56 protein-coding genes (1 of these 56 running past the window's edge) are annotated in these 55,546 nt (G+C 72.0%); 21 read left to right on the top strand and 35 right to left on the bottom strand.

Annotation, left to right across the window (positions count from 1 at the left end):
• The first annotated feature begins 93 nt into the window (after window positions 1–93).
• From F6W97_RS40165 to F6W97_RS18495, 5 genes are all read left to right on the top strand, one after another.
• Window positions 94–270, top strand: coding sequence for a hypothetical protein (locus F6W97_RS40165; protein WP_196279219.1), 177 nt, complete (start codon window positions 94–96; stop codon window positions 268–270).
• A gap of 6 nt (window positions 271–276) precedes the next feature.
• The gene (locus tag F6W97_RS18510) at window positions 277–2,451 is read left to right on the top strand and encodes a M4 family metallopeptidase (RefSeq protein ID WP_196279221.1); all 2,175 of its coding nucleotides are present in this window, start codon (window positions 277–279) and stop codon (window positions 2,449–2,451) included.
• A gap of 93 nt (window positions 2,452–2,544) precedes the next feature.
• Entirely contained in the window at window positions 2,545–2,925 is a 381-nt protein-coding gene (locus F6W97_RS18505) for a PPOX class F420-dependent oxidoreductase (protein WP_155371606.1), read from the top strand.
• 184 nt (window positions 2,926–3,109) lie between these two features.
• Window positions 3,110–4,162 (top strand): hypothetical protein, encoded by a 1,053-nt coding sequence (locus tag F6W97_RS18500; RefSeq protein ID WP_196279218.1) that lies wholly within the window; start codon window positions 3,110–3,112, stop codon window positions 4,160–4,162.
• A 47-nt stretch (window positions 4,163–4,209) separates the two neighbouring features.
• The gene (locus F6W97_RS18495) at window positions 4,210–5,439 is read left to right on the top strand and encodes a phospholipase D-like domain-containing protein (protein ID WP_155371605.1); all 1,230 of its coding nucleotides are present in this window, start codon (window positions 4,210–4,212) and stop codon (window positions 5,437–5,439) included.
• 198 nt (window positions 5,440–5,637) lie between these two features.
• Here F6W97_RS18495 and F6W97_RS18490 read toward each other — a convergent pair whose 3' ends face one another.
• The 10 genes from F6W97_RS18490 to F6W97_RS18445 all read right to left on the bottom strand — a co-directional run bounded on the left by F6W97_RS18490 (window position 5,638) and on the right by F6W97_RS18445 (window position 15,783).
• Window positions 5,638–6,312 carry a hypothetical protein gene (locus F6W97_RS18490; RefSeq protein ID WP_155371604.1) on the bottom strand — a complete coding sequence of 225 codons (675 nt, stop codon included), beginning with the start codon at window positions 6,310–6,312 and terminating at the stop codon, window positions 5,638–5,640.
• Window positions 6,303–6,701 (bottom strand): hypothetical protein, encoded by a 399-nt coding sequence (locus F6W97_RS18485; protein WP_155371603.1) that lies wholly within the window; start codon window positions 6,699–6,701, stop codon window positions 6,303–6,305. Before F6W97_RS18485 ends, F6W97_RS18490 begins: the two co-directional genes overlap by 10 nt.
• Window positions 6,702–6,729: 28 nt before the next feature.
• Window positions 6,730–7,140, bottom strand: coding sequence for a hypothetical protein (locus F6W97_RS18480; RefSeq protein ID WP_155371602.1), 411 nt, complete (start codon window positions 7,138–7,140; stop codon window positions 6,730–6,732).
• Between the two features lie 142 nt (window positions 7,141–7,282).
• The gene (locus tag F6W97_RS18475) at window positions 7,283–7,894 is read right to left on the bottom strand and encodes a TetR/AcrR family transcriptional regulator (protein WP_230686789.1); all 612 of its coding nucleotides are present in this window, start codon (window positions 7,892–7,894) and stop codon (window positions 7,283–7,285) included.
• A 20-nt stretch (window positions 7,895–7,914) separates the two neighbouring features.
• A complete protein-coding gene (locus F6W97_RS18470) occupies window positions 7,915–9,069 on the bottom strand; it encodes an acyl-CoA dehydrogenase family protein (protein WP_196279217.1) in 1,155 nt (384 codons plus the stop codon).
• Window positions 9,066–11,120: an acetyl/propionyl/methylcrotonyl-CoA carboxylase subunit alpha gene (locus F6W97_RS18465; RefSeq protein WP_155371599.1), complete on the bottom strand. Its 2,055-nt coding sequence runs from the start codon at window positions 11,118–11,120 to the stop codon at window positions 9,066–9,068. The genes F6W97_RS18470 and F6W97_RS18465 overlap by 4 nt, the downstream gene beginning before the upstream one ends.
• Window positions 11,121–11,124: 4 nt before the next feature.
• Window positions 11,125–12,720, bottom strand: coding sequence for an acyl-CoA carboxylase subunit beta (locus F6W97_RS18460; protein ID WP_230686788.1), 1,596 nt, complete (start codon window positions 12,718–12,720; stop codon window positions 11,125–11,127).
• Complete coding sequence (locus F6W97_RS18455) at window positions 12,717–14,411, bottom strand: acyclic terpene utilization AtuA family protein (RefSeq protein ID WP_155371598.1); 1,695 nt, start codon at window positions 14,409–14,411, stop codon at window positions 12,717–12,719. Before F6W97_RS18455 ends, F6W97_RS18460 begins: the two co-directional genes overlap by 4 nt.
• Before the next feature lie 46 nt (window positions 14,412–14,457).
• Complete coding sequence (locus F6W97_RS18450) at window positions 14,458–15,270, bottom strand: TIGR03084 family metal-binding protein (protein WP_155371597.1); 813 nt, start codon at window positions 15,268–15,270, stop codon at window positions 14,458–14,460.
• A 111-nt stretch (window positions 15,271–15,381) separates the two neighbouring features.
• Window positions 15,382–15,783: a YchJ family protein gene (locus F6W97_RS18445; protein WP_155371596.1), complete on the bottom strand. Its 402-nt coding sequence runs from the start codon at window positions 15,781–15,783 to the stop codon at window positions 15,382–15,384.
• Between F6W97_RS18445 and F6W97_RS18440 the strand changes: the two genes are divergently transcribed.
• On the top strand, window positions 15,771–16,220 hold the full coding sequence (locus tag F6W97_RS18440; protein ID WP_155371595.1) for an HAD family hydrolase: 450 nt from the start codon (window positions 15,771–15,773) through the stop codon (window positions 16,218–16,220). The genes F6W97_RS18445 and F6W97_RS18440 overlap by 13 nt on opposite strands.
• 1 nt (window position 16,221) lies before the next feature.
• Here F6W97_RS18440 and F6W97_RS18435 read toward each other — a convergent pair whose 3' ends face one another.
• Both F6W97_RS18435 and F6W97_RS18430 read right to left on the bottom strand, forming a co-directional pair.
• Window positions 16,222–16,716 carry an anthrone oxygenase family protein gene (locus F6W97_RS18435; RefSeq protein WP_230686786.1) on the bottom strand — a complete coding sequence of 165 codons (495 nt, stop codon included), beginning with the start codon at window positions 16,714–16,716 and terminating at the stop codon, window positions 16,222–16,224.
• 173 nt (window positions 16,717–16,889) lie between these two features.
• Complete coding sequence (locus F6W97_RS18430; RefSeq protein ID WP_155371594.1) at window positions 16,890–17,561, bottom strand: TetR/AcrR family transcriptional regulator; 672 nt, start codon at window positions 17,559–17,561, stop codon at window positions 16,890–16,892.
• A gap of 180 nt (window positions 17,562–17,741) precedes the next feature.
• Between F6W97_RS18430 and F6W97_RS18425 the strand changes: the two genes are divergently transcribed.
• Together F6W97_RS18425 and F6W97_RS18420 are read left to right on the top strand one after the other, a co-directional pair.
• Window positions 17,742–18,653 carry a carbohydrate kinase family protein gene (locus F6W97_RS18425; RefSeq protein ID WP_155371593.1) on the top strand — a complete coding sequence of 304 codons (912 nt, stop codon included), beginning with the start codon at window positions 17,742–17,744 and terminating at the stop codon, window positions 18,651–18,653.
• Window positions 18,654–18,760: 107 nt separating this feature from the next.
• Window positions 18,761–19,627: an oxidoreductase gene (locus tag F6W97_RS18420; protein ID WP_155371592.1), complete on the top strand. Its 867-nt coding sequence runs from the start codon at window positions 18,761–18,763 to the stop codon at window positions 19,625–19,627.
• 43 nt (window positions 19,628–19,670) lie between these two features.
• On the opposite strand, the gene F6W97_RS18415 is transcribed toward F6W97_RS18420, so the two are convergent.
• The 4 genes from F6W97_RS18415 to F6W97_RS18400 all read right to left on the bottom strand — a co-directional run bounded on the left by F6W97_RS18415 (window position 19,671) and on the right by F6W97_RS18400 (window position 24,186).
• A complete protein-coding gene (locus tag F6W97_RS18415; protein WP_155371591.1) occupies window positions 19,671–20,507 on the bottom strand; it encodes an oxidoreductase in 837 nt (278 codons plus the stop codon).
• Window positions 20,508–20,544: 37 nt separating this feature from the next.
• Window positions 20,545–21,159: a TetR/AcrR family transcriptional regulator gene (locus F6W97_RS18410; protein ID WP_196279216.1), complete on the bottom strand. Its 615-nt coding sequence runs from the start codon at window positions 21,157–21,159 to the stop codon at window positions 20,545–20,547.
• Window positions 21,160–21,212: 53 nt separating this feature from the next.
• Window positions 21,213–21,989, bottom strand: a complete 777-nt coding sequence (locus F6W97_RS18405) for a hypothetical protein (protein ID WP_155371589.1) — start codon at window positions 21,987–21,989, stop codon at window positions 21,213–21,215.
• 298 nt (window positions 21,990–22,287) lie between these two features.
• Window positions 22,288–24,186, bottom strand: coding sequence for an adenylyl cyclase (locus tag F6W97_RS18400; RefSeq protein WP_230686785.1), 1,899 nt, complete (start codon window positions 24,184–24,186; stop codon window positions 22,288–22,290).
• 320 nt (window positions 24,187–24,506) lie between these two features.
• On the opposite strand from F6W97_RS18400, the gene F6W97_RS18395 reads away from it, so the two are divergent.
• A complete protein-coding gene (locus F6W97_RS18395; RefSeq protein ID WP_155371588.1) occupies window positions 24,507–25,499 on the top strand; it encodes an aldo/keto reductase in 993 nt (330 codons plus the stop codon).
• 21 nt (window positions 25,500–25,520) lie between these two features.
• Here F6W97_RS18395 and F6W97_RS18390 read toward each other — a convergent pair whose 3' ends face one another.
• Entirely contained in the window at window positions 25,521–26,189 is a 669-nt protein-coding gene (locus tag F6W97_RS18390) for a hypothetical protein (protein WP_155371587.1), read from the bottom strand.
• A 180-nt stretch (window positions 26,190–26,369) separates the two neighbouring features.
• Between F6W97_RS18390 and F6W97_RS18385 the strand changes: the two genes are divergently transcribed.
• The gene (locus F6W97_RS18385; protein WP_155371586.1) at window positions 26,370–26,915 is read left to right on the top strand and encodes an EF-hand domain-containing protein; all 546 of its coding nucleotides are present in this window, start codon (window positions 26,370–26,372) and stop codon (window positions 26,913–26,915) included.
• Between the two features lie 73 nt (window positions 26,916–26,988).
• Here F6W97_RS18385 and F6W97_RS18380 read toward each other — a convergent pair whose 3' ends face one another.
• Both F6W97_RS18380 and F6W97_RS18375 read right to left on the bottom strand, forming a co-directional pair.
• The gene (locus F6W97_RS18380; RefSeq protein ID WP_155371585.1) at window positions 26,989–27,438 is read right to left on the bottom strand and encodes a ferredoxin reductase domain-containing protein; all 450 of its coding nucleotides are present in this window, start codon (window positions 27,436–27,438) and stop codon (window positions 26,989–26,991) included.
• A gap of 301 nt (window positions 27,439–27,739) precedes the next feature.
• On the bottom strand, window positions 27,740–28,291 hold the full coding sequence (locus F6W97_RS18375; RefSeq protein WP_155371584.1) for a GNAT family N-acetyltransferase: 552 nt from the start codon (window positions 28,289–28,291) through the stop codon (window positions 27,740–27,742).
• A 74-nt stretch (window positions 28,292–28,365) separates the two neighbouring features.
• On the opposite strand from F6W97_RS18375, the gene F6W97_RS18370 reads away from it, so the two are divergent.
• A complete protein-coding gene (locus F6W97_RS18370) occupies window positions 28,366–28,698 on the top strand; it encodes a DUF952 domain-containing protein (RefSeq protein WP_196279215.1) in 333 nt (110 codons plus the stop codon).
• 6 nt (window positions 28,699–28,704) lie between these two features.
• On the opposite strand, the gene F6W97_RS18365 is transcribed toward F6W97_RS18370, so the two are convergent.
• The 4 genes from F6W97_RS18365 to F6W97_RS18350 are packed head-to-tail and all read right to left on the bottom strand — an operon-like array spanning window position 28,705 to window position 32,256.
• Entirely contained in the window at window positions 28,705–29,688 is a 984-nt protein-coding gene (locus tag F6W97_RS18365; RefSeq protein ID WP_155371583.1) for a WGR domain-containing protein, read from the bottom strand.
• Between the two features lie 5 nt (window positions 29,689–29,693).
• Window positions 29,694–30,086, bottom strand: coding sequence for an MmcQ/YjbR family DNA-binding protein (locus tag F6W97_RS18360; RefSeq protein WP_155371582.1), 393 nt, complete (start codon window positions 30,084–30,086; stop codon window positions 29,694–29,696).
• A 37-nt stretch (window positions 30,087–30,123) separates the two neighbouring features.
• Window positions 30,124–30,864, bottom strand: a complete 741-nt coding sequence (locus tag F6W97_RS18355) for an SGNH/GDSL hydrolase family protein (protein WP_155371581.1) — start codon at window positions 30,862–30,864, stop codon at window positions 30,124–30,126.
• A gap of 60 nt (window positions 30,865–30,924) precedes the next feature.
• A complete protein-coding gene (locus F6W97_RS18350; RefSeq protein WP_155371580.1) occupies window positions 30,925–32,256 on the bottom strand; it encodes an MFS transporter in 1,332 nt (443 codons plus the stop codon).
• Window positions 32,257–32,322: 66 nt separating this feature from the next.
• On the opposite strand from F6W97_RS18350, the gene F6W97_RS18345 reads away from it, so the two are divergent.
• From F6W97_RS18345 to F6W97_RS18335, 3 genes are read left to right on the top strand one after another with little or no spacing between them, the layout of a single operon-like run.
• Window positions 32,323–32,967, top strand: coding sequence for a TetR/AcrR family transcriptional regulator (locus tag F6W97_RS18345; protein ID WP_155371579.1), 645 nt, complete (start codon window positions 32,323–32,325; stop codon window positions 32,965–32,967).
• Window positions 32,968–33,025: 58 nt separating this feature from the next.
• Complete coding sequence (locus F6W97_RS18340) at window positions 33,026–34,366, top strand: flavin-containing monooxygenase (RefSeq protein ID WP_155371578.1); 1,341 nt, start codon at window positions 33,026–33,028, stop codon at window positions 34,364–34,366.
• A gap of 34 nt (window positions 34,367–34,400) precedes the next feature.
• Complete coding sequence (locus F6W97_RS18335) at window positions 34,401–35,216, top strand: SDR family NAD(P)-dependent oxidoreductase (RefSeq protein ID WP_155371577.1); 816 nt, start codon at window positions 34,401–34,403, stop codon at window positions 35,214–35,216.
• 115 nt (window positions 35,217–35,331) lie between these two features.
• On the opposite strand, the gene F6W97_RS18330 is transcribed toward F6W97_RS18335, so the two are convergent.
• Window positions 35,332–37,602, bottom strand: a complete 2,271-nt coding sequence (locus F6W97_RS18330) for a glycosyl hydrolase family 18 protein (RefSeq protein WP_155371576.1) — start codon at window positions 37,600–37,602, stop codon at window positions 35,332–35,334.
• A gap of 406 nt (window positions 37,603–38,008) precedes the next feature.
• Between F6W97_RS18330 and F6W97_RS18325 the strand changes: the two genes are divergently transcribed.
• Complete coding sequence (locus F6W97_RS18325) at window positions 38,009–39,040, top strand: extracellular catalytic domain type 2 short-chain-length polyhydroxyalkanoate depolymerase (protein ID WP_155371575.1); 1,032 nt, start codon at window positions 38,009–38,011, stop codon at window positions 39,038–39,040.
• Window positions 39,041–39,103: 63 nt separating this feature from the next.
• Here the strand turns inward: F6W97_RS18325 and F6W97_RS18320 are convergent, their stop codons facing one another.
• The 5 genes from F6W97_RS18320 to F6W97_RS40160 form a co-directional block, all read right to left on the bottom strand.
• A complete protein-coding gene (locus F6W97_RS18320) occupies window positions 39,104–40,084 on the bottom strand; it encodes a pentapeptide repeat-containing protein (protein ID WP_196279214.1) in 981 nt (326 codons plus the stop codon).
• Window positions 40,085–40,253: 169 nt separating this feature from the next.
• The gene (locus F6W97_RS18315) at window positions 40,254–41,270 is read right to left on the bottom strand and encodes an ArsR/SmtB family transcription factor (protein WP_155371573.1); all 1,017 of its coding nucleotides are present in this window, start codon (window positions 41,268–41,270) and stop codon (window positions 40,254–40,256) included.
• Between the two features lie 288 nt (window positions 41,271–41,558).
• Window positions 41,559–42,176 carry an LURP-one-related/scramblase family protein gene (locus tag F6W97_RS18310; RefSeq protein ID WP_155371572.1) on the bottom strand — a complete coding sequence of 206 codons (618 nt, stop codon included), beginning with the start codon at window positions 42,174–42,176 and terminating at the stop codon, window positions 41,559–41,561.
• 125 nt (window positions 42,177–42,301) lie between these two features.
• Window positions 42,302–43,063 carry a hypothetical protein gene (locus F6W97_RS18305; protein ID WP_155371571.1) on the bottom strand — a complete coding sequence of 254 codons (762 nt, stop codon included), beginning with the start codon at window positions 43,061–43,063 and terminating at the stop codon, window positions 42,302–42,304.
• Window positions 43,063–43,563 (bottom strand): sigma-70 family RNA polymerase sigma factor, encoded by a 501-nt coding sequence (locus tag F6W97_RS40160; protein WP_196279213.1) that lies wholly within the window; start codon window positions 43,561–43,563, stop codon window positions 43,063–43,065. The genes F6W97_RS18305 and F6W97_RS40160 overlap by 1 nt, the downstream gene beginning before the upstream one ends.
• A 148-nt stretch (window positions 43,564–43,711) precedes the next feature.
• Between F6W97_RS40160 and F6W97_RS18295 the strand changes: the two genes are divergently transcribed.
• Both F6W97_RS18295 and F6W97_RS18290 read left to right on the top strand, forming a co-directional pair.
• Window positions 43,712–45,184 carry a translation initiation factor 2 gene (locus tag F6W97_RS18295; RefSeq protein ID WP_196279212.1) on the top strand — a complete coding sequence of 491 codons (1,473 nt, stop codon included), beginning with the start codon at window positions 43,712–43,714 and terminating at the stop codon, window positions 45,182–45,184.
• A 35-nt stretch (window positions 45,185–45,219) separates the two neighbouring features.
• Window positions 45,220–46,680 (top strand): hypothetical protein, encoded by a 1,461-nt coding sequence (locus F6W97_RS18290; RefSeq protein ID WP_155371568.1) that lies wholly within the window; start codon window positions 45,220–45,222, stop codon window positions 46,678–46,680.
• Window positions 46,681–46,730: 50 nt separating this feature from the next.
• Here F6W97_RS18290 and F6W97_RS18285 read toward each other — a convergent pair whose 3' ends face one another.
• A complete protein-coding gene (locus F6W97_RS18285; RefSeq protein WP_407924587.1) occupies window positions 46,731–48,233 on the bottom strand; it encodes a ricin-type beta-trefoil lectin domain protein in 1,503 nt (500 codons plus the stop codon).
• A 227-nt stretch (window positions 48,234–48,460) separates the two neighbouring features.
• Window positions 48,461–49,309 (bottom strand): hemerythrin domain-containing protein, encoded by an 849-nt coding sequence (locus tag F6W97_RS18280; protein WP_155371567.1) that lies wholly within the window; start codon window positions 49,307–49,309, stop codon window positions 48,461–48,463.
• 195 nt (window positions 49,310–49,504) lie between these two features.
• Here F6W97_RS18280 and F6W97_RS18275 point away from each other — a divergent pair, with 195 nt between their 5' ends.
• Entirely contained in the window at window positions 49,505–49,726 is a 222-nt protein-coding gene (locus F6W97_RS18275; RefSeq protein WP_155371566.1) for a hypothetical protein, read from the top strand.
• Here F6W97_RS18275 and F6W97_RS18270 read toward each other — a convergent pair.
• From F6W97_RS18270 to F6W97_RS18260, 3 genes are all read right to left on the bottom strand, one after another.
• Window positions 49,699–50,373: a thymidine kinase gene (locus F6W97_RS18270; protein ID WP_155371565.1), complete on the bottom strand. Its 675-nt coding sequence runs from the start codon at window positions 50,371–50,373 to the stop codon at window positions 49,699–49,701. The genes F6W97_RS18275 and F6W97_RS18270 overlap by 28 nt on opposite strands.
• Before the next feature lie 72 nt (window positions 50,374–50,445).
• Window positions 50,446–51,804 carry an MFS transporter gene (locus F6W97_RS18265; RefSeq protein ID WP_155371564.1) on the bottom strand — a complete coding sequence of 453 codons (1,359 nt, stop codon included), beginning with the start codon at window positions 51,802–51,804 and terminating at the stop codon, window positions 50,446–50,448.
• Window positions 51,805–51,868: 64 nt separating this feature from the next.
• Complete coding sequence (locus tag F6W97_RS18260) at window positions 51,869–52,651, bottom strand: glycerophosphodiester phosphodiesterase (RefSeq protein WP_155371563.1); 783 nt, start codon at window positions 52,649–52,651, stop codon at window positions 51,869–51,871.
• A 150-nt stretch (window positions 52,652–52,801) separates the two neighbouring features.
• On the opposite strand from F6W97_RS18260, the gene F6W97_RS18255 reads away from it, so the two are divergent.
• A complete protein-coding gene (locus tag F6W97_RS18255; protein ID WP_230686784.1) occupies window positions 52,802–53,020 on the top strand; it encodes a hypothetical protein in 219 nt (72 codons plus the stop codon).
• Between the two features lie 6 nt (window positions 53,021–53,026).
• Here F6W97_RS18255 and F6W97_RS18250 read toward each other — a convergent pair whose 3' ends face one another.
• On the bottom strand, window positions 53,027–53,749 hold the full coding sequence (locus F6W97_RS18250; RefSeq protein WP_155371623.1) for a lysophospholipid acyltransferase family protein: 723 nt from the start codon (window positions 53,747–53,749) through the stop codon (window positions 53,027–53,029).
• Window positions 53,750–53,935: 186 nt separating this feature from the next.
• Here F6W97_RS18250 and F6W97_RS18245 point away from each other — a divergent pair, with 186 nt between their 5' ends.
• The gene (locus F6W97_RS18245) at window positions 53,936–55,354 is read left to right on the top strand and encodes a cytochrome ubiquinol oxidase subunit I (RefSeq protein WP_155371562.1); all 1,419 of its coding nucleotides are present in this window, start codon (window positions 53,936–53,938) and stop codon (window positions 55,352–55,354) included.
• A gap of 9 nt (window positions 55,355–55,363) precedes the next feature.
• Window positions 55,364–55,546 carry the 5' portion of a cytochrome d ubiquinol oxidase subunit II gene (gene cydB, locus F6W97_RS18240; RefSeq protein WP_155371561.1) on the top strand. Its footprint extends 897 nt past the window's final position, so the window shows 183 of its 1,080 coding nt (coding positions 1–183); it begins with the start codon at window positions 55,364–55,366; its stop codon lies beyond the right edge, outside the window.

Below are 55,546 nucleotides of genomic sequence, written 5' to 3'. Positions count from 1 at the left end.
GCGCCCCCCCCCCCCCCCCCGCGGGGGCCCGGGGCGTCCCGCCCACCCCCCCCCCCCACCACCCCCTCCACCCCCGCAGAAGGAGAACATCCCGTGAAGTCCACAGGCATCCGGATCACGCTCGCGGCCACCGCCGCGGCCGTGGGCCTCGCCCTGGTGATCCCAGGAGTGTCCGGCGCAGGAGCCAGACCCGACGCCGCACCGGCGCGTGCCGCCGACCCGGCCGCGCTCGCCACCGCCGCCGCCGACCGGGCCGCCGACAGCGGCTAGGACGCGCTGGCCAAGGGCCCGCACGAATCCTTCGTACGCCGCGACGTCGTCGCCGGTTCCGGCGGCTTCCAGTACGTCTCCTACGAGCGCAGCCACCGCGGCCTGCCCGTGCTCGGCGGCGACGCCGTCGTGGTGACCGACCGCGCCGGCACGGTACGCGGCACCGCGTCCGCCCTCGGCCGGGGTGTGCGCCTGGCCTCGATCACGCCGAAGGTCTCCGCCGCGCAGGCGGCAGCCGTCGCCCGGCGACAGCTCGACAGGGTCGGCCAGGCCACGCCACCGCGGCTGGCCGTGTTCGCCACCCCGGCCCGGGACCGGCTGGCGTACGAGGTCGTGCTCGAAGGCGTGCGCGCCGACGCGCCCAGCCGCCTGCACGTCGTCGTCGACGCGCTCACCGCGGCGATCCTCGACGTGCGCGACGACGTGCGGATGGGCACCGGCAGCGGGTACTACAACGGCCAGGTCTCCCTCACCACCAGCGGTTCGGGCAGCTCCTGGTCCATGACCGACAACAGCCGTCCCGGCATCCGCTGCGGCGGCCAGGGCGGCACCGCGTACACCGGGACCGACGACGCCTGGGGCAACGGATCCGGCACCAACCTGGAGACCGCTTGCGTCGACGCCCTCTACGCGGTGCAGCGCGAGTGGGACATGCTCAGCTCGTGGCTGGGCCGCAACGGCATCAACGGCAGCGGCGGCGGCTTCCCGGCCCGGGTCGGGCTGGCCGAGGTCAACGCCTACTGGAACGGCAGCTACACCAACTTCGGCCGCAACCAGGCCGGGACCGGGCAAGCGACCCCGATCGACGTGGTGGCGCACGAGTACGGCCACGCCATCTTCCAGACCACCCCGGGCGGGGCCGGGTCCGGCAACGAGAACGGCGGCCTCAACGAGTCCACCGGCGACATCTTCGGCGCGCTGACCGAGGCGTACGCGAACAACCCCAACGACCCGCCGGACTACCTCGTCGGCGAGGAGGTCAACCTGACCGGGAACGGCCCGATCCGCAACATGTACCACCCGTCGGCGCTCGGCGACCCGAACTGCTACTCGTCGGCGATCCCGAGCACCGAGGTGCACGCCGCGGCCGGGCCGAACAACCACTGGTTCTACCTGACCGCCGTTGGTTCGGCCGGCGGTGGCGGCAACCCGGCCAGCCCGACCTGCAACGGCTCCACGGTCACCGGCATCGGGCTGCAGAAGGCGGGCCAGATCTACCTGGCGGCGCTGAACCTGAAGACCTCGGCCTGGCGCTACGTCAACGTGCGTACCGCGACGCTGCGCGCGGCGGTCAACCTGTTCGGCGCGGCGTCGGCCGAGTGCCGCACCGTCAAGGCGGCCTGGGACGCCGTCAGCGTGCCCGCGCAGTCCGGCGAGGCGCAGTGCAGCACGGCCCCTGGCAACGACTTCTCATTGTCGGTCACCCCGGGCAGCGGCACCGTGCAGCGCGGGTCGAGCGTCACCACCACCGTCGTCACGGCGACGACCTCGGGCAGCGCGCAGACGGTGAACCTGACCGCGAGCGGCCTGCCCACAGGCGTCACGGCGAGCTTCAGCCCGGCGTCGGTCACCTCCGGCGGCTCCAGCACGCTCACCCTGACCGCGAGCGCGAGCGCGGCGACCGGTGCGGCGGCGGTCACGGTGACCGGGACCGGTGCGGTCACGCACAGCGCGACGTACACCGTGACGGTCACCAGCGTGCCGACCGGCAACGACTTCAGCGTGTCGCTCTCGCCCGCCTCCGCGACCGTCGCGGCCGGTGCCTCGACCAGCGCGAATGTCGCCACCGCGACGACGTCGGGCAGCGCGCAGGCGGTGAGCCTGTCGGTGTCCGGTGCGCCGACCGGGGTCACCGCGTCGGTCAGCCCGGGATCGGTGACCTCGGGCGGCGGCGCGACGCTGTCGATCGCGGTCGCGGCGGGCACCGCGGCGGGCACGTACCCGCTGACGGTGACCGGTGCGGGCACCTCGGCGACGCACACGGCCGTGTTCACCCTGACGGTGACCGGTGGCGGGGGCAGCTGCGGCGGCCTGCCCGCATGGAGTTCGGCCACCCCGTACGCGCCTGACGACGTGGTCTCGCACAACGGACGCCGGTGGAAGGCGACCTGGTGGTCGACCGGCGCCGAGCCCGGCGCGCCCGGCTCCTGGGCGGTCTGGTCCGACCAGGGCGCCTGCTGACGGCAGCCGGATGGACAGGGGCCGAACGCGCGGCGGCGTTCGGCCCCTGTTCCGCGCCCGCCGCCGACATCGTCGGTGTCTAAGCTGATCGGCGTGACCACCGCCGAGCAGTTCGCCCGCGCCAAGTACGTCAGTCTGACGACCTACCGCAAGGACGGCACGCCCGTCGCCACGCCGGTGTGGCTGGCGGTCGACGGCGGCGAGCTGTTCCTCGTCTCCAACTCCGACGCGTGGAAGGTCAAGCGCGTGCGGCGGACGAGCCGGGTGTCGGTGGTCGCGTGCGACGTCCGGGGCCGGGTCGCGCCCGACGCCGTACGCGTGGAGGGCACCGCCCGGGTCCTCGACGACGCCGGTACGCAGCGGGCCCGTCGGCTGATCGCCCGCAAGTACCTGATGTCGCGGGTGGGCAACTGGATGGCACGCGTGCTGCGCCTGCCGAAGAAGCCGGTCGTCGGCATCGCCGTGACGTTCTGAGCGGACACCGGCGGCAGGCAGCCTGGCTTGTTGCCCGATGTGGACGGTGGACGGCTCATTGCTCTGAGAACAGAGTTTCCCCCATCGAAACGGTTGCGCTCTGCGCCCAGGGGTACGAAGCTGTCTGAACCCACGCGATCCGCGACGGGGAAGCCGCCTGGCTGGATCACGGAGGACGCCGGCGATGAAGGTGACCGACCTGCGGGCGAGCCGGGCGCTGCTCGGCGCGATCGCCGCCGGGCTGCTCATGACGGGGCTCATCGCGGTGAGCACCACCTGGCTGGCCCGGCCGGACCTGCTGCCCGACGCCGGATCCTCCTGGTACGTCTGGCAGCGCCCCGAGCGCTCCACGATGATCATGGCTGGGGTCTGGGCGCTCTACGCCCTGCACCAGCTCGGCTTCTGGGCCCTGATCTGGTACGGCCAGCAGCGCGTGCGCAAGTACAGCGACCGCCTGCACGTGGTCAACGCCGTCGCGCTGGCGTTCAACCTCGTCTTCGTGCTGCTGCACTTCGCGCAGACCCAGCTGTGGTACGACGCCCTCGCCCAGGACGTGTCCATCTGGTCGTCGCAGTTCTCCGTCATCATCCTGCTGGTCTGGGTGCTGCTGATGGAGAACGACCGGCGCGGGCTGTTCTTCGGCAAGAAGGTCCCCACGCCCGGCGGCGTCGGCGTGCGCGCCTGGGCCCGCAAGTACCACGGCTACTACTTCGCCTGGGCCGCGGTCTACACGTTCTGGTACCACCCGATGGAGACCACCACCGGGCACCTGATCGGCTTCCTGTACATGTTCCTGATCCTCGTGCAGGGCAGCCTGTTCCTCACCCGGGCGCACGTGAACCGCTGGTGGACGGTCACGCTGGAGGTCATGGTGCTGTTCCACGGCGCGATCGTCGCCCTGAACAGCCCCAAGCAGCTGTGGTTCCAGTTCGGCTGGGGCTTCGCCACGATCTTCGTCATCACCCAGATGCACGGGCTGGGCCTGCCCCGGTGGACCAGGTGGCTGATCGGCCTGACCTACGTCGGCTCGGTCGGCCTGGTGGTCTCCCTGCTCGGCACGTCGAAGCTGGCGACGCTGCCCCGGGTGCCCGCGGCGGAGTACGCCGGCGTGTTCATCCTGGCCGCGATCTTCGCGATCGGGCTGTGGATCGCCCGCCTGGCCGGATCGCGCCGCACACCGCGGGACGCTCCGGCGGGCGATGTGCCGGACCGCAGCGACGATCAGGTCACCGTCTGATCCGGACCGTTTGACTCCCGCAACTTTCTTTCACAACATCTACATTCATGAAGCTTTTCTCATCCCTCGGCGGTCCACGGCGCGCGCTCGCCGCCGTGGTCGCGCTCGCCACGGCGGCGACCCTGCTCACCGCGTCGCCGGCCGCAGCGGCGCTGCACAGCGCGTCCGCCACCATCGGCGGCTACCCGGTCTGGGCCCACTTCACCAACCCGACCGCGGGCCGCGACTACACCATCATCAACGAGCTGCAACGGCTCATCGACGCCGCACCGGCCGGGTCCACCGTCCGCGGCACGATCCACTCGCTGAGCATCGACTCCGTCGCCGACGCCCTGCTGCGGGCGCAGCAGCGCGGGGTGGCCGTCTGGGTCGTCGTCGACGGCAAGAACGCGCCCTCGACCGACCCCGCCGTCGCCACCGTGCGCCAGCTCACCAACGACAAGTTCTGCACCAACTCCAGCGGCGGCAACGGATGCATCAGCACCAGCGCCGACGGCGACATGCACACCAAGATGTTCACCTTCACCGCCACCAAGGACCCGAACGGCACCGCGCGCAGCAACGTGAGCTGGTTCGGCTCGGCCAACCTCACCTACGCCACCGGCACCGACGCCTTCAACAACACCATCACCGTGTACGGCGACGCGGCGCTGATGAACGGGCTCAACGCCAACTTCTCCGACATGTGGAACCGGCGGCACTACTCCGGCGACGACTACTACGACTCGGCCTCCGGGCGCGGCTACTACCAGGCGACCGCCGCCGACGCGTACGCCTCACCGGAGGGCGAGGGCCAGACCGACACCATCGCGACCCGGCTCAACGACCTCACCCCCAACGCCAACTGCCGGCTGCGCGTCGGCATGGCCTCGGTCACCAGCGGACGGCCCAAGGTCGTCGACGTGGTGAAGTCGTACAAGGCCGGCGGCTGCAACGTCTGGATGGCCGTCGGCACCGACTCGGCAGGCGGCATCGCCATGACCCAGTCCGTCTACAACGACCTGCTCACCGCCGGGGTCGCCATCCGGCGCAAGGACGACATCCACAACAAGTTCTTCCTGGCGTACGGCAGCTACGGCGGCACGTACCAGTACCGCGTCTACACGGGCTCGCAGAACTGGACCCAGGACGCCCTCAGCGAGAACGACGAGATCTTCGTCAAGATGGGCCCGGAGACCGGCACGGCCCACCCGCTCTACGACGCCTACTACACGCACTTCAACGAGGCCTACAACACCGGCGTCACCTGCACGAAGTCCAACTACCCCTGCCGTTGAGCCGGCCGGGCCGGCCGTGTCACCGCGCGGCCGGCCCGATGTTCCCGCTGCTTCCGTCCATGACGTCAGCTGTGTGCGCCGGCCACGATCGTGGCTGCCGGCGGTCAGCCGCCAGCACACCGTCCGGGAAGTGAGGTCAACGGCGCAAGTGACCCGGCAGAAGCCCGTCTGCTGACGACAGCCGACGGTTCTGGCACCTCACATGGGCTCGTGGATGAAGTCGACACCGAAAATCTGCCCAGCCTGGTCGTACTCGGTGACTGTGCCGTCCGTCGAGTAGACGGAGAAGACCGACGCCGGCTCAGCCGGAACGACACTGCGTGGCCAAGTGGAGAACGCCGTCTGCTGCGATGGCCTCAGGAGACTGAGTTCCCGCCGTACGCCGAGGGCCGCACGGGCCATGTGCTTCTCGAAGGCGGTGTTCTTACACTCCACCGCCATCTTGATCACATCGTGGGGCGGATAACCCGCTGCCGTCCCGGCGGGAAGAATCACGATGTCGAGCTCATGGCGGTCGCCACGCTGCGGTGGCATACGCGCGCCACGCTGCTGGTGGCTGAAGGACAGAAACTCGATGTCGGTCCAGACCTCCAGCAACGCCACGCCACCCCGACGCAGTTCGAAGTGCGCGAAAGAGCGGTCGACAGGACCACCGGAGGATCGCAGCCGAACTTTGTCCGAGCCGATGAGGACGACGTCGTAGCCTTCGTCGGTACGCAACCTTTCCAGGATCGTGCTGAGCACCCACGCCTCGTAGAGCTTGCCCGGCGACAGGCTGAGGGTCAGCCCGCGCGTAGAACCGGTAGAAACCGCCTGGTAGCGAGCCATGATGTCGTCGATCCGCTTCTTGGCTTCCGCAACTGTCAGCCCCACGGTTCCTCGCCTTCACCCAGCATGGCGATCAATTCATCCAGCTCCTGCACAGCGGTGTCCAGTTCCGGTGAACCCATCAGGTCGATCGTCGCCGCCCCATAGACGCTCTGGTCAGCAGGCATCACGTCGAGAACGATGCCGTTCACCGCTCCCCCCGACTCGGTGCGGACGTGCGCAAGACGGCGCATGGTGCGACGGGCGGTTTCGTCACTGCCAAGGCGCATCTCATCTCGCAGGCCATGCAGGTAGCGCAACAGCTGTCGTCGCGCCGTCGGCATCTCGATCCGGCGGGCCGCGCCTGTCAGAAGTTCGTCCAGGTCGCCGCGGCGCGACTCCATCACCACGCCACGGGTGTACTGAAGCAGCTCTGCGTATTCGTCCTCGGTCACAGGCCTCTCCTGCCAGTGGGGGTGGCGGTCACTGGTCGAACAGCGACCACTGGTCGCGCCACTGCGCGACGTGGGCCGGTTCGATCGCGGCGTGCCGGCTCTCCGGGTTGCGTGGCCGGGTGCCTCCGACGCGGACGAGGAACGACTCGTGCCGCTCTCGTACGCCCTTGCGCAATTCGTCGCCGGGTACGAGATACAGCTCGACCGTCTCGTCGGTGACATCGACGAGGATGTAGCGCTCCTGGTGCGAACTGGTGAAGTCGTCGACGTCCGCGATCTGCCAGGCGCCCATCCCGGCGAGCATCACCACGGCGGGCAGGTCGTTGACTTTCACGTAACGGTGCGGGCCCACGATCTCCGCAGAGTAGCCGCGCAGCAGCGCGTGCCCCACCGCGAGATGCCGACCGGCCTGGTGTTTCTGATGGTTCGTGGGAGCCATGTGTCCTCCTTGGACGCCAGGAGCCGCCGAGCTTAGCGTCCTGGACGTGCGGGAACCGCGAACGACGTGCGGCGGAACGGACAGCTCCAGCCGCCGATCATCGCGTCCGCACGTACGGCTGGACGGTTCCGGTGGGACCTGGTCAGGAGGTCGGCGGCAGGACGGCGTCGAGGGTGGCGGCCCACTGGCGCAGCACCCGGGCCCGGCGGGCCGTGTCGTCGTGCAGCAGCTCACCCAGGCCGAGCCCGCGCGCCAGGTCGAGGGTCGCCTGCACGGTCTCCCGCGCGCCCGGGGTCTGCTCGTCGACGCGCAGCAGCTCGACCGCCATGCCGTGCGCGGTGCGCCCGAGCGCCGCCTCCAGCGGGCGCACCTGGGCCCGCAGGGACTCGTCGACCGCCGCCGCGGTCCACACGTGCAGCGCGGCCCGGAACAGCGGCCCGCGGTAGAGGCCCACCAGCACGACGAGCACCTGCTCGGTGCGCCGGGGGCCGCTGCGCAGGCCCGCGACGGCCGTCTCGATCTCGGCGGCGCGCACCTCGGTCATGTACTCGATCAGCCCGGTGACCAGGTCTTCCCGGGTCGGGAAGTGGTGCTGGGCCGCGCCGCGGGAGACCCCGGCGCGTTCAGCGACGACGGCGACCGTCGTGCCCGACCACCCCAGTTCGGCCATGCACCGCACCGAGGCCTCCAGCAGCCGTTGACGGGTGGCTCGGCTGCGGTCCTGGCGCGGTTCACGTACGGGGGCGGTCGGCACGGCGATCACGCTACCCGGGCTCAGTAGGACCTGGGCAGGCCCAGGCTGTGCTGGGCGACGAAGTTGAGGATCATCTCCCGGCTGACCGGGGCGATCCGGCCCAGCCGGGACGCGACGAGCAGCGTGGCCAGCCCGTACTCGGTGGCCAGCCCGTTGCCGCCGTGGGTCTGGATGGCCTGGTCGACCGTCTTCACGGTGGCCTCCCCCGCCGCGTACTTGGCCATGTTCGCCGCCTCGCCCGCGGCCTGGTCGTCGCCGCTGTCGTAGAGGTGGGCAGCCTCGCGGGTCATCAGCCGGGCCAGCTCGACCTCTATGTGGCAGGCCGCCAGCGGGTGGCTGATCGCCTGGTGCGCGCCGATCGGCGGACCCCACACGGTGCGGGTCTTGGCGTACTCGACCGCCCGCGCCAGCGCGTACCGCGCCATGCCGAGGGCGAACGCCGACGCCATGATGCGCTCCGGGTTGAGCCCGGCGAACAGCTGGAGCAGGCCCGCGTCGGCACTGCCGACCAGCGCGTCGTCGGGCAGCCGCACCTCGTCGAGGAACAGGTTGTACTGCTTCTCCGGCGCGACCAGCTCGGTCGGGATGTGCTGCGCGGTGAACCCGGGCGCGTCCGTCGGCACCACGAACAGCACGGGCTTGAGCCGCCCCGTGCGCTCGTCGGCGGTCCGGCCGACCACCAGGACCGCTTCGGCCTCGTCGATGCCGGAGATGTAGGTCTTGCGGCCGGACAGCAGCCAGCCGTCGCCGTCACGGGTCGCGGTGGTGGTGAGCTTGTGCGAGTTCGATCCGGCGTCGGGTTCGGTGATCGCGAACGCGAAGATCTTCGTCCCGTCGGCCAGGCCCGGCAGCCAGCGCCGCTTCTGCTCGCCGGTGCCGAAGCGGGAGATCACGGTGGCGCAGATGGCCGGGGAGACGACCATCATCAGCAGCGGGCAGCCGGCCGCCCCCAGTTCCTCGCACACCGCGGCGAGGTCGCCGATGCCGCCGCCTCCGCCGCCGTACTCCTCGGGCACGTGCACGCCCAGGTAGCCCAGGCGCCCGGCCTCCTGCCACAGCTCGGTGGTCTTCTCCCCCGCCCGGGTGCAGCGCAGGTAGTAGTCGTGGCCGTACTTGCCGGCCAGGTCGGACACGGCGCGGCGCAGGGCCTGGCGCTCGTCGCTCTCAAGGATCACGGGTGGGCCTCCGGGTCGGCGGGGGTGACGACCGCGAGCACAGCCCCGACCTCGACCTGGTGGCCGACGGCCACAGGCAGGCTGGTGACGGTGCCGTCGGTCGGGGCGGTGATCTCGTGCTGCATCTTCATGGCCTCCAGCCACAGCAGCGGCTGGCCGGCGGTGACCTGGTCGCCCTCGGCGACGGCGACCCGGATGACGGCCCCGGGCAGCGGCGCGAGCAGCGACCCGCTGGCGACCTGGACCTCCGCCTCCGGGAACCGCTCGACCGGCCGCAGGCTGACCGGCCCGAGCACCGAGTCGACACAGACCACATCGGGGTACGCCGCGACGGTGAACGCGTGCCGCACGTTGCCGCGTCCCAGCTCCACCCGGGTCGTGGTGACCTCGCCGACGGTCAGTTCCGCGTCGTCCTCGATCCGCACCCCGTCCCGGGTGCGCCGGTAGCCGACGTCGATCCGCCCGGCCGGGGCCTGGTAGGCACGGGTCTGCGGCGCGGAGGCGACGTTGCGCCAGCCGCCGGGCAGTCCGGTCACGACGGTCGCGCGCTCGCGCTCGGCGGCCGAGGCGGCCAGCGCGGCAGCGTACGCCGACAGCCGCTGCGCGTCCTCATCCGCCAGTGGCCGGGCCAGCATGTCCAGCCCGTGCTGGTCGAAGAACGCGGTACTGATCCGCCCGGCGAGGAACGCCGGGTGCCGCAGCACGTTGACCAGCAGATCCCGGTTGGTGACCAGCCCATGGATGCGCGCCTGCGCCAGCGCCGCCGCGAGCGCCCGCGCGGCCTGCCCCCGCGTCGGCGCCCACACGATCACCTTCGCCAGCATCGGGTCGTAATGCGCCGTCACGACGTCCCCACCCGCAAACCCGCTGTCGAGCCGCACCACGACCGCGCCGCCGCCCTGCAGTTTCGGGGAAACTGCGCGAACGCCGCCTTCGATTCCTGCGCTTTCCCCGAAACTGCCGACCGGTGCGGGCGTGGGCACGCCGAAGGCGGAGGTGGCGGGGAGGGTGAAGGTGTGCAGGGGGCCGGTTTGGGGGCGCCAGGTGTGGGCGGGGTCCTCGGCGTAGAGGCGGACTTCGATGGCGTGGCCGTGGACGGGGAGTGGGGTCAGGGGTAGGGCGTGGCCTTCGGCGATGTCGAGTTGGAGGGCGACCAGGTCGAGGCCGGTGACGAGTTCGGTGACGGGGTGTTCGACCTGTAGGCGGGTGTTCATCTCCAGGAAGTGGAACGAGCCGTCGTCGGCGGCCAGGAACTCGACGGTGCCCGCGCCGCGGTAGGCGATCGCGGCCGCGGCGGCGGTCGCCGCGGCGTGCAGGCGGTCGCGCATCGCCGGGTCGACCATCGGCGACGGGGCCTCCTCGACGACCTTCTGGTGGCGGCGCTGGATGGAGCACTCGCGCTCGCCCAGTGCCCAGATCGTGCCGTACGTGTCGGCCATGACCTGGACCTCGATGTGCCGCCCGGTGGCCAGGTACGGCTCGCAGAACACGGTCGGGTCACCGAACGCGGCCGCGGCCTCGGCACGGGCGGCCTCGACCTGGTCGGGCAGCTCGGCCAGGGTCTGCACGACGCGCATGCCCCGGCCGCCGCCGCCCGCGGACGCCTTGATCAGCACCGGTAGGTCGGCCTCGGTGACCGTGGCCGGGTCGAGTTCGGGCAGCACGGGCACGCCCGCGGCGGCCATCAGCTTCTTCGACGCGATCTTCGAACCCATCGCGTCGATGGCGTCCGGTGACGGCCCGACCCAGGTCAGCCCGGCGTCGATGACCGCCTGGGCGAAGGTTGCGTTCTCGGACAGGAAGCCGTAGCCGGGGTGCACCGCGTCCGCGCCGGCCGCGAGCGCTGCCTCGATGATGAGGTCTGCGCGCAGGTAGGTGTCGGCGGCGGTGACGCCGGGCAGGCGTACCGCGATGTCTGCGTCCGTGGTGTGCAGGGCGCGGGTGTCGGCGTCGGAGTGCACGGCGACGGTGGTGATGCCGCGTTCGCGGCAGGTCCGGAAGACGCGGCGGGCGATCTCGCCCCGGTTGGCGACCAGCAGTCGGGAGATCATCTCGTCACATCCGGAAGACGCCGTAGGGACCCGGGCCGGGGTCGGGTGCCGATTGGACCGCGGACAGGCACATGCCGAGCACGGTGCGGGTGTCACGGGGGTCGATGACGCCGTCGTCGTAGCCGAGCCCGGACAGGACCATGGGCAGCGACTCGGCCTCGATCTGGTTCTCGACCATGGTGCGTACGACCACGTCGGCGTCCTCGTCATAGGGCCGGCCCGCGGCGGCCGCGGACTGCCGCGCGACGATCGACAGCACCCCGGCCAGCTGCGCGCCGCCCATGACCGCGGACTTGGCGCTCGGCCAAGCGAACAGGAACCGGGGATCGTACGCCCGCCCGCACATGCCGTAGTGCCCCGCGCCGTAGGACGCCCCGATGAGCACGGAGATGTGCGGGACGGTGCTGTTCGACACCGCGTTGATCATCATCGCGCCGTGTTTGATGATGCCGCCCTGCTCGTAGTCCTTGCCGACCATGTAGCCGGTCGTGTTGTGCAGGAACAGCAGCGGCGTGCGGCTCTGGTTGGCGAGCTGGATGAACTGGGTCGCCTTCTGCGACTCGGCGCTGAACAGCACGCCCCGCGCGTTGGCGAGGATGCCGACGGCGAAGCCGTGCACGCTGGCCCAGCCGGTGGCCAGGCTCGCGCCGTACTCGGGCTTGAACTCCTCGAAGCGGGAGCCGTCGACGACCCGGGCGATCACCTCCCGCGGGTCGAACGGGGTGCGCAGGTCCGGCGGGACGATGCCGAGCAGCTCCTCGGCGTCGAACACCGGCTCGTCGGGGTGGGGCGACGGGGCCGCGCCGAGCTTGCGCCAGCGCAGCGAAGCGACGATGCGCCGGCCCATGCCGATGGCCTGCACCTCGTCGTCGGCGAGGTAGTCGGCCAGGCCGGAGACGCGGGCATGCATGGCCGCGCCACCGAGGGACTCCTCGTCGGCGTCCTCACCGGTGGCCATCTTGACCAGCGGCGGCCCGGCCAGGAAGACCTGCGACCGCTCTTTGATCATGACGACGTGGTCGCTCATGCCCGGCACGTACGCCCCACCGGCGGTGGAGTTGCCGAAGACCAGCGTCACCGTCGGGATGCCCGCCGCGGACAGGCGCGTCAGGTCGCGGAACAGCCGCCCGCCGGGGATGAAGATGTCCTTCTGGCTCTGCAGGTCCGCGCCGCCGGACTCGACCAGGTTGATCAGCGGCAGCCGGTTCTGGCGGGCGATGTCCATCGCCCGCAGGGTCTTGCGCAGGGTGTACGGATTGGACGCGCCCCCACGCACCGTCGGATCATTCGCGATGATCATGCATTCGGTGTTCTCGACCACCCCGATCGCGGTGACCACACTCGCCCCGACCGGATAGTCGGTGCCGTACGCCGCCAGCGCCGACAGCTCCAGCAGCGGCGAGTCCCGGTCGACCAGCAGCTCGATGCGCTCGCGCGGCAGCAGCTTTCCCCGGTCGTGATGCCGCTTGACGTACTTCGGCCCACCCCCGCCCAGCGCCTTGGCGTGCTCGGTGTCGAGCGCGGCGAGTTTTTCCAGCAGCGCGCCGCGGTTGCCCGCGTACGCGGCCCCGCCGGTGTCCAGGGTGGATCTCAAGATCACAGCAGCTCCTCCGGGATGTCGACGAACCGCGAGCGCAGCCACTCGCCCAGTCCCTTGCCCTGCGGGTCGAACCGGGTGCCCGCCGAGACGCCGTCGCCGAGCAGCCCGTCGACGACGAAGTTGACCGCCCGCAGGTTCGGCAGCAGGTGCCGGGCGACGGGCAGCCCGGCCGCCTCGGGCAGCAGTTTCACCAGCGCGTCCGCGGTCAGCGTCGCCGCCAGCCACGCGTACGCCGCGTCACTGCGTGCCCAGACCCCGATGTTGGCGCTGCCGCCCTTGTCCCCGCTGCGCGCCCCGGCGACCAGCCCCAGTGGGGCGCGTCGCGTCGGCCCGTGCCCGGTCCACGCCGGCGCCGGCGTGGCATCCGCGAGGCCGCCGCGGTCGCTCGGACCGAGCGGCTCGATGGTGTGCTCGGTGCCGTCAGGCAGGACCACCAGGTGCGGCACCTGCTCGGCCGGGACGGCCGCCGAGGTGAACACGCCGAACGGGGTCGCATCGCCGGGTGGGGCGAGCAGGGTGAAGCCGGGATAGCTGGACAGCGCCAGCTCGACGGCCGCGCCGCTGAAGGCGCGACCGGCCACCGACGGGTCGGCGTCCTTGACCGTGGCGTGCAGCAGCGCGCTGGCCTCCTCCTGCCCGTCGGCGTCGGCATGGTCGGTGCGGGCCAGCCGCCAGACCAGCTCCGCCGGTGGGCGTCGCCGCAGGGACGCTTCGAGCTGTGCACGGGCCAGCGCGGCCTTCGCCTCGACGTCCAGCCCGGTGATCAGGAACGTCACGTCGTTGCGGAACCCGCCGAGGGAGTTGAGCCCGACCTTCAGCGTCGACGGGGGCGCTTGGCCGCGTACCCCGCTGATGCGCACCCGGTCGGGACCGTCCTCGGCCAGCACGATCGTGTCCAGGCGGGTCGTCACGTCGGGGCCGAGGTAGCGCGGGCTGTCCACTTCGTACAGCAGCTGCGCGGTGACCGTGCCGAGGTTGACGACGCCGCCGGTGCCGGGGTGTTTGGTGATGACGCTGCTGCCGTCGGCGTGCACCTCGGCGATCGGGAACCCGGGCAGGCCGATGGCGTGTTCGGTGAAGAAGGCGTAGTTGCCGCCGGTGGCCTGCGCGCCGCACTCGATCACGTGCCCGGCGGCGACGGCCCCGGCCAGCGCGTCGAAGTCGTCGCGCGCCCACCCGAAGTGGGCCGCGGCCGGGCCGACGACCAGCGACGCGTCGGTGACCCGGCCGGTGACCACGATGTCGGCCCCCTGCCGCAGCGCGTGCGCGATGCCCCAAGCGCCGAGGTACGCGTTCGCTGCCAGTGGCGTGCCGAACCCCAGCTCGTCCGCGCGGGCGAGCAGGTCGTCGCCGGTGACGTACGCGATGCGCGGGCTCAGCCCGAGCCGCCCGGCGAGCGCGCCGAGCGCCTGCGCGAGTCCGGCCGGGTTGAGCCCGCCCGCGTTCGTGACGACGGTGACGCCCCGGTCCAGTGCCGTGCCGAGACAGTGCTCCAGCTGCCGCAGGAACGTCTTGGCGTAGCCGGTGGCCGGGTCCTTCATCCGGTCCCGGGCCAGGATGAGCATGGTCAGTTCGGCGAGATAGTCGCCGGTCAGCACGTCGACCGGGCCGCCGTCGAGCATCTCGCGCATCGCCGACGCGCGGTCGCCGTAGAACCCGGACACGTTCGCGATCCGCAGCGGCGCGCTCATGCCCGCACCTCACGTGCGGCCGAAGCGCGCGGCCCGGTCTGCCCGCTCATGCGGCGCCCTCCGAGGCGAACCGGCCGGGAGCACGGCCGGGCCCGGGTGGCCCGGCGAACGCCTGGGCGATGTCCAGCCAGCGGTCGGCGTCGTCGCCCTCGGCTCTGACGGCGAGGTCGGCGCGGTGCCTGCGCTGGGTCACCAGCAGGCAGAAGTCGAGCGCGGGGCCGGTGACGTGCTGCGCGGCGTGCTCGTCTCCCCAGGTCCACTCGTCGCCGTCGGGGCCGGTGAGCCGGACGTGGAACGGTGCGATGGGCGCGTCGAGGCCGTGGGCGGCGTAGGCGAAGTCGCGGGCGCGTACGCCGATGTGCGCGACGTGGCGTAGCCGCCCGGTCGGCTGCCGGGTGACCCCGAAGGTGTCGGCGAGGTCCTGGCCGTGGGCCCAGGTCTCCATGATGCGGGCGGTGGCCATGGAGGCGGCGCTCATCGGCGGGCCGTACCAGGGCAGGCGGGTGCCGGGCGGGACGGCGGCGAGCGCGGCCCGCAGCGCGGCCCGGGTCTCGCGCCAGCGGGCCAGCAGCTGTTCGGGTGGGAGCACGGCGAGCTGTTCGGCTCCGGCGTCGACGAAACGCAGCGGGTCGGGCGAGTTCGCGATCTCCTCCAGCGCCTGCCCGAAGCCCTCGGGGTCGGTGGCGGCCAGCAGCGAGCGCTCGTCGGTCCACAGCAGATGGCCGATCTGGTGCGCGACGGTCCAGCCCGCGGCGGGGGTCGGCGTCGCCCACCGGTCCGGGGCCAGCTCGGCGACGAGCCGGTCGGCGTCGGCGCTCTCGGCGTCGAGATCGGCCAGCAGCGCCTCGATCTCCGGCATCAGTGGTGCTCCCTCCAGTCGGCTCCACCCTTCCCCCGGGCCATAAAAAAGTCAAGCGTGCTTGATTTTATTATGCGGAGGCGGGTGCTGCTGCGAGATCAGCGGGTGAGGTCAGACCGGGTTCACGTACCGCCAATGGCCGCCCTCGCGCAGGAACCGGCTGTGCTCCTCCAGCACGCCCGGCCGGCCGCCGTCGCGGTAGTGGGCCCGGAACAGCACGGTCCCCTCGGTGTCGAACATGCTCCCGCGGTCGGTGGCCAGCACCTCCAGCGCGGTGTAGCGGGGGCCGCCGGTCAGGTCCAGCTCCCGCGGCCTGGTGCTGGAGTGCCAGCTGCGCAGCAGATACGCCGCTTCGCCGAGCGCGAACGCGCTGAACCGCGAGCGCATCAGCTGCTCCGCCGTCGGGGCCTCGCCGCCGCGGTGCCAGCGCCCGCAGCACTCGTCGTAGGGCTGCCCGGTTCCGCAGGGGCAGGTGGCGGGCTGCGGGTCGGGCTTCCTGCGTGCACGTGCCATGGTCACCATGGTGGCCCATCCGCCCGCCCCGTCTCCCGCGGGACACCCACCGCCCGTATTCGATCTCCAGGGCCGGCTGCCGGAGGAGGACCGCCCTGCGCACGACGGGCCGGACGGTCGCGGTGTTCACCGGGGCGAGCACCCGCGGCGCGCGGATGCTGCTCGACGCCGCCGGGCTGACCGTCGACGTGCTGGTCGGCGGGGACGACGTGCGGCGGCCCGAACCGGCCGGAGACGGGGTGCTGCTGGCCGCGGAGCGACTCGGGGTCGCACCGGGCGCGGTCGCCTACATCGGAGACTCTCCGCTGGATCTGCGCGCGGCCACGGCAGCCGGCAGCATCGGCGCGGCGGCCGCCTGGGGCCACCTGTACGACGCGCGGGAGCCTGCCGACCACACCCTGGCCCGGCCGGCGGAGGCCCTGGCCCTGCTCGGCTGACTCAGCGGCCGTAATGCAGCAGCGCGACGGTGAGGCAGATCAGTGCGACCGTGGTCGCCACGGTGCGGACATGGTTCCACCGCGACCACCTGGCCTCGTCGAACCGGGCCCGCACGGCGGCGAGGTCAGCGATCTCGTCCGGATCGCCGGCCGCCTTGATGGCATTGTTCATCGGCACGTTGACGGCGCCCGTGATGACGACGACGACCAGGTACAGCACGAGCGCGGCGATGGTCCAGGCCAGCGCCGCGCCGCCGGGCCCGAGCAGCAGCACCGCGGACGCGGCGGTGAGCACGAGCGCGCCGAGAAAGCCGCCGAGCATGAACCACGGGTTGATGATCGCCCGGTCCAGTGCCTGGAACGCGCCCACGAACGTCCGGTCGTCGGTACGGCGCAGGCCGGGCATGACGGTGTGCGAGTACAGGCCGAACACACCCGCCATGATCCCCATCGTCACCGTCGCCCCTACCAGCAGGACCATCCGTACGGTGTCCACATCGCCTCCTCGGTCCACGTGCCGCCGCCGTGATCCTATGCCGGGGCGCGGAATCAGCCGTGTCGCTCAGGTCCAGATCGCGCTGGGCAGCCCGTCGCTGAAGACCTCGGGCTCAGCCGGTCGGCGCACTGCCTCGCCGGACAGGACCCGGCGGGCCGGCCAGGGGCTTGCGGCTAGCCGGCGCGGTCGGCGAGCAGGCCGCCGAGCAGGGCGCGGATGGTGCGCTCGAACAGGTCGGCGGTGGGCGCGCCGGGGGCCGTGCCGGTGAGCGTCGCGGTCAGCAGCGGGTGGCGGGCCGGGTCCAGGGCGCCGAAGTCGATGGCCGCGGGCGTGGTGGCGCTGCGCGCGAACAGCATGATCACACCGTTGAGCACGCCGACGGCTTCCATCTTCTGCAGCGGAGTCCGGTCGAGTGCGGCCATCGCCTGTAGACAGTGCTCGAACCACAGCAACGTGTTCGGGCCCGGCACGGAACCGGTGGGCACCGCGTCGAGCAGCCAGGGCTGCGCCACGTAGTGCGCGCGGGTGGCCTCGGCGACACGGACCAGTTCGGCGAGCCAGTCCCGGCCGCCGCCGGGGGTGTACGCGAAGCCGGCCATGGCGGTGTCGACCATGAGGTCGAGCAGTTCGTCGCGGGAGGCGACGTAGCGGTACAGCGTGCTGGCGGTGGTGTTCAGCTCGCCCGCGACGGCGCGCATGGACACGGCGGCCAGCCCGCCCGCGGACGCCAGCCGGATCGCGGCCCCGGCGATGTCGACCAGCCGGTGCTCCGGCGAGGGTCCGCGGGCGCCCCGCTGCGGCCTGGCCCAGATCGACGGGCCGCGCCCCTGCTGACCAACCGTCACCCCACCACTCTAACCGCGAACGGCGTTCGCACATGGGCGGGCACCGCCGCGTCGTGGGCGACTCCGGACGGCCGGGCGGCATCATGGCTCAGGGGCTGCGGATAGATCAAAGGTGCGGTTAGGGTGGGCGGGCCCGCCGCTCCGGGTGCATGCCCACACACATCGGGGAGGCGGTCTGCCATGTCCACGTACGACGTGCTGGTGCTCGGCGGGGTCGGGGTGGACACCATCGTGCAGGTGCCGGAGCTCGCGGTGCCGCCGGGTGACTTCCTGCCCGTGCCGCCGATCCGGGACTACGTGGCGCACTCCGGCAACGGCGTCGCGCTGGGCTTCCACGCCCTGGGACTGCGCACCAAACTGGCCGACTTCCTCGGCGACGACATGCTCGGCGCGCTGGTGCTGGCCCGGTACGCCGAGCTGGGCCTGGACTTCAGCCACCGCACCGCCCCCAACGGCACGCCACGGGCCGTGAACCTGGTCGACAAGGCGGGCCGCCGGTTCTCGTTCTTCGACGGCCGCCACCCGCACGACCTGGTCCTGCCGCAGGACTTCTATCTGCCGTTCCTGCAACGCTCCCGGCACGTCCACGTCGCCGGGCCACGGGCCGCGGGCGCGTTCGCCGACGCCCGCCGGCTGGGCGTCACCACCTCCACCGACCTGCACGCCTGGGACGGCGAACTCGACTGGGTATGGCCGCTGGCCCGCGCCGCCGACCTGGTGTTCCTCAGCGCCGAGGCGGCGCCGGAGCGGATCGACGACATCCTGCTCGCCGTGCTCCGCACCGGCCGGGCGCAGGTGGCCGTGGCGACCGAGGGCGCGGCCGGCTGCCGCGTCGCCACCCGGCAAGCGCCCGAGGTGCGCCGCTTTCCGGCGGTCGTCCCCGAGCGGCCGGTGCTCGACAGCAACGGGGCGGGCGACGGGTTCAGCACCGCCTTCATGAGCCGCTGGCTGACCGGCCGGCCGATCGAGGAGTGCGTGCTGGCCGGGTCGGTGTCCGGCGCGTTCGCGTGCGGGGCGGCCGGCACCCATGAGGAGCTGATCACCTCCGCGCAGCTCGCCGCAGCGGTGGAGCGGGCCCGCACGGCTGCCTGATCCAGCGCGGCTCGCGGCACGTCGAGCGAGCGCGACACCGGTCCCGATGCACCCGGGCCGGTCCGGTCGTTGATCAGAAGACCGCCGGCCGCGCGAAAGAGGAAGCCATGTCGACACCTGTTCCCGGGGGAGCGCTCACGCTCGCCGACGATCTGACGCTGAGCCGGCTGGGCTACGGCGCGATGCAGCTGGCCGGGCCGGGGGTGTGGGGCCCGCCCCGGGACCCCGCCGAAGCGGTGGCCGTGCTGCGCGAGGCGGTGGACCGGGGTGTCACCCACATCGACACCAGCGACTACTACGGGCCGTACACGGTCAACGAGCTGATCCATGAGGCGCTGCACCCCTATCCGGCACAGCTGCGGATCGCGACGAAGGTCGGCGCGCGGCGCGGGCCGGACAAGTCCTGGCCGCAGGCGCTGTCGCGGAGCGAGCTGACCGAGGCCGTGCACGACAATCTGCGGCGGCTCGGCGTGGACGCGCTCGACGTGGTCAATCTGCGGGTCGGCGGCGTCGAGCGGCCGACGCCGGGCTCGCTCGCCGAGCCGTTCACCGTGCTCGCGGAGCTGCGCGAACAGGGCCTGATCCGGCATCTGGGCGTGAGCGGGGTGTCGCCGGAGCAGCTCACCGAGGCGCAGTCGATCGCGCCGGTGGTATGCGTGCAGAACCTCTACAACGTGGCCCGGCGCGACGACGACGAGCTGGTCGACCGCTGCGCGCGGGAGGGGGTGGCGTTCACGCCGTTCTTCCCGCTGGGCGGGTTCACCCCGCTGCAGTCGGGGGTGCTCGACGACGTCGCGGCCCGGCTGGGCGCGACGCCGCACCAGGTGGCGCTGGCCTGGCTGCTGCAGCGCTCCCCCACCATCCTGCTGATCCCGGGCACGTCGTCGCGGGAACACCTGCGCGAGAACATCGCGGCGGCCGACCTCGTGCTGCCCGCCGACGCGGTCGCCGAACTCGACGCCGTCGGCCGCTGAGCCCGGTGGGGCCACGCCAGGCCTGGCGTGGCCCCACCGGACGTCAGGCCTGGGCCGGGTAGTCCGTCGAGACGGTGACCTCGGCCCACTTCTCCGTCTCGGCGGCGCGGGCCGCCGCGGACTCGCGGGCCCGGCTCAGCGCGTCGGAGCCGAGCAGCAGCCGCAGCGGCGGATCGTCGGAGCCGGCGAGGTCGATGATCACCCTCGCGGCCCTCACCGGGTCGCCGGGTTCGACGTACTGCTCGCGAAACTTCAGCATCGCGCCGACGGACGGCTCGTAGTCGGGCCCCACCGGGGCCGCTAGCTGCGACGCCCCGCCACTCCATTTGGTGCGGAACCCGCCCGGCTCCACGATGGTGACCTTCACCCCGAACGGCCTGACCTCGTTGGCGAGCACCTCGGAGTAGCCCTCCACACCGAACTTCGCGGTCTGGTACGCCCCGAGCCCCGGCGTGCCGCCGACCCGCCCGCCGATGGACGAGAACTGGATGACGTGCCCGTGCCGCTGCGCCCGCAGCACCGGCAGCGCGGCCTTGGTGACGTTGACGACGCCGAACAGGTTCGTCTCGATCTGAGCGCGGAAGTCCTCGTCCGGCGTCTCCTCCAGCGACCCGGACACGGCGTAGCCGGCGTTGTTCACGACGATGTCGAGACTGCCGAACGCGTCGACGGTCGCCTGCACGGCGGCACGCGACGCCGCGGGGTCGGTGACGTCCAGGGCCACCGCACGGATCTGGTCGCCGTACTTGCGTACCAGGTCGTCGAGGGTTTCGGGTCGGCGGGCGGTGGCGACGACGTGGTCGCCGTGCTCCAGCACGGCCCGGGTGAGTTCGTAGCCGAAACCGCTGGAGGTTCCGGTGATGAGCCAGTTCTTCGCCATGAGTCCCCCTGTTGATCCCGTCAAGGCGGTGTCGCGGTCAGCGTGGGGCCGAGTCCACCCAGCTCGGGACGAGGCCGACGAGCAGGTCGACCAGGCCGTCGCGCGGGCACGGGTCGGCGTCGGTGAGCCAGTCCACGATCGCGGCCGCCAGGCCGTGGCCGAGGAACACGGCGGTCGTCGCCAGCTCGCCGGGCGGCCGCGTCGGCGCGAAACGCAGGCGCTGGAAGTAGTACCCGATGTTGTCGGCGAGCTGGCGCCCGAACCGGGCCGTCGCGGCCCCGCCGTCGGCCGAGCCGAACACGGCCAGCAGCTCGGTGCGCTGGCCCTCGACCTGGTCGAGGATGTGCCCGAGCACGATCCGGGAGGCGTCCCGGCCGGTGGCCGCGCCGATCAGCCGGACCTGCACGTCCTGCTCGGAGATGGCCCGCAGGGCCTGCTCCAGGACGTACACGGCCAGGCTGCCCGTGGTGTCGAAATGGGCGTAGAAGGAGGACCGGTTGAGGCCCGCCTCCGCCACGATCGCGCTCACCGACACCGGGGTCCCCGGGTGGCGGCCCGCGACGGCGGTGAACGCCTCAGCGAGCCGTGCCCTGGTACGTACGGCCCGGGGGTCGCGACTGTGCGCCTCCCCGGCCTTCACTCCCGTTCCCACCAGGCCAGACTAGCCAGGTCAACGGCACTTCGCCAACAAATGTCGGCGAACTTCTAGGCCACCTCGATGTGCACCGTGAGCGGAATGTTGACCGGGCTGTCCCGGACGAACAGCAGGCCGTACCAGCCGGTCCGGGGCGCGGTCGCCGCGAGCACCCCGTACAGCGGTCCGGCCGGGTCGATGTCCATGGTGCGGTCGGCCGTCGCCGCGGTCCTGGCCCAGCTCGCCGGCTCGCCGGTGCTGCCCAGCAGGTGCACCGAGCTGACCCCGCCGTTGACGGTGAACAGGTAGGTCGTTCCGGCCGTCAGGTGGACGTCACGGATGTCGACCTGCCAATCGGCGAACGCGGTGCCGACCGGCTGGGCGTAGCCGCTGGTGGTGGACAGGCTCGCCCGGCCCTGCACGAACTGGACCTGGTACTTGACCGGGCTGGTGTTGCCGGGGTGCCCGAAGACCCGGGCCGGGTAGGACCCGATCGGCAGCCGCCCCGAGTTGTTGTCGAACGCGACCCAGTCGACCCGCGTCGCCGAGCCGTCGGCGCTCGTCGCCAGCACGCACTTCGCCTGATCGTGGAAGACCAGGTCGGGGTTGTAGCCCTGCGAGCCGCGCACCGAGACCACCGACCAGTACGCACTGGCGGTGGTGACCCAGTAGGTGTTCAGGTTCCACCTGAGCACCGGACCCGTGTCGTAGAGGCTCTCCCCGGTCGGCGCCACGCACAGCGGTCCCGGCCCGGCGGCCCGCACCGGCCCGGCGGCTGTGCTCGCCAGCAGGCCCACCAGCACGGCGACACCCGCGATCCACCGTGTACGACGTAGCCGACCCGTCATGGCTGGTCCCCGTTCCCCGCACCGAAGTGGACGCACTCCATGGTCGGCGCACGCCCGGCGTACGCCATCCATCGGTCCGGTTGCGGACAGCCTCCGCGACGACCGCCCGCGTCGCAGGCCTCCACCGTGGAGGTCGGCCCGGACAGCGGGCGGCTACGGCATCGGCGGCGTGCGGTTCGGCAGGCTCACCAGCGCAGGGTGAGGAGCCGATCGTAGAGCGGGTCCGGCAGGCGCGGGAGACACGACCGCGGCCGGCCCGGGACGAACCCCGGACCGGCCGCGGCGTACGGCTCCCGTGTTACGGGGCCGGGTACTGCGTGACGTACACCGGCGAGCCGATGCGGGTCGTGTCAGCCGGGTCGCCGAGCCCGTTGACCACGTGGTCGATGGTGCCGGCGCTGAGGTTGACGGTCATCACGTGGTGCAGCTGCACACCGGGACGGTTCGGCACCTCGAAGCCGTTCTCGGTGTGGATGGACGGGTTGTTCTGGTTGAACACGTACACGCCGCCGCCGTAGAGGGTGTGCGTGCGCACGTGGTCCCCGACCTTGTAACCGGCGTAGCCCTCGACCGCGCCGTTCATCCAGTCGGCCTGCGTCGGCGGGTCGTACGGCAGCTCGTTCTGGTACAGGATGGTGCGGCCGTTCTCGCCGTTCCAGACGGTGTTGTACTTCTGGAAGTGCTCGACGAACAGCCCGTTGGCGTTGACGTTGTCACCGTTGACGACCGCCCCGTACCGACCGGTGTTGGTGTTCCACCGCTCGGTGTCGGTGAAGCCCTCCACGCCGTGGTCGCCGCGCCACACCCAGGTGTGGTCGATGAGCACGTTGTCGCTGTTGACCTCCAGCGCGATGTCGGCCTTGCCGACGTGCGGGCCGCCGACGCGGAAGTACACGTCGGACAGCGTGGTCGGGTTGCTCGCCTGCGACCAGCGCAGGAAGTTGTGCTTGCGGCCGACCCGCAGCAGCACCGGGGACTCCTTGAGACCCGCGTCGATCGTGACGCCGGCGATGATGACGCCGGGCACGTCGGCGACGTCGAGCGGCACCGAGCCGTTGACCGCGGTCAGCGTCGCCTGGCCCAGACCCAGCACCACGGTGTCGGGGCGCCAGACCTCGATGCTCCGGGCGATGTCGTACACACCCGGGGTGAGCAGCAGGTTCTTACCGAGCGCGAGCGCCACGTTGATCTTCGTGACGGAGTCGCCCGGCTTGGCCACGTAGAAGTCGCTCAGCGGCACGGTGCGGCCCGCGGTCAGGCCGTCCGCCCACGAGACGCCGCTGCTGTCGAACTTCGCCGACGGCACCCGCACCTGGTACTTGCCCTGCGCGTCCAGGAACAGGTACGGCTTCTCCCGGCTGACCGGGGTGGTGTCCAGCGTGGTGTACGGCGGGTTCGGGAACGCCTCGTCGGTCGGCGCGCCGACCACACCGGTGAACACCTGGTTCCACACGCCGTTGGACCAGCCGTCGACCTGGCTGTTACGGGTCAGCCACTGCTGCTGCGAGCCGCTGACGACGAACGGCAGCTTCGAGTCGGCGATGAAACCGCCGCTGGCGTACTGCGGTCCGGCCGTGCAGTAGTCCATCAGGGACAGGTTCGCACCGGTGATGTTGAGCCGGCGCATCGAGACCGCCTGCGACACACCCCAGAAGTTCGCCGAGCCACGGCAGCCGTCCTGGCCGGCGGAGTTGACATTGATCGTCAGGTTGGACAGGGTGCGCCAGAAGTTGACCAGGGCGAGGCAGTTGCTGGTGCCGCCGTCGGCCAGGCAGCGGTTGTAGACCTCGACCTTTCCGTTGATCACCACGTCGGTCGGCGACGCGCCCAGGCCCGCGATCTCGGTGTAGTAGCCCACCTTGATCTGGAGCGGCTGCTCAGCGGTGCCGTAGGTGCCCGGCTTGAACAGGAACGCGTACCGGTTGGCGCCCATCTCGTTGTCGACCTGTGCCGTGTGCGTCGCGTCCAGGGTGGCCTGGATCTGGCTGACCGGCATGCTCGGGTCGAAGACGGTGACGTTCGCCCCGAAGTTCGGCGCGCCGAGGGACGGCGGGGTCGCGGCGGCGGCCGGTGCGGTGCTGCCCGCGACCACGACGACCGCGGCGAGCGCCGTCGTCAGGCCGAGCGTCAGCTTCCGGCGTACGCCGTGGCGGCCCGGGGACGGCGCCGCCGTGGCACTGCCGGGACTCGTGCTCATCATTGCGTGCAGGTCCTCTCTGCTGGGACTGTTCGGCACGGGTGACAACGCTCTCGCCTTTGCGAGGTAGGCCCGACATGTAGATGCGAATGCCGGAGAGAGCGCTCTCCCGTGCCTGTCCCCCGGAGCGTAGCCGAGCGGACTCATTCTGGAAATCTCCGTTGTGGACGATGCAGCATCGACCGGATCGGGGTCGACAGCGCGCCGTTCCACGGTTCGCCGTCGATGCCCGGGTTCGTCCGCTCCGGCCCGGCGCGCTGTCGAGCGGCCGGAGCCGGAGCCGGAGCCGGAGCCGGAGCCGGACGGGTTACGGTTGCCGGATGCAGAAGCGCACGCTCGGCAGCAGCGGCCTGGAGGTCTCGGCCATCGGCCTGGGCTGCATGGGGATGAGCCAGAGCTACGGCCCCAACCCCGGCGACCGGCAGGACATGATCGCCCTGATCCGGACCGCCGTGGCGCGCGGCGTCACCTTCTTCGACACCGCGGAGGTGTACGGCCCGTTCGTCAACGAGGAGCTGGTCGGCGAGGCGCTGGCCCCGTTCCGCGGTGAGGTCGTCATCGCCACCAAGTTCGGCTTCGCCTTCGACGACAGCGGCCGCCAGACCGGGCTGTCCAGCCGGCCCGAGCACATCAGGCAGGTCGCCGACGCGTCGCTGCGGCGGCTGCGGGTCGACGCGATCGACCTGTTCTACCAGCACCGGGTCAACCCCGACGTGCCGATCGAGGACGTCGCCGGGGCTGTCGGCGAGCTGATCCGCGCAGGCAAGGTCAAGCACTTCGGGCTGTCCGAGGCGGGTGCGCAGACGATCCGCCGGGCGCACGCCGTGCAGCCGGTCACCGCGCTGCAGAGCGAGTACTCGCTGTGGACGCGCGGGCCGGAGGCCGAGATCCTGCCCACGCTCGCCGAGCTGGGCATCGGGTTCGTGCCGTTCAGCCCGCTCGGCAAGGGTTTCCTCACCGGGACGATCGACCAGAGCACCGAGTTCACCGACTCGGACATCCGGGCCGGCATCCCACGCTTCTCGGCGGAGAACCGCGAGGCCAACCAGGCCCTGGTCGACCTGCTCGCGACGATCGCCGCAGGCAAGGGCGCGACGTCCGCGCAGATCGCGCTGGCCTGGCTGCTCGCGCAGCAGCCCTGGATCGTGCCGATCCCCGGCACCCGCCGGGCCGAGCGCCTCGCCGAGAACACCGGCGCCGCCGACATCGTGCTGACCGCTGCCGAGCTCGCCGAGATCGAGCAGGCCGTCCAGCAGATCGAGGTGGTCGGGGCCCGCTACCCCGAGCACATGGAACGCATGACGGGCCTCTGAACCGGTCGGCTCGGGCGGCGGTCAACGGCAGTACTGGGCGTGCAGTTCGGCGTAGGGGCGGTGTACCTGCGGGAAGCGGCGGCTGCCACCCATCGGGATCTCGGCGCAGCAGTGCGCGTCCGGGGTCTTCGCGCGGTGCGCCGGGCAGTCCTCGGCCAGCTCGCGGATCTGCTCGGCGCGCAGCTCGTAGGCCTCCCGGCTGCCGGTCAGCACCAGTGTGTCGGCGGCGATCGACCACAGCAGGTGGTCACGGTATTCCTGGTGCCAGGTCCGGCGATGGTCGGCGACCGGGCGGCTCGGCCACGTCCCGGCCGGCAGGGTGACGGTGTGCGGCCTGCCCGCGCCGAGCCGGGCGCGGACCTCCTTCCACCGCGAGGGCGGGAACGCCAGGCTGTGGTGCAGCAGCACCAGGTCGAGCGGGCGGCCCCACCAGCTGCAGGGATCAACTGCGGCCGACGCCCGCAACGGCAGGTGGACGATGGTGTGCGGGGACCGGGCGGCCAGTCCCCAGGCCAGCGCGAACATCGCCGCCGAATGCTTGTCCACGCAGAACTGCGCGCCGAGGCGGCCCTCGCGAAGAGCGGCGAACACCGGCGGCCGGGCGGGGCGGACGACCCGATAGCGGTGATCCCCGAGCCGGACCGTGCTCACCAGCACCGGCCACGCACGCCCGGCCAGGCGTGTCACCACGTCGTCACCACCGTCCACCCTGCTCCGCTCGACTTCGCACGGCAGGGATCATCGGTGGCGCGGGCCGCCCGCGGCAATCGACTTTCTGCACGTCGAGCTGGTCAAGCACCGCCACACTTCCGAATGAAGTGTGTATGCCCGATATCGACTTTATGCAGGGATACCCCATAGATTTCGGGTATGGCTACTGAGATGCAGCTCCGCAAATTGGACAAGGCCTTCGGCCACCTCGACGCCGACCGCAGCGGCTACGTCGAGCAGCAGGACCTCAACAATCTCGGGGTACGCCTGCTGGCGGAATTCGGCACCGCGCACGACGCGCCGAAGGCGCAGCGGATCGCCGAGGACTTCGCCACCTTCTGGCAGGAGCTGGCCAAGGCCCTCGACGTCGACCACGACCAGAAGCTCAGCCCGCAGGAGTGGCGTCAGGGATTCACCGAGGCGTTCGTGCACGGCGACGCCTTCGACCGCAGCTTCCGTCCCGGCGCGCTGGCCGTGCTGCACCTGGCCGACACCGACGACGACGGGCGGGTCAGCCGGGACGAGTTCGCCACCATGCAGCGGGCCTTCGGCACGCCGGTCGGCGAGATCAACCTGGCATTCGACAAACTCGACGCCGACGAGGACGGCTACCTCACCATCGAGGAGCTCATGCTCGGCGTACGCCAGTTCTACATCGGCGCCGACGAGACCGCCCCGGGCAACTGGTTCTTCGGCCGGGTCTGACCCGAAGCACGCCTGCCGCGGCATCGACGCACCGATGCCGCGGCAGGCCCTCGTGTTTCAGGGTTCCGGCAGGTCAGACCTGGTCGAGGAGCATCCCGGACGGGCCGTAGCCGACCTTCCAGTCGTCGTAGACGCCGATCTCGGCACAGGCCTGGCAGCGCAGTGCGACGTAGATCCAGCGGACGTCGTCCGTCTCGTCGTCCTCGTACAGGGAGAAGCCGACCGCCGCGGTGAACTCCTCGTGCCCGCACGTGCAGCCGCAGACCTCGACCTCGCCCTCGTCGTCCCAGAAGTCCTCGCTGTCGGCGATGAACCCGTGCACGCCGCAGGCCAGGCAGGTGCGGCGTACCGAACCCTCCTCCTCGGCCATGACGGTGACCGAGAACGCCCGCCCACCGCACGCCTTGCACACGCATTCGCGCACCTCGTGCACGGGGTAGGCGTCGTCCTCCGGGCGTAGCAGGAACTCCTGAAGCTCTTCGTACGCGGACGTGTGCGCCGCGGTCCCGGCGGACCCGCTCATGTTGCCTCCCAGTGCCGCGAACGCGCCGGCCGCGTCCCCGCGGCATCATGCCCTCGCCCACCGACAGCACCACCAGGCCCCTGCGGTGCCGCCCGATCCCGACCGGTGATAACGGACCGTCGCGCACGGACGCGAACGTTCCGTTTGATCGCATCCGTCAGCCGTCGGCGGCCCCACCACGGTCGCCCCGGCGCGGGCCGGTGCGGTTGCCGCCGTACAGCGGCTCGTGCTCCATGAGCGCCAATCGTAGGAGCGGCCGGGGTCACGTGCCGCCCCGCGAATCCCGCAGCACCACTGAGGCTCACCGTTTGCGCAGGTCGCGCGCGTGCGCCCAGGACATGCGCAGCTTCGCGGGGCTGCCGTTCAGCCGTCCGGGCACACCGCCCGGTTCGCCCGCGTACGCCCTCTCGACCGGGCTGGCGCCGTGCCCGACGTAGAACGCCTGCGCGGCGGTGTTCTGCTCCAGGACCCACAGGTACAGCGCGCCGGTCGTGCCGTGCCCGGCCACGGTCTGCGCCGCGCGCGTGATCAGGGCCGAGCCGATCCCACCGCGCCGCAGGGCATCCGTGACGTGCAGGTTGTCGATGAACGACCCCCAGCGGGCGTCGTCGTCGAGCACGACGTGCACGAACCCGACGGGCTCACCGTCGACGTCGGCCACGATGGTGACCTGGTCCGGCTTCGGCGAACCCAGGCGTCCCGCCCAGACCGCCAGCCGGTCTGCCACGACATCACCGTCGAGGAACGCGTCGGCGAACGCGCCCCGGTAGTGGCGGCGCCAGCTGTCGGCGTGCAGTGTCGCGACAGCCTGCGCGTCAGCGGCCGACGCCGCCCGCAAAGTCACTGATCCCATCCGACCGCTCCCCCGATGAAGGCCGCCGCCCATGCTACGGCGACCTGTGCCGCCTCGTCTGGCATGGTGGTGCGGTGCTGATCTACAAGATCCTGCTGCCGTCGGAGTGGGCGGCGTTCGAACGGGCCGGGCGGTTCGACGGCTCGCCGTTCGACCACGAGTCCGGGTTCATCCACCTGTCCTCCCGCGAACAGGTCGCCGCCACCGCGTCGCGGGTGTTCGGCAACGAGCCGGAGCTCGTCGTGGTGGCGGTCGACGCGCAGGCGGTCGACGATTCGCTGCGCTGGGAGGAGTCCCGCGACCGGGGCTTGTTCCCGCACGTGTACGGGCCGCTGCCACGCAGCGCCGTGGTGGCCGTGCACCGCGTCGCCGGAGCGGCGGCCGTCGACGAAGCCTTGCCGCGGTAGGGCCCGTCAGACGCCCTCGAACAGGAAACGGTCGAGGGCGCCGGCACCGGGAAGGTCCGTCGGGGTCAGGCGCCGAACCGCGCCGCGGAAGCCCCGCAGCTCCAGCCAGCTCCCGGGCGCGGCATCGGCGAGGTCGCGCAGGAGATCGTCCAGCCGGAAGCGCGGGTACACCTTGAAGGTGCGGTCGCGGACGGCACGCGGCCCCTGGACGTCGAAGCGCAGGTCGACGACGGGACGGGGCTCGCGCGCCCAATCGGAGTACGGCAACGCACCGTGCCCGCGGATGCGCGCGTCGACGAAGCCCTCCGTGTCGGCGTCGCCGATCTCGCAGTCGTGGATCGGGAACGCGGTGGCGACCCGGTACCTGATCGCCGGGTACGCGGCCGCGGCCCCGCCCAGCGCCGGTGAGCACACCAGCGCGTGGCTGAACGGTCCGACCGGGCGGGCCAGCGCGATCTTGTGGTGCGACCGTCCGTCGAAAGCCAGGTCACGCCTGGTCACGATGGTCTCCAGGAACGCCGCGACCAGGTCCGCGCAATGCGACGACTCGCGGACGTTGAAACCGACCGCGCGACGGCCGCCGTCACTCAGGACCAGGTAGTGGTGGAAGCTCCCGTGGGGCGCGTCGGGCCAGACATTCGCGTGGCAGACGACGTCCGCGAAGCCGTCCACCGGCAGGTACTGCGGCCGGGCCAGCCCGAAGGCGGGCTTGGTCTGCGCGTCGGCGATGGTGTCCACGACGAGCGCGTCCGGGTCACCGGCAGGTGCGGGCGGGCCGGGGACCTCCACGAAACCCTTGCGCAGCCGCTCTCTGATCTTCTTCTCGGTGTGCGTCCGCGCATGCTGCTCGTCCAGGGCCACGGTCGTCGACCCGGTGGGCCGTCCGCCCTCGCGGCCCCAGCTGAGGAAGCAACGGATGCCCTCTTGCCGGATCTGCCAGAACTCACGCTCGTCGCCTTCGCCGCGTTCGAAACGCCGCCAGTCTGCCATCGGCGTCAGCCCGGACCCGGGCGCGAGGAGCCGGTCTCGTCGAGCAGCGCGGCCAGGTCGTCCGGGGCACGCATGCGCCACGCGTCGGTGACCAGTTCGGTGAGCCGGTCGACGTCCACCCGGGGCAGCCGCAGCATCACCAGCGGGAACCCGTCGTAACCGGGCGTGGTGAAGAACAGTTCGGGCTCGCCGAGCAGCAGGGCCTGCTTCTCCGACTCGTCACCGACGTACAGCACCGCGATGTCGGTGCGGATGACCCGCGGCCTGCCCGGCCGGCGCTCGGGGTAGGACCAGACGAACCCCTTGTTCGCGACCCGGAAGTCGAAGCCCTCGCTGTCGATCTCGGTCACCTCGGGCAGGGCGAGCGCCAGCCGGCGTACGTCGTCCGCGTCAGCCACCGATCCGCCTTCCCGCCGCCGTCACCATGCGCACAGGCTAACTCTGCGGCGTGGTCAGCGCGTCCACGAGGTGGGCCGCCCACCTCCGGTAGCCGGCCGCGCCCGGGTGGAAGCCGTCCTCGGCGAACAGGCCGGGTTCGTCGATGCGCGGGCTGGGCACGTGCACCGCCGACGGCGTGCTCGCGGCCGCGTGGGCGAGGCGGCGGTCGAGGTGCCGGGCGTGCAATGCCAGCAGGGTGCGGGTCGGCTGGGGCAGCGTCGGGAACCCGGCGACGTCCGGCACGCCCGCGAGCACGATACGACCACCGGCGCGCAGGTACGGCCGCAGCGCGGCGAGCAGCGCCGTGATGTCGTTCTGCCAGGCTCGGGCCGAGCGCATCTCCAGCATGTCGTTGACGCCGAGCACCACCACGACGACGTCGTAGGTCTCCTCCGGCAGTTGCGGCACCAGCCGGGCCAGCGTCTTGCGGGCGCTGAACCCGGTGTGCGCGGTGACCCGCCAGGTCACGGGACGGCCACTGTGCCGGGCTAGGCCGCTCGCGATCGCAGGGCCCAGCCCGTCGGCCTGGCTGGGGACGCCGACCCCGGCGGCGGTCGACTCGCCGAGCACCAGCACGGCGAGCGGCTCCGTGCCCGGATCGCCCTCGACGCCGTGGCGTTCCCCGGCGGCCTCCGGCAGCACGGGCGTCCGGCGGCGTACCCGGACACCCTGCGCGAGCAGGATCGGCGCGACGGCGAAGGCGAGCGGTCGGCTGGCGCGAACGGCGATCTGACCCATGATCGGGATGCTAGCCCGGCCCGTGTGCGGCTCCGCGGGCGCAGCCGCCCGAGGCGGGTGTCAGCGCAGGGTGCGGTCCAGGGTGTAGCGGCGCTGCAGCAGCATCGCGACGACCATCAGCACCGCCGGGACGACGCCGAAGCCGAGGCGGATCATCGTGTGCGCGGTCTCGGACTGCACGACCTCGGTGCCCGCGCTGCTGGCGGCGAACCCGCCGATGGCCAGGCAGGCCGCGTACACGTAGGGGCCCAGCGCGCCGCCGGTGGCCTCGGCCGCGGTCCACACGCCGGTGTAGGTCCCGGCGCGGGTGGTGCCGTCGGCGCCGCCGGCGCGGATCACGTCGGGCATCATCGAGAACGGCAGCAGCTGCATCGCGGCGAACGCGACGCCGAGCACCGCGACCGCGCCGATGAGCACGGGCAGGCCCGCGGCGCTGCCGAAGGCGAGCACGACCGAGCCGGCCACGAACGCGCCCTGGGCGATGAGCAGGCCGGGCTGCTTGCCGATACGGCGGGCGACGACGACCCAGACCGGGGTGGCGATCAGCGCCGGGGCGACGAACGCCGCGACGAGCACGGTGGTCAGGCCGGGGCGGCCGAGTTCGTACTCGGCGTAGTAGGGCACGGCGGCCAGCACCAGGTGGCTGGTGGTGGACATGGCCAGGTAGGAGCCGACGAGCCAGCGGAACTGCGGGTCGCGCAGGGCGGCCAGCAGCGTGCGCAGACCTGCCTTGCCGTGGCCGCCGAGGTTCACCGGGCTCGGGGCCGCCGCGGTCAGCCGCCGCACGCCGCCGATGCCGATCAGCATGGTGACCAGCATCGACGCGCCAAGCACCAGGCCCATCAGGGCGTATCCGGACCGGGTCGGGTCCTCCTTGCCCGCGATCATCGGCGCGAGCACGCCGCTGAGCAGGATGCCGACGGTGAGCACCACCATCCGGAAGCCCATCAGGCGGGTGCGCTCGTGGTAGCCGATGGACAGGTCGGCGGGCGTGGACAGGTAGGGCACCTGGTACGCGGCGAACAGCAGGTTCCCCGCGATGAAGGCGACGGCGACCCAGGCGGCGGCGGAGTTGCCGATCAGGCTGCCGGGCACCAGGAACAGGGCGGCGAAGGCCAGCGGCAGGCCGCAGCCGAGCATCATCAGGATGCGGCGGTGGCCGCGGCGGGCCAGGTCGGCGTCGGAGAGGTGGCCGACCCACGGGTGCAGCAGCACGTCGGCGATCTTGGGCAGTAGCAGCACGAATCCGGCGGCCAGCGGCGCGACGGCGAGCACGTCGGTGAGGAAGTAGAGCAGCAGCAGGCCGGGTACGGTGACCCAGGTGCCCATGCCCAGAGACCCGCTCGCGAAGGCCAGCATGCCGCCGCGGGGCAGCCGCGCTGCCTCGTCCATACCTTCTCCTCGCCCGTTCGCGGGTGTAATCCAACGTTTGCTGGATAGTAGGGCACGATGGAGCGCATGACTACACCCCGACGGGGACCGGGCCGCCCCCGGCGCGCGGACCAGCGCGCCACCCCCGACGTGATCATCGAGGCGGCGGCGGGGCTGTTCGCGCGGCGCGGCTTCGACGCGGTCGGCATGCGCGAGGTCGCGGCGGCCTGCGGGGTGGACGTCGCCACCGTGCACCACCACATGGGCACCAAGGCCGCGCTGTACGAGTGCTGCTTCGCGCGGGTGTTCGCAGCCGAGAGCGAGGCGCTGACCAGGGCCGTCGCCACCGCCCGGGAAGGACTCGCGGCAGGACCCGGCCCGGCGATGGCCGCGCTGCACGAGCTGGTCGACGTGTTCATCGACTTCCTCGAGGACCGTCCCGAGGTCACCGGACTGTGGCTGCGCCGCTGGCTGGAGCCGGACCGGCACGCCGAGCTGGATCAGCGCTACAGCGAGCCGCTGTACCGCGCCGTCGAGCAGGTGCTGGCCGAGGCCGACGCGGCCGGCGTGCTCAGCGAGCCGCAACCGCACCTGGCCGTACGCAGCCTGGTCTGGTCCGTGCACGCGCACGTGGTCGGCCTGCTGTCCGGCGCGAACGGAGCCCGCCAGCGCCGCGAGTTCCGCGCCTTCGCGCACCGCTGGCTGGACCGGATGTACCCGCCGCCCGCTTGACGCGGGGACCCCTCCCGACGCAATATCCATCAGACGTTGGATTTTGGGGAGGGTACGCATGACGCCACGTGTCGCCGTGATCGGCGCCGGCCCCGCCGGGCTGGCCACGCTCAAGGCACTGGCCGACCGCGGCGTGCCCGCCGTGGCCTTCGACGCCGCGGCGCAGGTCGGCGGCCTGTGGGTGTACGGAGCCCCGCACTCCTCGGCGTACCGCACGCTGCACCTGAACACCTCGCGGACCCGCACCGAGTTCGCCGACCTGCCCATGCCCGCCGACTGGCCCGACTACCCCGACCACGGCCGCATCGCCGGCTACCTGCACGACTACGCCCAGCGCTTCGGCCTGCTGGAGTCCGTGCGACTGCGGCACACGGTCACCGAGGTGGTCCGAGACGGCGACGGCTGGCGGGTCACCGCGCTCGGCCCCGACGGCACGACCACCGTGCACGTCGAGGCCGTCGTGGTCGCCAACGGGCACAACAGCCGCCCCAGACTGCCCTCCCCCGCCTACCCCGGCGAGTTGGGCGTGGAGCAGCTGCACAGCCACGACTACCGCGGCCCGGAGCAGCTCGCCGGGCGGCGGGTGCTGGTCGTCGGCGGCGGCAACTCGGCCATGGACATCGCCGTCGACGCCTCGTACGTCGCCCCGCGCACCGTGCTGTCGCTGCGCCGCGGCGTCTGGATCGTGCCCAAGCACCTGCTCGGCAGGCCGTCCGACACCCTCAACGGGGCCCTGGCCAAGCGCCTGCCGTGGCGGCTGCGCCAGCGCATCAGCCAGACCATGCTGCGCTTCGCCGTCGGCAAGCCCGCCGCCTACGGCCTGCCCGCCCCGGAGCACGGCTTCCTGCAGGACCACCCGACCCTGTCGGACTCGCTGCTGTCGCGCATCACCCACGGCGAGATCGCCGTCCGGCCCGCGATCGCCCGCTTCGACGGCGACCGGGTCCACTTCGCCGACGGCACGGCCGACGAGATCGACCTGGTCGTCTGGTGCACCGGCTACGACATCGACCTGCCGTTCCTCGACCCGGCGCTGCTCGGCGACGGCGCGGACCGGCTGCCGCTGTTCCGGCACGTGTTCCACCAGCAGGCCCCCGGGCTGATGTTCGTCGGCCTGATGCAGTCCACCGGCTCCGCGCTGCCCGTCGTCGAGGCCCAGGCCCGGCTGGTCGCAGCCCACCTGGCCGGGCAGTACGCGCTGCCCGACGCCGCCGGGCAGGCCGCCGACATCGCCGCCGAACACCGCGCCGCCCGCGACCGATGGGCCGAGCGCCGCCCCGCCATGCGCATCGACTTCGACGCCTACCTCGCGCTCGCCGCGAAGGAGCTGACCGACGGCGCGGCCCGCGCCCGCCGCGGCCAGGGCGTCACCTGGACCGGCAAGGCCACCGCCCGATGAGCCCCGTCGGCGGCGACAGCAGGGAGAACGACCGATGAGGACCCTCGACGGCAAGCGTGTCATCGTCACCGGCGCGAACGGCACCTTCGGCCGCCTGCTGTGCGCGCGGCTGGAACTGGCCGGAGCCCGCGTCGTCGGCCTCGACCTGCGCGCGGACACCGTCGGCGCGACCCCCGTCATCGCCTGCGACCTGACCGACGGCGGCGCGGTGCCCGGCGCGGTCGCGCAGGCCGTGGACACCCTCGGCGGGCTCGACCTGCTGATCAACAACGCCGGGGTCGGCGGCCCAGCCCCCGCCGAGCTGCCGCCCGGCGACGCGGCCCGCCGCCAGCTCGAGGTCAACCTGATCGCCGCCTGGCACACCACCGCCGCGGCCGTGCCCGCGCTGGAGCGCAGCCGGGGGCGCATCGTGTTCGTGTCCAGCCGGATGGCCCTGCTGCCGCTGCCGCTGGCCGCCGCGTACGGCGTCAGCAAGCGCGCCCTGGTCGCATACGCCGACGCGCTGCGCCTGGAAGTGGGCTCGCACATCGGCGTCAGCGTCGTGTACCCGAGCATGGTCGCGTCCCCGATCCACGACGCCTCCGCCGAGGCCGGCCTGTCCCTGCAGGGCGTCTCCCGGTACGAGCCCGCCGAGGGCGTCGTCGCCGCGATCCTCGGCGCGGCCACCGCCCGCAAGGCCCCGCGCGACGTCGCGACCACCGGCCGCGGCCGCGTCGAGCTGTTCCTGGCCCGCCACCTGCCCTCGCTCGCGGCCGCGATCGTGCGCCGCACCATCACCGCCCGCCTCGCCGCCGGCGACCTCGACCAGGCCCCCCTCGCCGCCGGCATGCGCCGCCGCGCCGGCCGCTGACCCGCCCCGGCCGTCTCCCTCACCGCAACTCTTAGAAAGTCGCGCCTTCCGGCAAGCCCGTGGGCCGCAACTCCGTAAGAGTTGCGGCCCACGGGAGACGGCCGCCGGAGGCGGGTCAGAGCCCCGCGTGGAGGGCGGTCATCAGGGTGCCGGTGGCGGTGTCTCCGGACATCTCCCAGATCATGCCGCCGAGCAGGTTCTTCTGCTTGATCCAGGCGGTCTTCTGGCCGATCGACCAGGCGTCGTCGAAGCTCCACCACTGCCCGCCCGCGCCGGTGTAGCAGTAACTGGAGACCGACTGCACGTCGTGGTACACCGTGCAGCCCGGCACACCCGCCAGCAGGTTGGCGTACCCCCTGGTCCCGGCCTCCTCGGCGAACTGGCCCGGGGCCGCGCCGGTCGAGGTCTGCCACTCGCCGTTGACGCCGCCCGCGGCCACGCCCTGCCAGCCGCGCCCGTAGAACGCGACCCCGATGGTGAGCCGCCGCGGGCTGACCCCGGCGTCCAGATAGGTCTGGATCGCCTTGTTCACGCTGAACTCGAACGGGTACGGGTCCTGGGCATCGCTGTACAGGTTGGCCTGGTGCCCGGTGCGGTTCGGCTCCCACGAGTTGTCCGAGCCCGAGCCGTGGAAGTCGTAGCCCTGCACGTTGGCGAAGTCCATGTAGTTGAACACGCCGTTCGGCCCGATGTCCCAGCCGGCCGCGATCTTCGCCGGGTCGGCCGGGGTGAACGCCGTGATCAGGTAGCGCTTGCCGGTGGTCGCCGTGAGCGCGTCGAGCTGGCGGCGGAACTCGGCGGTCAGCGCCGTGTTGTTGGCCTTGTCCGCAGGGCTGACGTGGTTGCCCGGGTGGCCTTCCGAACCCGGCCACTCCCAGTCGAGGTCGATGCCGTCGAAGATGTTCGCGGCGCTGCCCGGCCCGCCCGCCCCGTTGTAGGTGGGCAGGTTGCCCTTGATGTAGATGTCGATGCAGGACCGTACGAACTTCTCCCGCGACGCGGGTGTGGCCGCGACGTCGGAGAAGTACTTCGAGTAGGTCCAGCCGCCCAGGGAGATGAGCACCTTCAGGTTCGTGTGCTTGGCCTTGAGCTTGCGCAGCTGGTTGAAGTTGCCGCGCAGCGGCTCCCAGCCGGTGTCGGCGACCCCGTCGACGGACTGCGACGCGGCCATCGGGCGGCCGTAGTCGGCGTCCGCGTCACCGGCGCCCGTACCCTGGTCAGGGTCCTGCGGGTTGGTGGTGGTGCCCCGGGTGACGCCCTGCAGGCAGGTCAGGTTGACCGGGTCGATGTTGGCGAAGGCGTAGTTGAGGTGGGTCAGCTTGGCCGCCGCGCCGCTGGTGTCCAGGTTGCGGACGAAGTACTGGCGGCCGTAGATGCCCCACTGCACGAAGTAGCCGACCTTCGCGTAGCTGCCCGCGCCGACGACGTCGTCCGTGGTCACGGCGACGGCGCCGGATGCGGCCGAGGCGTTGTCGTAGGTGTCGCGGGCCTTGACCGTGAAGGTGTAGGCCGTCATCGGCGACAGCCCGCCGACCACCGCGGACAGGCCGGTGACGCTGGCCCGCAGGGTCGTGCCGGTGTACACGTCGTAGCCGGCGATGCCGTTGGCGTCGGTCGCCGCGTTCCAGGCGAGGGTGACCGAGGTGGCCGACTTCGCGGTCGAGCGCAGGTTGCCGGGCGCGGTCGGCGGGGTGGTGTCGTTGGCCGGGTTCAGCGTCGTGGCGCTGACCGGCGCGCTGACCGCCGACAGGTTGCCGCGGGTGTCGCGGGCCCGGACGGTGAACGTGTACCCGGTGTTCGGGGTCAGCCCCGTGACGACCGCGCCGGCGGTGGTGCTCGTGGCCACGACCGTGCTGCCGGACAGCACGTCGTAGCCGACGATCGGGAAGTCCGTCACCGCGGCCGCGGTCCAGGCCAGCGAGACGGTGCGGGTGGTGCGGCCGGTGACGGTCACGCCGGTGGGCGTGCCCGGGACGCGGTCGGCGCTGCCGTCGCACTTGTTGCCGTTGATCCGGCAGTTCAGCGGGGCCGCGCCGGAGCCGTACGCGATGAACCAGGGGCTGTAGGGCTCGGTGCTCGCCCCGGCTGCGACCGTGCCGTTGTAATGGGCGTTGACGACGGTGACATGGCTACCGGCCTGGCTGGCCGTGCCGTTGTAGAAGTTGCTCATGGTGACCCCGGCCGGCAGGTCGAACTCCAGGGTCCAGCCGGTGATCGCCGCGCCGGTGGGGTTCGCGACGACGAACTTGTCCATGAACCACGAACCGTTGTTGGTGCTGGAGAACGTGGCGGTGAGCCCGGCCGCGGCCACCGCGGCGCCGGGCAGCGCCAGGGCGGTGGTCACGGTCACGGCGAGGATCGCGGCAAGAGAGCGGATCTTGCGCATGTGCCCTCCTGTTATTAGGAAACTTTCCTAATACTGGGCCTGCGCGTCCCGCGCGGTCAATGCCAGATTTGCATTTCTCGATGGGTTTGGGTAGCCGGCCCTCGCTTTCACAGCACGACGGCTACCTGAGTTTGCTGTCCAGCCGCGGCCGCCCCGTTCCCTCGACCTCGGTGCACCGGAACCGCACGGTCGCGCCCGCGGCGACCCGGGTGGCGACACTGTCGAGCATTCCCATGGGCCACAGGATGCCCGCCCGCATCGGGCGCGGGCCACCGAATTGGCTCCACCGCTCGGACGTGGCGGTGCACGCCATGTCGATCCATCGAAGTGTGTGCGCGGCGCGGCTGGAGACGGGCTTGACCCGCGCCTACGGTGACGCCACCCCTGTCACCGGAAGGAGTCGGCCATGTCACGACGTGCCCGAGCCTGCTTCGCGGCCATCGCCGCGCTGCTGGTCGTTCTCGGATCCGCCGCACCTGCCGCCGCCGCGACGCCCTACACGGTGCCGCCCGTCGCCGGCACCCTGAAGACCTACAACATCTCCGGCGTGTACGTCGCCGGCGTCTCCTCCGGCGGATACATGGCCACCCAGCTGCACGTGGCCTACTCCGGCCGGATCAAGGGCGCGGCCGTGTTCGCCGCCGGGCCTTACTACTGCGCGCAGTACAACGCGAGCCGGGCGCTCTACGCGTGCGGCGACAACCTCTGGTCGACGCAGCTGGGCAGCCTGGAGTCGTACACCTCGCTGTGGTCGGGCTACGGCTGGATCGACCCGCCGTCGCAGCTGTCCGGCGACCCGGTGTACGTCTTCCACGGCAACAACGACAGCACGGTGAAGAAGTCGGTCACCGACGACCTGGTCGGCTACTACCAGCACTTCGGCGCGAGTGTGCAGTACAACTCGACCGGCTCCGCCGGGCACGCCTGGGTCACGCCGTACGGCACGGGCGGCTGCACCGCCACCGCGTCGCCGTTTCTCAACGACTGCGGCACCGACCCGCAGAACGCCATGTTCGCCAAGCTCTACGGCTCGGTGAGCGCCCGCAACACCGGCCCGCTCACCGGCTCGCTGATCCGCTTCGACCAGAACACGTTCGCGGTCAACGGCTTCGCGGCCGGGCTGAGCATGGGCGGCAGCGGCTTCGCGTACGTGCCGAGCAGTTGCGCGGCCGGTCAGAGCTGCCGCCTGCTGGTGGCCCTGCACGGCTGCTCGCAGGGCTACGACGCGGTCGGCACGGCGTTCGTCGACCGCGCCAACCTGAACCAGTACGCCGACACCAACAAGACCGTCATCCTGTACCCCCAGGCCACCGCCTCCGGCGTCAACCCGTACGGCTGCTGGGACTGGTGGGGCTACCTCGGCTACACCAACTACCCCATCAAAGGCGGCCTGCAACTGGAAACCATCATGAATATGATCCGCCGCCTCGACGGCTGACCGCCGCCCCCACCCCCCACGCCTCGCGCAGCTCTTAAAGAGTCGCGGCAAGGGAGGGTGGGGTCAGGTGAGCAGGACGCGGAGGAGGAGGGCGGCTTCGGGGTCGATGAGGGTGCGCATGTCGATGAGGGCCTGATCGGCGCCGCCGGCCACACCCATGAACTTGCGCAGGTGCTGGAGGCGGCCGCGGGCCTCCTGGGCGGCGTGGTCGTCGCGGTCGGCCAGGCGCAGCAGGCCCGCCTCGACCCGGGCGACGCCGCGGACCACGACCAGGGCCGGGTGGTCGGGCAGGGTGACCCGGTCGAAGTTGACGCCGCGGAAGTCGACGTCGTCGAAGGCGGTCACGCCGCGCATGTCGACGTCCTGCATCGGGTTGGGGCCGAGGTCGCGCTCGGGTTCGAGCACGCGGCCGTCGAACACGACCTCGCGCAGCACCCCGGCGAACCGGCAGCGGACCAGGCTGGCCTGCCAGAAGTTGGTGCATTCGAGCTGGGCGTGGGCGAAGTCCACGTCGGTGAACGCGGCGACGCCGCAGCCCAGCCGGGACAGGTCTGCGTGCCGGAAGTCGACGGTGCGCAGCCGGTTGCCGCGACCGGCGTACCAGCCGCCGACCGAGGAGCGCGCCAGGTCCGCGGCGAGAAACGAGGTGTCGGTGACGTCGGTGGCCCACATCCGCAGGCCGACGCAGTGCGCGCCGTCGAACAGGCTGTTGTCGATGACGCAGCCGAACAGCCGCAGCCGGGGCAGGTGCGCGCCGCGCAGGTCGAGGTCGACCAGGCGGGCCCGCTGGAACTCCAGCGTCGCCGCGACGTCGGAGAACTCGAAGGTGAACGACATCCCGCCGGCCTGCCGGGTGGTGCCGTCGGGCTCGGAGGCGCGCGGTTCGGGCGCGCCGAGTCCGCGCAGGTCCCAGCGGCCGTCGATACGGTCCAGGGCCAGGCCGTCGAGGCGTTCTCCCGCGCGCAGCCGCCGGATGACCTCGGACTGCAACTCCGGCCCGCCGGACACGAGCCAGCGCTCGACGAGCGCCTCATCGTTGAGCATGGGGGACCCCTCGTATCGACAACGCCGCATGACGAGCCGCTCGGGGCGCAGCTCAACGGGTCGTTGGCGATCAAAAGTAGGACGCCGGGCTCGGCAACTCAACAGGTGGCCGCCCGAGATGTCCGATAGGTCCGACCGCGTTACCGAACCTTGACCCGATGTCGGATCTTCACCGCAGCAGCGGCAGGTCGTCACCGAGCGTGATGCCGTCGAGCAGCGACCTGCCGAGTCCCGTGACCGAATGCATCATCGACGGGCCGGCGCGCCGCGAGGCGATCAGGTTCGCCGCGCGCAGCGCCGTGGCGTGCTGGCTCGCGCTCGGCGCGGACACGTTCACCCGCCGGGCCAGCCCGGTGGTGGTCACCGGCCCCGCCGCGACCGCTTCGAGCACCGCAGCCCGGGTCCGGCCGAGCAGCGCTGCCAGGGCAACCCGCGACGGGACGGCTGGGTCGACCCAGATCCGCGCCGCCTGCCGCAGGTCGCGCACCGCCGGATAGACCAGCACCCGGGTCCCCTGGTCCAGCGACGTGTAGAGGTGCGGCGTGGGCCAGCAGAAGGCCGACGGCGCCAGCAGCAGGCTGCCGCCGTCCATGGCCACGTCACCGTCGCCGTGCGAGGGGATCTCCAGCACCGGAGCCTCCCACCGCACCAGCGGATGCAGCCGGCCCAGCGCCGCCCCGATGCCTTCGGCCAGCAGGACCCGCCCGAACTCGGCCTGCTCGCCGTCGGCGAGGCCGCCGACCCGGCCCACGGTGCCCGGCATCGCCGCCTGCTGCAGCTCCTGCATTGCCAGGACGAGATCGTGCCGGGCCTCGCGGTCGCCCTCGGCCAGGCTGCGCAGCCACGGCGGTGGTCGGCGCCCGCGCAACGGGGTGAGTGCCAGTTCGGCGTTCAGGTGCCGCTGCGACAGGCCGAGCAGGTTCTCGGCCGCCTCTTCGGCGCTCGCCTCGGCGCCGACCAGGGTGATCAGGTCGACCTGCATCTCCCGGTACGGGAACAGCCAGGATGCGGTGTGCGCGGCGCGCGGGGTCAGCCGGGCCTTCGCATCCGCCCGCCACCGCCCGTACAGGTGGCCGTCGTCGCGGGCCGCCATCGCGGGCGCGGCCAGCTGCGCCAGGGCCAGCGGCCCCAGCCGGACCACCCGGACCCGGGCGAGATCCTGCACGGTGAAATGGATCCGCAGCATGGTCAGGCCCTCCCGGCTGTCGCTCGGACCCGGACCGCGTCGAACCGGTGTCACCGCGATCGGCCCGTGTCCCGGCGCGCGGGATTGGCCTCCCCCGTTGCGGCCAAGCCCGCGAGGGTCGAGCGCCGCGGCGGGACCCGGCGGCGCCCGACCATGCGCCGGTACCCCGCAGGGGATGATGCTCGCCCGCGCCCGTTCGGTCGAGGCTATTCGGCCACCGCCGAAAGACCCTGCGTACGGGCGTGGGGACGCCGGCCGCAGCCGACGCCCCCACGGAAGTGCTCGCGATCAGCGGGCCTGGAGCGCGTCCAGCGCCACGGCCATCGCCACGACCAGGCGGCGGTCGATCGCCGGGTCGTGGATCTCGACCGTGTACTTGTCGCGGACCAGCGCGAACTTCTTCACCACGGAGAACACCGGCTGGCCGTCGCGCACGAAGTCGAAGTGGTAGGGCCAGAAGGTCAGGTCGGCGAAGCGGCGCAGCAGCGCGATCGGCAGGCTGCGCTCCTGGCCGGTGATACGCGCGCCGCCGGCGGGCTCAACGTGCCAGGTCGAGCGCAGCAGCGACTTCGCGAAGTCCTTCTTGAACAGACCGATCGGGGCGCCCTGGTCGTCGGTGACGTCGTAGGTCGCGCCGAGGTCGATCACGCTGCGGGCCTTGAACGCGGCGAACACGCCGGTCTTGCTGTCGTCGCGGTACAGCGTGACCTGCTCCTTGAAGGCCATGCGCTTCTGCTCGACGAACGCCAGCTGCTGGCCGGGGGTGCCGTCGGGCTGCACCGACGTGACCTCGTACCGATTGATCATCATGGTGAAGCGCTGCTTGATGAACAGCGTCTGCTGAGCCTGCAGGGTGGCCAGATCCACGAGGGGGGTGTCCTTCGTCCGGGGGTGAATGCGAAACATGAACTGTCCGCGAGGCGACAGTGTGCCACGGCGGCACGACACCTGCTGCACAGCCGGGTGCGCGCTCCGGCGCAGACACGGGTGGGGCGCGGCCGTGACCACGCCCCACCTGCCCCGTTGCGTCGTCAGCCGTGCTGCACGGGCAGTTCCTGGCGGCCACCCGGGGTGACGGCGACGATCTTCGTGATCTCGGCGAAGCCGTACGACTCCTGGCCCGTCGCCGCCAGCAGATACCACTCGCCGTCGACCTGCGCCTCGCGCACCACCCCGCCCGGGAAGTGGACCTCGACCCGGGTGACGCCCACCGGCGCGCGCCCGAAGGTGTACGCGGCCGCGGGCTCGGACCCGTACGCCGACGAGGCGTTGCTCAACCGGCCCGGCGGAAACGACGGCCGCATCGCCGTCGTCAGGTCGGACACGCCGACCTGCACCGAGTGCTGTTCGGCGCCCAGCCAGCACGCCGTGCTGCCGCGGTCGTCGGCGTACAGCAGCAGCCGCAGCTGACCCGGGACCGGCTCCGCCTCGAAGCGCAGCGGCGGCAGCTCCGTCAGCCCCGCCCCGGCCAGCTCCCCGGCGGCGTAGTCCGCGCAGCGTCCCTGCGCCGTCGTCGCGCTGCTGCTGGGCCGGGGCGGCTTGCCCGGCGGGAGCGCCGACTCCGTGGGCGCCGCCGGCTCCACGGGCAGCGGCGCGCCACCCAGCAGCAACCACGCCGCGCCAAGGACGATCACCATGACTCCGACGGCCACTGCCGTCGTCGCCAACAGCAGCGGGCCCGGCCGCCGCCGCGGTCGCGCACCGGTCACCCGGGCCAGCGGCACGGCCAGATGCGTATCCCGGTGCGCCTCGCGGATCAGGTCGGCCAGCCGGTCGTCGTCGAGTTCGGTCATCACAGCTCCTCCCGGACCAGCGAGCCGTCGCCCGTCGCGACGGCGAGTCGGGTGCGCAGGGTCGCCAGCGCACGGTGCAGGTGGACGTGCACGGTGGCCGCGCCGATGTGCAGCGTCCGCGCCGTCTCCTCGGCCGACAGGTCGGCCAGCAGCCGCAGCGCCACCACCTGCCGCTGGCGGGTGGGCAGTGCCATCACCAGGGCGCGCAGCCGCGCGTCGAGCCCGCCCGGATCGCGGTCGGCGGCGCCGCAGACGTCCGGCGGATCACCGAGCAGCTCCCGGCGCAGCCGCCGCCACCAGGACCGCTGCTCGTTCAGCGCGGTACGCAGCACCCAGGCCGTCGGGTTGGGATGCGCCCGCACCGCATCCCAGCGGGCGTACGCCCTGGTGAACGCTTCCGCGACGGCGTCCTCGGCACCGGGCTGCCCGCGCGTGGCGACCAGCAGCGCCCGGTAGACGGCGTCCTTGCGCGCCGCGTAGAACTCGCCGAAATCGTCCATCGACACCACCTGTGGCCGGGGAAGGGAACTCTCGCATGGACTACGCGCGGCACCCCGCCCGGCCTTTACCGCCGGATCTCGCCGCAGGACTGCGGGGACGCGGCCTGGATGCGACACTTGCCCGCTGAGATCAGCGGGGAGGGGTCGAGTGCGCGACGAGATCCTGCGCGGGGTGGCGATGAACGCCGGAGCGCCTGTCGACGTCCTGCTGCGGCTGCTGGCCGTCGAGGCGCACGCCTGCTGGGACGCCCTGTGCACGGAGCGCGACCTGCCCACGGAACTCGTCGACGCCATCCTGGCCCACCCGGACCACCAGGTGCGCAGGCGCATCGCGGGCAACCCCCATCTCGACCCGGCACAGCGGGCGCGCCTCATCGACGACCCGGACCCGAAGACCGCCGCCGCCGCCCTGCTCCGCGGGCCCCGGCAGTGGCCTGCGGGGACAAGCCCGCGCCCGCTGCCCGACGACGTGCTCCGACGGCTGCTCGCCTCACCCCCGCCGATAATGACGTACCGGGACGTGCTCGAAGAGCTGACCTTCACCCATTTCGGCCGGCTGGCGTGCGAGATCGCGGCCACCCACCCGCTGCCCGAGGTCCGCGCCGAAGCCTGCGACCACCGCCGAGCGCTGTCCGGCGAGCAGTGGCTGGCCCTACAACGCGATCCCGACCCGCAGGTGCGTGCGGCCGCTGCCGAGGCTGTCGCCTACGACGCCGTCGTGATCGAACCCGCCGACCTGCCGCCGTATCGCGGCCACTACCACTGGCTGCTGCTGCAGACCCGGCGGCTCTCGCGAGCGGCGCTGGACCAGCTGACCGCGGACTTGGACAATCTCGCGTTTCTTTCGTACAACCCCTACCTGCCGCCGGATCTGGTGGAGGCCCTGGTGTCCCACCCGGACGCAGGGATTCGAGGCACCGCCACCAGGCGTGACGATTTGACCGCTGACCAGTTGGCGCGGCTGGCCGTCGACGTGGACGCGTCGGTGCGGATCGCCGTGTCGACCCACCGCGGCCTCACCGAGTCCCAGCGCGCGGCGATCGCCGTCGAGCGCTGGCCCCGCGACTCGTTCGACCGGCTCAAGCCGGGGCTGATGCCGGAACTCGCGGTCAGCATCGCCGACGCGTACTCGGTGAATCCGCTGCTGCGCCGCAGCGCCGCACGGGAGCCCCGGCTGCCGCAGGCCGTCGCGCAACGACTGGCCGAAGACCCGGATCCGGGGGTACGGGTTCGGCTCGCGCTCTGCCACCCGGCTCCGCCACCCGCCCTGCTGCTGCGCTGCTACCTCGAGTACGACGGGCCGGACCGGTTGCACCTGACGACGCTGCCCGGCTTCCCCGTCACCGGTCTCGCCCGTCTCGCCCGCGACCCGGACCCTGCGGTGCGCCTGTTGGCGCTGCTCGACCCCGAGGTGCCCGAAGACGTGGTCGACGGGTTCCTGACCGATCCGGACCATCAGGTGGCGACGGCCGCGATCCTCCATCCGCGACTGCCCGCCGACCGCCTGCGCGAGCTGCTGGACACCGAGCGGGCACCGCTCGCCGCCGCGAATCCCACACTCGACGCCGCCACCCTGCACGAGCTGCTGGACGCGGCGGGAATCCCCGGGGCGACGCGTTGAGCACGGTCGGCCGAGCACGGAACGGAGGTGACGCCGTGCGCGACGAACTGCTGCGGGGTGTGGCCGCCAACCCGGCCGCCCCGGCCGGGGTGCTGCTGCGCCTGCTCGCCCCGGCGGCGTCCGCGAGCTGGGGCGTGCTGAGCGGTGGGCGTGACCTGCCGGTGGAGGTGGTCGACGCGATCCTGGCGCACTCCGACCGCCGACCGGCCGTTCACCTGGCGCGCAATCCGTACGTCGACCCGGCCCAGCGGGCCCGGCTGCTCGACGACCCGGATCCCCGGATGCCGATGCGGCTGGCGAGCGGTCCGATGTGGCCGGCCGGCGTCAGAGCGCGCCCGCTGCCCGACGACGCCGTGCGCCGGCTGCTCACCTGCGACGGGCCGCTGTTCACCGGGTACGAGATCCTCGGCGAGCTGATGCTGACCCCGTTCGCCCGGCAGGTGATCGCGCTCGCGGCCACCCACCCGGACGCGGGGGCGCGGGCGCGGGCGTGCGGTGATCGCGCCATGCTGCCGACGCGGTTGTGGCAGGTGCTGCACGCCGACCCGGATCCACAGGTCCGGGCCGCGGCCGCCGCCGAGGACTCGGACAGGGGCGAGGTGCAGCCCGACGAGCTGCCGGCGAGTGGCCACGCCCGCCCGATGGTCCTGTCGACCAGGCGGCTGTCCCCGGCTCTGATCGACATGTTGCTGGCCGCGAACGACTCCGAGCTGCAGTACGTGGCGAGCAACCCCGGCACGCCGCCGTACGTAGTGGAGATCCTCTCCCGTCATCCGGACGCGGCGGTCCGGGGGCAGGTCGCGGCTCGTGACGAGCTCAGCGCCGAGCAGCTGGCCCGGCTGTGCCGGGACGTGAACCAGGCTGTGCGGGTGACGGTGTCGACGCATCCGGGCCTCAGCGAGGCGGAGCGGGCGGCGATCGAGGTGAGTTCGTGGCCGCCGTACCACGTCCACCTGGCGGTGCCCGAGGTGCCGCATACCGAGCCCGAGGTCGGCATCGGGTGGGCGTACTCGGCGAACCCGCTGCTGCGCCGCCGGGCCGCCCAGGACCCGCGGCTGCCGCTCGCGGTCGCGGCGCGCCTGGCCGCGGACTCCGACGAGGGCGTACGGGTGCTGCTGGCATACCACCATCCGGCCGCGCCCCCGGCGGCGCTGCTACGCGCCTATCTAGACAGCCGCGACCCGCATCGGCCCTACCTGCTCTCCCGGCCACGGTTTCCGACCGCGGGGCTGGTCCGGTTCGCCCGGGACACCGACGCGCAGGTGCGGCTGCTGGCTCTGCGCGACCCGGAGGTCCCCCCGCACCTGGTGGACGAGCTCACGCGCGACGCGGACGAGCAGGTGCGTGCGGCGGCCGCGGCACACCCGCGCCTGCCGCCGCACCGGCTACCTGCACTGCTCGACGGCGAACTGGTCCGGCACGCCGCCGCGAATCCGCAGCTCGGCTCCGAGGCACTGCATGCGCTGCTCGACGGGGCGGGTGTGCCCCGTCGCTGAGCACCGGCCCGCGCGCCGCGGTCACGCCGCGCGCGGGCCGGGCAGGTGGGTCAGCCGCGACGCCACTTCTGGTTGGCGCCGCCGGTGCAGTCCCAGGTGGACAGGGGGGTGCCGGTGCCGCCCCAGCCGGTGACGTCGACGCACTTGTTGGCCTGCGGGTTCACCAGGTCGCCCGCGCCGGTGAGCACGAACTGCTGGGCCGGGTTGCCGCTGCACCCGGCGAGCTGGATCGCCGCGCCGTTCGCGGTCGAGCCCCAGGCGACGTCCATGCACAGGCCGGTGACGGTGCGGATGGTGCCGTCGCCGGGGAAGTTCCAGTTCTGCGCGTTGGTGCCGTTGCAGTCCCACAGTTGCAGGCGCTGGCCGTCGACGAAGTTGGAGTTCGGCACGTCGATGCACTTGTCCTGCCAGCCGATGATCCGGCTGGTGGAGCCGCCGCCACCGGAGGTGGTGAGGGTGAGGCCGTACGCGCCGAGGATCTCGTTGACGGGCTGGAAGAACGTGGTGCCGCCGGTGGAGCAGTTGCCCGAGCCGCCGGAGGTGACGCCCTGCGCCTGGTTGCCGCTCATCCACGCGCCGCCGGAGTCGCCGCCCTCGGCGCAGGCCGAGGTCTGGGTGAGGCCGTAGACGGTGCGGCCGTCGGAGTAGTTGACCGTGACGTTCTTGGCCTGCACGGTGCCGCAGCGCCAGCCGGTGGTGCGGCCGGACCGGCATATCGACGCGCCGATCGCCGACTCCTGCGAACCGGCGACGGTCACGTTGCCCCCGGCGTAGTTGTTCACCCACGGCCGCGGGGTCCAGTTGGCGTTGGTGCGGACCCAGGCGTAGTCGTTGCCGGGGAACGACGAACCGGCGAACGTGCCCTGGCTTACGTTGTTGTAGCCGAGGGTCGGGCTGCCCGCGCCGCCGCAGTGCCCGGCGGTGACGAAGCCGCCGTTGTTGACCGAGAAGCCGATCGAGCACAGCGTGTTGCCGTTGATGACGTACTGGTCGCCGCCGCGGATGTCGTACAGCGGGCGCGGGGCCTGCGCGGTGACGATCCGCACCTCGGCGGCGGACAGGCCGCTCGCAGCGACGAACCGGCGTGCGGCGGCCGGGGTCGCGGCGCTGACCGTGACGGTGTTGGCGGCTACGTCGACGTACCAGCCGTGCACGTCGCGCCCGGCCGCGGCGGCCTTGCCGTCGAGCGTCGCCTTGACCGAGTCGAGCTGCTGCTGGCTGCGGCCGACGCGGACGGGCAGCGCGCCCGCGGCGCGGGCCTGCTCGGCGGCGGCCTCGTCGAGGACGCCGACCTTGAGACGGCCGTCCTCGGGCGAGTACCAGGCGCCGGCGAACCGGCTGCCGAGCCGCTCGCGCACGGCGCGCTCGACGACGGGGGCGGCGGCTTCGTGCGCCTGGCGGATGCGGGCCTGGCCGGCGGTCAGGCCCAGGTCGCGTTGCAGCGCCTGTTCCATGCCGATGGCGGGGTCGGGGGTGGGGGCAGCGTAGGCGGGTGCGGGGGCGATCAGCGCCACGGCGAGCACCGCCGCGCTGGTCAGCGCAGTGAGTCTCACGTCGAGTCCTTCAAGGAGGGGACGGATCAGGGCGTGAGAGCGCTCTCAAGAAACAGACTTTACTGTGGACCTTCCGAAGTCAATAGATGCCGATGTATTACTCTGCGTACGCGACCAGCACACCGCCCGCAAAGATCGCCCGACTTGCCAGGCACGCGGGCGAAAGCGGGTTCAAGATTCGCACAGGTGCCCGGCAAGTCGGGCGATCGAGCAGCGCGGGCGGGCCGTCAGGGGTCGGGGAAGGACTCGCGAGCGAGGGCGAAGATCTCGTCCGGTGCGGCGGCGTCGTCGGAGGACATGACGGCGTCGGTGGCGGCCACCGCGATCGCGCCGAGGCGGCGCAGCTCCTCGGCGGGCACGTGCTCGCGGAGGGCGTCGAACTCTTCCTCCTCCTCCAGCTCACCGTGCTCGATGACGGCGTCGCGCAGATTGGCCAGCTTCTCCTCGAAGTCGTCGTGCTCCAGCCCGAGCTCGTACAGCTCCACCAGGTCCTGCTCGGCCTGGTCCTCCTCCTCGGTGCGGGCGTCAACCACGGCGTCGCCGCCGGACAGCCGCGCCCGCGCCAGCGGATGCACCAGCAGCTGCTCGATGCTCTCGTGCACCGCGAGCAGGCGCACCAGCTCGGCGAACAGGTCCCGGCGCCGCGCGCCGCGCACGCCGTCCAGCTCGTCGAACAGGTCGCCGAGCTGCTGGTGCTGGACCAGCAGCAGATCGATCACGTCGCCGGGGTCGTAGGGCAGCGGCGGCGGGGCGGCCGCGGCGGGCACCCGCTTGGCCGGGCGCGGCGGCTTCGGCACCTTCGAGCTGGGCGCCTGGTCGTCCGGCGGCACCACGCTCTTCTTGCCGGTGGCGACCTTCGCGACGGTCCGCGCCCGCTGGTCGGAGTGCACCGTCTTGACCAGCTCGCGGACCAGCTCGTCCTTGTGCATCTGGGAGGTGCCCGGCACGCCTTTCTCCCGCAGCAGCGCGCGCAGCTCCTGCACCTTCATCCGGTAGGCGTCGCGCTCGGTGCGGCCGCGCTGCTCCGCCTGGGCGTCGCCGGTCGTCTCGTCGTCCGCCGGCTCGCGCTGGGACATCCCGGGTCACCTCACAAAGTCCGTTTCGTCACCATAGTGACCGACCTCGCGGACCCCGCGGGCCGAAACGGCCCCATGACCGCCTCACGGGTCACCACGCACCGCTCCCATCGGCCAGGATGGCTGGCAAGCATATCGACGGGAGTCCCTCTTGACCGGCGCCTCGCGGCAACCCGGCCTTGCGCCACGGCGGCGGTGGCCGGTGCGGTCACCGCGGCCCAGCTCAGCGGCACCGGGGTGTGGGCGGTCCGGCACGGGAAGCCGCTCATCGGCATGGCCGGCTACCCCGAGGCGAACCTCGGCGAGGTCGGTGCGCCGGCCGTGGCACTGACCGCCGTCACCGCCGTCGGCGCACTCGCCGCGGGCGTCGTCGTCATCACCGCGCGGGCCTACCGGCCCAGGTCCCCGGAGCGGTAGTGGCGGCGGCAGAGCACCTGGTAGCGGACCTCGGACCGGTCGGCGGCGGCGGTGTCGCCGATGACGACCTGCTCGCCCTCGCGGGCCACCGCGCCGCCGACGATGCGGGCGTTGAGCAGGCCCTCCCGGCCGCACCAGCACAGCACCTCGACCTGCAGCCGGTTCACCTCGTCGGCCAGCTCGAACAGCCGCTGCGCCGCCGGGAACAGGTACGAGCGGAAGTCCGAGGCCAGGCCGAAGGCGTACACGTCGACGTCGTAGGAGTCGACCAGGTCGGCCAGCTGCTCGATCTGCTCGACGGTGTAGAAGCAGGCCTCGTCGCAGATCAGGTAGTCGATGCGGGCCCCGTCGCCCCACTCCTTGCGCACCAGCGCGATGAGGTCCAGGTCGTCGGTGACCTCGACGGCCGCGTGGGCCAGCCCGATCCGGGTGGTGACCTGCGGGCCGAGCGACCGGTCGTTGCGGGTCAGCACGAGGCCGCGGCGGCCCTGGCGGCCGTGGTTGTGGTCCATCTGCAGCGCCAGGGTGGACTTGCCGCAGTCCATCGGGCCCCAGAAGAACTTCAGCGCGGCGCCGTGGCGCAGCCGGCCGTCTCCCGCGGACTGGCAGTGCGCCGGGGCGATGGTGGGTTCGTCAGCAGCGGTCACGGAGGGGCAGCCTAGTGGCTACCCCTCCGTTATCGGGAATCCATGACGGCGATTCGCAGGCCGCCGGGCGTGTCAGAGCTTGTCGGGCGGCGTGTTGCCGACGGCGGCGATGGCCCGCGCCATCGGCACCATCATCAGCATGATGAAGCCCACGACGAAGAACACGATCAGCGAGATGATCGCGACCCGGTACGAGCCGGTCAGGTCGTACGCCAGGCCGAACAGCAGCGGCCCGAGCCAGCTGGTGCCCTTGTCGGAGATCTCGTAGAGGCCGAAGTACTCGCCCTCCTTGCCGCGCGGGATCAGCTGGCTGAACAGCGAGCGGCTCAGCGCCTGGCTGCCGCCGAGCACGAGGCCGATGGCGCCGCCGAGGATCACGAACGGCACCGCCTGCCCGTACGGCAGGAAGAACGCCGCGATCAGGATGGCGGTCCAGCCGACCAGGCTGCCGAGCACCGTCTTCCACGCGCCGAACTTCTTCGCGAGCCGGCCCAGCAGCATCGCCCCGGCGAACGCCAGGAACTGCACCATCAGGATGGTCGGCATCAGCACGGTGTTGGTGAAACCGAGCTGCTTGGACCCGTACGTGCCCGCCATCGCGATGACGGTCTGGATACCGTCGTTGTAGATGAGGAACGCACCGAGGAAGAACAGCGTCAGCGGGAACGCCCGCATCTCCTTGAGGGTGTGCCCGAGCTGCTTGAACCCGTCGATCAGCACCGAGCCGCGGGCGGTGCCCGCCGGTGACGGACGGTCGCGCAGCCACAGCAGCGGCAGCGTCGTGAAGCCCGCCCACCACAGGCCCGCCGACACCAGCGACCAGCGGGCGATCTCGCCCTGGTTCTCCTCGCCGCCGATCAGCACCACGATGACGTTGAGCAGCAGCAGCAGTCCGCCGCCGAGGTAGCCGAAGGCCCAGCCGCGGCTGGACACGCCGTCGCGCTCGTTCTCGTCGGAGATCTGCGGCAGGAACGAGTTGTAGACCACGATGCTGGCGCCGAAGGACAGGTTGGCGATGAAGAACAGCGCCGCGCCGAGCTGGTAGCGGTCGCCGGTCAGGAACACCAGGCCGCAGGTGGCCGCCGCGCCGATGTAGGCGAACACCGCGAGCCAGATCTTCTTGCGGGCGGCCCGGTCGGCGATCGCGCCGACCACCGGCAGCAGCAGCACCTGCAGGAAGACCGACAGCGAGGTGGTGTACGCGAACAGCGAGCCCGCCTTGAACGACATGCCGAGCAGGTGCACGTCGCCCGCCGGGTCGGCCCCGTTCTCGGCGATGGCGGTCAGGTAGGGGCCCAGGAACGCCGTGACCACGGTGGTGGAGAACGCCGAGTTGGCCCAGTCGTAGAAGTACCAGCCGACCCGCTCACGTTTGGTGCTCTCGCCATACCCTTCGGCAGGCGCGGGGGGTGCGCTGACATCAGCGGTCATGCCTTCTCCTCGCTTCGCTCATCGGCGGCATAGCCAAGCCCGCCGATTCGCTCGCTGTGCTCGCTCATGCCTGGTCCTTCCAAAGACCCCGGTGCGTGAAAACTTCCCGTAACACGTCGATGCGATCGGTCATGATGCCATCCACACCGAGATCAAGTAACCCCTCCATCACGGCAGGATCGTCGACCGTCCACACATGCACCTGGAGCCCGAGCGCGTGGGCGTGGTCCACGAACCGCCGGTCGACCAGCCGCACGGCCCCGAAACGGATCGGCACCTGCGCCGCGACCGCCGTCGGCGGCAGCGTGATGCGCCGCCGCAGCCGCGAGGCCAGCCACAGCCGGGCCGTCTCGCGCTGCGCCAGCGAGGTGGCGTACATCGGGCCGGCCAGCTCCCGCGCCCGCTGCAGCCGGGTGTCGGAGAACGAGGCGAGCAGCACCTGGTCGGGGGTGGCGCGCTCGTGCACCGCGGTCACGGTCGGCGCGACGGCCGCGTCGGACTTGATGTCGATGTTGAACCGGATCTCCGGCCAGGCGTCGAGGACCTCGTCGAGCCGCGGCACGGCGGCAGCCCCGCCGACGCGCACCGTCTTCAGGTCCGCCCAGGCCATGGTGGCGACGGCTTGCGGGTCACCGGCGACGCGGCGCAGGTTGGCGTCGTGCAGCACCACCGCGATCCCGTCTCGGGTGGCGTGCACATCGGTCTCGACGTACCGGTAGCCGGCTTTCACCGCCCGGTCGAACGCGTCGGCGGTGTTCTCGTCGCCTTCCGCGGCGCCACCCCGATGGGCGAAGGCGAGCGGCGGCGCGGCGAGATACGGATGGGGGTGACCCTGCGGCGTCTCCATCTGGGAAAGCTTGCCACTGCCGGGTGCGGATGGATGGCCCGCGTACTGACCGCTCGCCAACAACGGGCGACATCGGTGAGAATGTCCGCACCACCGCGTCGAAACAAATCGATCTTTCCGGGGACGTTGATGTCTTGAAGGGGTGCTCAGGTGGCCGACGACGACCCTGTGGACTGGCTGCGACAGCTTTCCCCGGTCCAGCGTGCGCTGCTGGACCGGCTGGCTGACGGGGCGACGATAGCCGCGGCGGCTGCCGCGGAGTACCTGTCGTTGCGCACGGCCAACCGCCGCATCGCCGACCTACGCCAGGAGCTGGGCCTGGCCACCACCCGCGAACTGGTGGCCGCCTACCGCTCCCGCCGGGGTTGACGTCGCTCAGCGCGCGGTGCGCGGCCTCGCGCGGCGGGTCTCGGTGGGCCGGGACGGGTCGACGAAGCGCGGGGTGTCGGGTTCGTCGGTGCGCAGCGGGACCAGCTCGGCCGCGATCGCGTCGATGATGCGGTCGGCGATGCGCTGCGCCGCGCCCGGCCGGGCCGCGTCGACGCCGGACAGGTCGACGGCGGGCCCGACGTGCACCCGCACCCGCGGGCGATGGCGCAGCGAGTGCCAGACCATGGGCCACATGCCGGTGGGCGCGGCGTACGGGATGACCTCGTGGCTTCCCCAGATCGCGATCGGGACGACCGGGGCGCCGGTGGCCAGCACCAGGCGGCCGACGCCGGTGCGGCCGCGCTCGGGCCACATGGCCGGGTCGAGGCCGATGCGCCCCTCCGGGTAGATCATCAGCAGGGCGCCCTCGTTGAGCGCGGTGACGCTGTCGGTGACCGCGTTGGCGGCGGTCGGCTCGCCGCGGTCGACCTGGATGTGGCCCTGCCAGCGCATCAGCGGCCCGATGACCGGGGTGCGGAACAGGCCCGCGTTGGCCATGATCCGCGGGTACACGCCGAGCCGCCGGAACGCCGCCGCCACCGCGATCGGGTCGAACGGGCTGATGTGGTTCGCGGCGAGGATGAGCCGGCCGTGCCGGGCCTGCTCGGGGATGTCCCCGGTGACCTCCAGGCGCGTGGTCAGGCGCACCACGCCCTCGGCGAGCAGCATCGCGAAGCGCAGCAGCGGGGGCGGGGACCAGCTCGTCGAGGGGCTCACGGTCCACGATCCTGCCATGCGCGGTCACGTGCTCGGGCACTTGTTCGACGCAGCGTCCGCGAAGTCGCCCACCAGCCCGCCGACCTGTGCGTATGGTCGGCGAAAGGGATCGAATCCGGCAAGTGGGGAGCCCCCGGGATGGACGCGACGGACCTGGCCCGCTGGCAGTTCGGCATCACCACCGTGTACCACTTCCTGTTCGTCCCGATCACGATCGGCCTGTCGTTCCTCGTCGCGGGACTGCAGACGGCCTGGTCGCGGACCGGGAACGAGAAGTGGCTGAAACTGACGAAGTTCTACGGCAAGCTGCTGCTGATCAACTTCGCGATGGGTGTGGTGACCGGCATCGTGCAGGAGTTCCAGTTCGGCATGAACTGGAGCGAGTACTCCCGCTTCGTCGGCGACATCTTCGGTGCGCCCCTGGCGATGGAGGCCCTGCTCGCGTTCTTCCTGGAGTCGACGTTCCTCGGCCTGTGGATCTTCGGCTGGGACAAGCTGCCCAAGAAGGTCCACCTGGCCTGCATCTGGATCGTCGCGGTCGGCACGGTGCTGAGCGCGGCGTTCATCCTGGCCGCGAACTCGTGGATGCAGAACCCGGTCGGCTTCAAGATCAATCCTGAGCGCGGCCGGGCCGAGCTGACCGACTTCGGGGCCGTGCTGACCAACAAGGTCGCCCTGATCACGATCCCGCACACGATCGCGGGCGCGTTCCTGACCGCGGGCGCGCTGATGGCCGCCGTGGCCATGTGGCACCTGGTACGCCGTCCCGGGCGCGACACCGCAGCGTTCCGCAGCGCGGTGAAGCTCGGCTCCTGGACCACGCTGGTGGCGATGGCGCTGCTGTTCATCACCGGCGACATCCAGGGCAAGATCATGACCGAGGTGCAGCCGATGAAGATGGCCGCCGCCGAGGCCCTCTACGGCACCGAGCAGCCCGCCCCGTTCTCCCTGTTCACCATCGGCACGCTCGACGGCAGCCGGCCGGTCTGGTCGCTGGACGTGCCGCGGGTGCTGTCGTTCCTGGCCACCGGCACCTTCGACGGCCGGGTCCAGGGCGTCAACGACCTGCAGGCCGAGTACGCGGCCAGGTTCGGGCCCGGCGACTACGCGCCCAACATCCCGGTGACCTACTGGTCGTTCCGCCTCATGATCGGCTTCGGGGTGCTGGCGGCGCTGTTCGCGCTGTGGGCACTGTGGGCGATCCGCAAGGGCCGCTCCCCCGCGCCCGAGCGGCGCGGCACCCGGCTGCTGATGTGGGGCATGATCGCGCTGCCGCTGCTGCCGCTGGCCGCGAACTCCTTCGGCTGGATCTTCACCGAGATGGGCCGGCAGCCCTGGATCGTGTTCGGCCAGATGAAGACCGCGATCGCGGCGTCACCCGCCGCCTCCTCCGGCGACGTGATCACCTCGCTGGCCGTGTACACCCTGCTCTACGGCGCGCTCGCCGTCGTCGAGGTGGGCCTGCTGCTGCACTACGCCCGCGCCGGGCTGCCCGACGTCACCCCGCCACCGGCCACCGAGTCCGACGAGGACCGGCCGCTGGCGTTCGCGTACTAGGAGGCCGCCGTGGAGCTGTCGACGCTGTGGTTCCTGCTGATCGCGCTGCTGTTCATCGGCTACTTCGTGCTGGAGGGCTTCGACTTCGGCGTGGGAGCCCTGCTGCCCGTGCTGGGCCGCGACGAGCGCGAACGCCGCGTGATGATCAATACGATCGGGCCGGTCTGGGACGGCAACGAGGTCTGGCTGCTC

Origin of the sequence: Catellatospora vulcania, assembly GCF_009720385.1 — a bacterium.
Classification (GTDB): domain Bacteria; phylum Actinomycetota; class Actinomycetes; order Mycobacteriales; family Micromonosporaceae; genus Catellatospora; species Catellatospora vulcania.
Note: the sequence above shows the minus strand (reverse complement) of the source record. Positions and strands in the feature narration are given on the sequence as shown.

Coding starts and splice junctions, on each gene's coding strand:
- F6W97_RS18500 (WP_196279218.1), top strand. CDS start 3,110: ATGAAGGTGACCGACCTGCGGGCGAGCCGGGCGCTGCTCGGCGCGATC.
- F6W97_RS18495 (WP_155371605.1), top strand. CDS start 4,210: ATGAAGCTTTTCTCATCCCTCGGCGGTCCACGGCGCGCGCTCGCCGCC.
- F6W97_RS18480 (WP_155371602.1), bottom strand. CDS start 7,140: ATGGCTCCCACGAACCATCAGAAACACCAGGCCGGTCGGCATCTCGCG.
- F6W97_RS18465 (WP_155371599.1), bottom strand. CDS start 11,120: ATGATCTCCCGACTGCTGGTCGCCAACCGGGGCGAGATCGCCCGCCGC.
- F6W97_RS18455 (WP_155371598.1), bottom strand. CDS start 14,411: ATGAGCGCGCCGCTGCGGATCGCGAACGTGTCCGGGTTCTACGGCGAC.
- F6W97_RS18450 (WP_155371597.1), bottom strand. CDS start 15,270: ATGCCGGAGATCGAGGCGCTGCTGGCCGATCTCGACGCCGAGAGCGCC.
- F6W97_RS18445 (WP_155371596.1), bottom strand. CDS start 15,783: ATGGCACGTGCACGCAGGAAGCCCGACCCGCAGCCCGCCACCTGCCCC.
- F6W97_RS18425 (WP_155371593.1), top strand. CDS start 17,742: ATGTCCACGTACGACGTGCTGGTGCTCGGCGGGGTCGGGGTGGACACC.
- F6W97_RS18420 (WP_155371592.1), top strand. CDS start 18,761: ATGTCGACACCTGTTCCCGGGGGAGCGCTCACGCTCGCCGACGATCTG.
- F6W97_RS18415 (WP_155371591.1), bottom strand. CDS start 20,507: ATGGCGAAGAACTGGCTCATCACCGGAACCTCCAGCGGTTTCGGCTAC.
- F6W97_RS18405 (WP_155371589.1), bottom strand. CDS start 21,989: ATGACGGGTCGGCTACGTCGTACACGGTGGATCGCGGGTGTCGCCGTG.
- F6W97_RS18400 (WP_230686785.1), bottom strand. CDS start 24,186: ATGAGCACGAGTCCCGGCAGTGCCACGGCGGCGCCGTCCCCGGGCCGC.
- F6W97_RS18395 (WP_155371588.1), top strand. CDS start 24,507: ATGCAGAAGCGCACGCTCGGCAGCAGCGGCCTGGAGGTCTCGGCCATC.
- F6W97_RS18385 (WP_155371586.1), top strand. CDS start 26,370: ATGGCTACTGAGATGCAGCTCCGCAAATTGGACAAGGCCTTCGGCCAC.
- F6W97_RS18380 (WP_155371585.1), bottom strand. CDS start 27,438: ATGAGCGGGTCCGCCGGGACCGCGGCGCACACGTCCGCGTACGAAGAG.
- F6W97_RS18375 (WP_155371584.1), bottom strand. CDS start 28,291: ATGGGATCAGTGACTTTGCGGGCGGCGTCGGCCGCTGACGCGCAGGCT.
- F6W97_RS18365 (WP_155371583.1), bottom strand. CDS start 29,688: ATGGCAGACTGGCGGCGTTTCGAACGCGGCGAAGGCGACGAGCGTGAG.
- F6W97_RS18355 (WP_155371581.1), bottom strand. CDS start 30,864: ATGGGTCAGATCGCCGTTCGCGCCAGCCGACCGCTCGCCTTCGCCGTC.
- F6W97_RS18350 (WP_155371580.1), bottom strand. CDS start 32,256: ATGGACGAGGCAGCGCGGCTGCCCCGCGGCGGCATGCTGGCCTTCGCG.
- F6W97_RS18345 (WP_155371579.1), top strand. CDS start 32,323: ATGACTACACCCCGACGGGGACCGGGCCGCCCCCGGCGCGCGGACCAG.
- F6W97_RS18340 (WP_155371578.1), top strand. CDS start 33,026: ATGACGCCACGTGTCGCCGTGATCGGCGCCGGCCCCGCCGGGCTGGCC.
- F6W97_RS18335 (WP_155371577.1), top strand. CDS start 34,401: ATGAGGACCCTCGACGGCAAGCGTGTCATCGTCACCGGCGCGAACGGC.
- F6W97_RS18330 (WP_155371576.1), bottom strand. CDS start 37,602: ATGCGCAAGATCCGCTCTCTTGCCGCGATCCTCGCCGTGACCGTGACC.
- F6W97_RS18325 (WP_155371575.1), top strand. CDS start 38,009: ATGTCACGACGTGCCCGAGCCTGCTTCGCGGCCATCGCCGCGCTGCTG.
- F6W97_RS18320 (WP_196279214.1), bottom strand. CDS start 40,084: ATGCTCAACGATGAGGCGCTCGTCGAGCGCTGGCTCGTGTCCGGCGGG.
- F6W97_RS18315 (WP_155371573.1), bottom strand. CDS start 41,270: ATGCTGCGGATCCATTTCACCGTGCAGGATCTCGCCCGGGTCCGGGTG.
- F6W97_RS18310 (WP_155371572.1), bottom strand. CDS start 42,176: ATGTTTCGCATTCACCCCCGGACGAAGGACACCCCCCTCGTGGATCTG.
- F6W97_RS18305 (WP_155371571.1), bottom strand. CDS start 43,063: ATGACCGAACTCGACGACGACCGGCTGGCCGACCTGATCCGCGAGGCG.
- F6W97_RS40160 (WP_196279213.1), bottom strand. CDS start 43,563: ATGGACGATTTCGGCGAGTTCTACGCGGCGCGCAAGGACGCCGTCTAC.
- F6W97_RS18280 (WP_155371567.1), bottom strand. CDS start 49,309: ATGTCCCAGCGCGAGCCGGCGGACGACGAGACGACCGGCGACGCCCAG.
- F6W97_RS18265 (WP_155371564.1), bottom strand. CDS start 51,804: ATGACCGCTGATGTCAGCGCACCCCCCGCGCCTGCCGAAGGGTATGGC.
- F6W97_RS18260 (WP_155371563.1), bottom strand. CDS start 52,651: ATGGAGACGCCGCAGGGTCACCCCCATCCGTATCTCGCCGCGCCGCCG.
- F6W97_RS18250 (WP_155371623.1), bottom strand. CDS start 53,749: ATGCTGCTCGCCGAGGGCGTGGTGCGCCTGACCACGCGCCTGGAGGTC.
- F6W97_RS18245 (WP_155371562.1), top strand. CDS start 53,936: ATGGACGCGACGGACCTGGCCCGCTGGCAGTTCGGCATCACCACCGTG.